This window comes from Streptomyces sp. SAS_270 (genome assembly GCF_052543295.1).
In genome coordinates this window covers 111,648-166,921 of sequence record NZ_JBMNDS010000003.1, presented here as the reverse complement: position 1 = coordinate 166,921, position 55,274 = coordinate 111,648, and the positions used below count along the sequence as shown (strand labels likewise).

At 71.4% G+C, this 55,274-nt stretch carries 57 protein-coding genes, 1 pseudogene and 1 riboswitch (2 of these 59 cut by a window edge); of the genes and pseudogenes, 37 read left to right on the top strand and 21 right to left on the bottom strand.

From position 1 onward, the window contains the following. Positions 1-107, top strand: partial view of a lysophospholipid acyltransferase family protein gene (locus ACN6LB_RS03500; protein WP_445024494.1) — the final stretch only. 619 nt of this gene lie to the left of the window's left edge; only the last 107 of its 726 coding nucleotides appear in the window; its start codon lies off the left edge, out of view; its stop codon occupies positions 105-107. 62 nt (positions 108-169) lie between these two features. Here the strand turns inward: ACN6LB_RS03500 and ACN6LB_RS03495 are convergent, their stop codons facing one another. From ACN6LB_RS03495 to ACN6LB_RS03460, 8 genes are all read right to left on the bottom strand, one after another. Beyond that, positions 170-1,765: an alpha/beta hydrolase gene (locus ACN6LB_RS03495; protein WP_445024493.1), complete on the bottom strand. Its 1,596-nt coding sequence runs from the start codon at positions 1,763-1,765 to the stop codon at positions 170-172. 137 nt (positions 1,766-1,902) lie between these two features. Then, positions 1,903-2,658 (bottom strand): urease accessory protein UreD, encoded by a 756-nt coding sequence (locus tag ACN6LB_RS03490; RefSeq protein ID WP_445024492.1) that lies wholly within the window; start codon positions 2,656-2,658, stop codon positions 1,903-1,905. After that, a complete protein-coding gene (gene ureG, locus ACN6LB_RS03485; RefSeq protein ID WP_445024491.1) occupies positions 2,655-3,338 on the bottom strand; it encodes an urease accessory protein UreG in 684 nt (227 codons plus the stop codon). Before ureG ends, ACN6LB_RS03490 begins: the two co-directional genes overlap by 4 nt. 130 nt (positions 3,339-3,468) lie before the next feature. Further along, positions 3,469-4,143, bottom strand: coding sequence for an urease accessory protein UreF (locus ACN6LB_RS03480; RefSeq protein ID WP_445024490.1), 675 nt, complete (start codon positions 4,141-4,143; stop codon positions 3,469-3,471). Further along, complete coding sequence (locus ACN6LB_RS03475; RefSeq protein ID WP_356136363.1) at positions 4,143-5,864, bottom strand: urease subunit alpha; 1,722 nt, start codon at positions 5,862-5,864, stop codon at positions 4,143-4,145. The genes ACN6LB_RS03480 and ACN6LB_RS03475 overlap by 1 nt, the downstream gene beginning before the upstream one ends. Then, on the bottom strand, positions 5,857-6,168 hold the full coding sequence (locus ACN6LB_RS03470; RefSeq protein WP_356136361.1) for an urease subunit beta: 312 nt from the start codon (positions 6,166-6,168) through the stop codon (positions 5,857-5,859). The genes ACN6LB_RS03475 and ACN6LB_RS03470 overlap by 8 nt, the downstream gene beginning before the upstream one ends. A 16-nt stretch (positions 6,169-6,184) precedes the next feature. Continuing rightward, the gene (locus ACN6LB_RS03465; protein ID WP_356136359.1) at positions 6,185-6,487 is read right to left on the bottom strand and encodes an urease subunit gamma; all 303 of its coding nucleotides are present in this window, start codon (positions 6,485-6,487) and stop codon (positions 6,185-6,187) included. A 149-nt stretch (positions 6,488-6,636) separates the two neighbouring features. Beyond that, positions 6,637-7,266: a TetR/AcrR family transcriptional regulator gene (locus ACN6LB_RS03460; protein ID WP_445024489.1), complete on the bottom strand. Its 630-nt coding sequence runs from the start codon at positions 7,264-7,266 to the stop codon at positions 6,637-6,639. Between the two features lie 241 nt (positions 7,267-7,507). Between ACN6LB_RS03460 and ACN6LB_RS03455 the strand changes: the two genes are divergently transcribed. Continuing rightward, positions 7,508-8,473: an ABC transporter permease gene (locus ACN6LB_RS03455; RefSeq protein WP_445024564.1), complete on the top strand. Its 966-nt coding sequence runs from the start codon at positions 7,508-7,510 to the stop codon at positions 8,471-8,473. A 60-nt stretch (positions 8,474-8,533) separates the two neighbouring features. On the opposite strand, the gene ACN6LB_RS03450 is transcribed toward ACN6LB_RS03455, so the two are convergent. Continuing rightward, positions 8,534-8,809 carry a type II toxin-antitoxin system Phd/YefM family antitoxin gene (locus tag ACN6LB_RS03450; protein WP_356136355.1) on the bottom strand — a complete coding sequence of 92 codons (276 nt, stop codon included), beginning with the start codon at positions 8,807-8,809 and terminating at the stop codon, positions 8,534-8,536. Positions 8,810-9,023: 214 nt separating this feature from the next. On the opposite strand from ACN6LB_RS03450, the gene ACN6LB_RS03445 reads away from it, so the two are divergent. The 4 genes from ACN6LB_RS03445 to ACN6LB_RS03430 all read left to right on the top strand — a co-directional run bounded on the left by ACN6LB_RS03445 (position 9,024) and on the right by ACN6LB_RS03430 (position 11,598). Beyond that, positions 9,024-9,659 carry an ATP-dependent Clp protease proteolytic subunit gene (locus ACN6LB_RS03445; protein WP_445024488.1) on the top strand — a complete coding sequence of 212 codons (636 nt, stop codon included), beginning with the start codon at positions 9,024-9,026 and terminating at the stop codon, positions 9,657-9,659. A 7-nt stretch (positions 9,660-9,666) separates the two neighbouring features. Next, a complete protein-coding gene (locus ACN6LB_RS03440) occupies positions 9,667-9,975 on the top strand; it encodes a hypothetical protein (protein WP_356136351.1) in 309 nt (102 codons plus the stop codon). 368 nt (positions 9,976-10,343) lie between these two features. Continuing rightward, positions 10,344-10,508: riboswitch (cyclic di-AMP (ydaO/yuaA leader) on the top strand. A 3-nt stretch (positions 10,509-10,511) separates the two neighbouring features. Continuing rightward, on the top strand, positions 10,512-10,985 hold the full coding sequence (locus ACN6LB_RS03435) for a C40 family peptidase (protein WP_356136349.1): 474 nt from the start codon (positions 10,512-10,514) through the stop codon (positions 10,983-10,985). Positions 10,986-11,064: 79 nt separating this feature from the next. After that, on the top strand, positions 11,065-11,598 hold the full coding sequence (locus ACN6LB_RS03430; RefSeq protein ID WP_445024487.1) for a DUF6328 family protein: 534 nt from the start codon (positions 11,065-11,067) through the stop codon (positions 11,596-11,598). Here the strand turns inward: ACN6LB_RS03430 and ACN6LB_RS03425 are convergent. Continuing rightward, the gene (locus tag ACN6LB_RS03425; protein WP_445024486.1) at positions 11,537-12,154 is read right to left on the bottom strand and encodes a LysE family translocator; all 618 of its coding nucleotides are present in this window, start codon (positions 12,152-12,154) and stop codon (positions 11,537-11,539) included. The genes ACN6LB_RS03430 and ACN6LB_RS03425 overlap by 62 nt on opposite strands. A 90-nt stretch (positions 12,155-12,244) precedes the next feature. Between ACN6LB_RS03425 and ACN6LB_RS03420 the strand changes: the two genes are divergently transcribed. Then, entirely contained in the window at positions 12,245-13,162 is a 918-nt protein-coding gene (locus tag ACN6LB_RS03420) for a LysR family transcriptional regulator (RefSeq protein ID WP_356136343.1), read from the top strand. Positions 13,163-13,170: 8 nt separating this feature from the next. On the opposite strand, the gene ACN6LB_RS03415 is transcribed toward ACN6LB_RS03420, so the two are convergent. Further along, positions 13,171-13,629: an ATP-binding protein gene (locus tag ACN6LB_RS03415; RefSeq protein WP_356136341.1), complete on the bottom strand. Its 459-nt coding sequence runs from the start codon at positions 13,627-13,629 to the stop codon at positions 13,171-13,173. 211 nt (positions 13,630-13,840) lie between these two features. On the opposite strand from ACN6LB_RS03415, the gene ACN6LB_RS03410 reads away from it, so the two are divergent. Together ACN6LB_RS03410 and ACN6LB_RS03405 are read left to right on the top strand one after the other, a co-directional pair. After that, a complete protein-coding gene (locus ACN6LB_RS03410) occupies positions 13,841-14,698 on the top strand; it encodes a helix-turn-helix domain-containing protein (RefSeq protein WP_445024485.1) in 858 nt (285 codons plus the stop codon). Positions 14,699-14,707: 9 nt separating this feature from the next. Then, positions 14,708-14,932: a DUF397 domain-containing protein gene (locus ACN6LB_RS03405; protein ID WP_356136336.1), complete on the top strand. Its 225-nt coding sequence runs from the start codon at positions 14,708-14,710 to the stop codon at positions 14,930-14,932. Positions 14,933-14,969: 37 nt separating this feature from the next. On the opposite strand, the gene ACN6LB_RS03400 is transcribed toward ACN6LB_RS03405, so the two are convergent. Further along, positions 14,970-16,103, bottom strand: a complete 1,134-nt coding sequence (locus ACN6LB_RS03400) for an 8-amino-7-oxononanoate synthase (RefSeq protein ID WP_445024484.1) — start codon at positions 16,101-16,103, stop codon at positions 14,970-14,972. 159 nt (positions 16,104-16,262) lie between these two features. Between ACN6LB_RS03400 and bioB the strand changes: the two genes are divergently transcribed. The 4 genes from bioB to ACN6LB_RS03380 are packed head-to-tail and all read left to right on the top strand — an operon-like array spanning position 16,263 to position 19,789. Then, complete coding sequence (bioB, locus tag ACN6LB_RS03395) at positions 16,263-17,489, top strand: biotin synthase BioB (RefSeq protein ID WP_445024483.1); 1,227 nt, start codon at positions 16,263-16,265, stop codon at positions 17,487-17,489. Further along, on the top strand, positions 17,482-18,762 hold the full coding sequence (locus ACN6LB_RS03390; protein ID WP_445024482.1) for an adenosylmethionine--8-amino-7-oxononanoate transaminase: 1,281 nt from the start codon (positions 17,482-17,484) through the stop codon (positions 18,760-18,762). Before bioB ends, ACN6LB_RS03390 begins: the two co-directional genes overlap by 8 nt. Positions 18,763-18,768: 6 nt before the next feature. Next, entirely contained in the window at positions 18,769-19,491 is a 723-nt protein-coding gene (gene bioD, locus ACN6LB_RS03385; RefSeq protein WP_445024481.1) for a dethiobiotin synthase, read from the top strand. Between the two features lie 10 nt (positions 19,492-19,501). Beyond that, positions 19,502-19,789, top strand: coding sequence for a hypothetical protein (locus ACN6LB_RS03380; protein WP_445024480.1), 288 nt, complete (start codon positions 19,502-19,504; stop codon positions 19,787-19,789). Positions 19,790-19,798: 9 nt separating this feature from the next. Here the strand turns inward: ACN6LB_RS03380 and ACN6LB_RS03375 are convergent, their stop codons facing one another. Next, entirely contained in the window at positions 19,799-22,009 is a 2,211-nt protein-coding gene (locus tag ACN6LB_RS03375; protein ID WP_445024479.1) for a LuxR C-terminal-related transcriptional regulator, read from the bottom strand. A gap of 115 nt (positions 22,010-22,124) precedes the next feature. Here ACN6LB_RS03375 and ACN6LB_RS03370 point away from each other — a divergent pair, with 115 nt between their 5' ends. Then, positions 22,125-22,811, top strand: coding sequence for an esterase/lipase family protein (locus ACN6LB_RS03370; RefSeq protein ID WP_445024478.1), 687 nt, complete (start codon positions 22,125-22,127; stop codon positions 22,809-22,811). Positions 22,812-22,925: 114 nt separating this feature from the next. Next, positions 22,926-23,639, top strand: a complete 714-nt coding sequence (locus tag ACN6LB_RS03365) for a class I SAM-dependent methyltransferase (RefSeq protein WP_445024477.1) — start codon at positions 22,926-22,928, stop codon at positions 23,637-23,639. On the opposite strand, the gene ACN6LB_RS03360 is transcribed toward ACN6LB_RS03365, so the two are convergent. Further along, complete coding sequence (locus tag ACN6LB_RS03360; protein WP_445024476.1) at positions 23,634-24,008, bottom strand: fic family toxin-antitoxin system, toxin component; 375 nt, start codon at positions 24,006-24,008, stop codon at positions 23,634-23,636. The two genes, ACN6LB_RS03365 and ACN6LB_RS03360, sit on opposite strands and share 6 nt — an antisense overlap. Positions 24,009-24,012: 4 nt before the next feature. Continuing rightward, positions 24,013-24,252 (bottom strand): toxin-antitoxin system HicB family antitoxin, encoded by a 240-nt coding sequence (locus ACN6LB_RS03355; RefSeq protein WP_356145057.1) that lies wholly within the window; start codon positions 24,250-24,252, stop codon positions 24,013-24,015. A 199-nt stretch (positions 24,253-24,451) separates the two neighbouring features. Between ACN6LB_RS03355 and ACN6LB_RS03350 the strand changes: the two genes are divergently transcribed. The 14 genes from ACN6LB_RS03350 (at position 24,452) to mug (ending at position 40,199) form a co-directional block, all read left to right on the top strand. Beyond that, positions 24,452-25,327: an ABC transporter ATP-binding protein gene (locus ACN6LB_RS03350; RefSeq protein ID WP_445024475.1), complete on the top strand. Its 876-nt coding sequence runs from the start codon at positions 24,452-24,454 to the stop codon at positions 25,325-25,327. Positions 25,328-25,331: 4 nt separating this feature from the next. Further along, positions 25,332-27,899 carry an ABC transporter permease gene (locus ACN6LB_RS03345; protein WP_445024474.1) on the top strand — a complete coding sequence of 856 codons (2,568 nt, stop codon included), beginning with the start codon at positions 25,332-25,334 and terminating at the stop codon, positions 27,897-27,899. A 35-nt stretch (positions 27,900-27,934) separates the two neighbouring features. After that, positions 27,935-28,825: an LLM class F420-dependent oxidoreductase gene (locus tag ACN6LB_RS03340; RefSeq protein ID WP_445024473.1), complete on the top strand. Its 891-nt coding sequence runs from the start codon at positions 27,935-27,937 to the stop codon at positions 28,823-28,825. Positions 28,826-28,881: 56 nt separating this feature from the next. Then, positions 28,882-29,241 (top strand): zinc ribbon domain-containing protein YjdM, encoded by a 360-nt coding sequence (locus ACN6LB_RS03335; RefSeq protein WP_445024472.1) that lies wholly within the window; start codon positions 28,882-28,884, stop codon positions 29,239-29,241. A 235-nt stretch (positions 29,242-29,476) separates the two neighbouring features. Continuing rightward, positions 29,477-31,201: a SulP family inorganic anion transporter gene (locus ACN6LB_RS03330; RefSeq protein ID WP_445024471.1), complete on the top strand. Its 1,725-nt coding sequence runs from the start codon at positions 29,477-29,479 to the stop codon at positions 31,199-31,201. Positions 31,202-31,367: 166 nt separating this feature from the next. Next, on the top strand, positions 31,368-31,718 hold the full coding sequence (locus ACN6LB_RS03325; protein WP_356145069.1) for an ArsR/SmtB family transcription factor: 351 nt from the start codon (positions 31,368-31,370) through the stop codon (positions 31,716-31,718). Positions 31,719-32,124: 406 nt separating this feature from the next. Beyond that, entirely contained in the window at positions 32,125-33,798 is a 1,674-nt protein-coding gene (locus ACN6LB_RS03320; RefSeq protein WP_445024470.1) for a purine-cytosine permease family protein, read from the top strand. 143 nt (positions 33,799-33,941) lie between these two features. After that, positions 33,942-34,361, top strand: coding sequence for a GNAT family N-acetyltransferase (locus tag ACN6LB_RS03315; RefSeq protein ID WP_445024469.1), 420 nt, complete (start codon positions 33,942-33,944; stop codon positions 34,359-34,361). Between the two features lie 205 nt (positions 34,362-34,566). Continuing rightward, positions 34,567-35,895 (top strand): hemolysin family protein, encoded by a 1,329-nt coding sequence (locus tag ACN6LB_RS03310; RefSeq protein WP_445024468.1) that lies wholly within the window; start codon positions 34,567-34,569, stop codon positions 35,893-35,895. Continuing rightward, a complete protein-coding gene (locus tag ACN6LB_RS03305) occupies positions 35,892-36,905 on the top strand; it encodes a hemolysin family protein (RefSeq protein ID WP_445024467.1) in 1,014 nt (337 codons plus the stop codon). Before ACN6LB_RS03310 ends, ACN6LB_RS03305 begins: the two co-directional genes overlap by 4 nt. A 71-nt stretch (positions 36,906-36,976) precedes the next feature. Further along, positions 36,977-37,759: an SGNH/GDSL hydrolase family protein gene (locus tag ACN6LB_RS03300; protein ID WP_445024466.1), complete on the top strand. Its 783-nt coding sequence runs from the start codon at positions 36,977-36,979 to the stop codon at positions 37,757-37,759. A 24-nt stretch (positions 37,760-37,783) separates the two neighbouring features. Continuing rightward, the gene (locus ACN6LB_RS03295; protein WP_356137317.1) at positions 37,784-38,134 is read left to right on the top strand and encodes a DUF4326 domain-containing protein; all 351 of its coding nucleotides are present in this window, start codon (positions 37,784-37,786) and stop codon (positions 38,132-38,134) included. Between the two features lie 59 nt (positions 38,135-38,193). Continuing rightward, positions 38,194-39,636 (top strand): adenylosuccinate lyase, encoded by a 1,443-nt coding sequence (gene purB, locus ACN6LB_RS03290; RefSeq protein ID WP_445024465.1) that lies wholly within the window; start codon positions 38,194-38,196, stop codon positions 39,634-39,636. Next, complete coding sequence (gene mug, locus ACN6LB_RS03285; protein ID WP_445024563.1) at positions 39,633-40,199, top strand: G/U mismatch-specific DNA glycosylase; 567 nt, start codon at positions 39,633-39,635, stop codon at positions 40,197-40,199. Before purB ends, mug begins: the two co-directional genes overlap by 4 nt. Before the next feature lie 16 nt (positions 40,200-40,215). Here the strand turns inward: mug and ACN6LB_RS03280 are convergent, their stop codons facing one another. Genes ACN6LB_RS03280 through ACN6LB_RS03270 form a run of 3 tightly spaced genes read right to left on the bottom strand, consistent with a single transcriptional unit; the run spans position 40,216 to position 42,395 of the window. Continuing rightward, positions 40,216-40,677, bottom strand: coding sequence for a hypothetical protein (locus ACN6LB_RS03280; RefSeq protein ID WP_445024464.1), 462 nt, complete (start codon positions 40,675-40,677; stop codon positions 40,216-40,218). Positions 40,678-40,734: 57 nt separating this feature from the next. Then, entirely contained in the window at positions 40,735-41,457 is a 723-nt protein-coding gene (locus tag ACN6LB_RS03275) for an ABC transporter permease (protein WP_445024463.1), read from the bottom strand. Between the two features lie 2 nt (positions 41,458-41,459). After that, a complete protein-coding gene (locus ACN6LB_RS03270) occupies positions 41,460-42,395 on the bottom strand; it encodes an ABC transporter ATP-binding protein (RefSeq protein WP_445024462.1) in 936 nt (311 codons plus the stop codon). Positions 42,396-42,503: 108 nt separating this feature from the next. On the opposite strand from ACN6LB_RS03270, the gene ACN6LB_RS03265 reads away from it, so the two are divergent. The 3 genes from ACN6LB_RS03265 (at position 42,504) to ACN6LB_RS03255 (ending at position 45,766) form a co-directional block, all read left to right on the top strand. Next, complete coding sequence (locus ACN6LB_RS03265) at positions 42,504-43,667, top strand: sensor histidine kinase (protein WP_445024461.1); 1,164 nt, start codon at positions 42,504-42,506, stop codon at positions 43,665-43,667. Positions 43,668-43,845: 178 nt separating this feature from the next. Beyond that, a complete protein-coding gene (locus ACN6LB_RS03260; RefSeq protein ID WP_356137331.1) occupies positions 43,846-44,508 on the top strand; it encodes a response regulator transcription factor in 663 nt (220 codons plus the stop codon). Between the two features lie 100 nt (positions 44,509-44,608). Beyond that, the gene (locus ACN6LB_RS03255; protein WP_356137333.1) at positions 44,609-45,766 is read left to right on the top strand and encodes an ROK family transcriptional regulator; all 1,158 of its coding nucleotides are present in this window, start codon (positions 44,609-44,611) and stop codon (positions 45,764-45,766) included. Between the two features lie 148 nt (positions 45,767-45,914). Here the strand turns inward: ACN6LB_RS03255 and ACN6LB_RS03250 are convergent, their stop codons facing one another. Together ACN6LB_RS03250 and ACN6LB_RS03245 are read right to left on the bottom strand one after the other, a co-directional pair. Further along, on the bottom strand, positions 45,915-46,676 hold the full coding sequence (locus ACN6LB_RS03250; RefSeq protein ID WP_356137335.1) for a GntR family transcriptional regulator: 762 nt from the start codon (positions 46,674-46,676) through the stop codon (positions 45,915-45,917). A gap of 247 nt (positions 46,677-46,923) precedes the next feature. Continuing rightward, complete coding sequence (locus tag ACN6LB_RS03245; RefSeq protein ID WP_445024460.1) at positions 46,924-47,811, bottom strand: RNA polymerase sigma-70 factor; 888 nt, start codon at positions 47,809-47,811, stop codon at positions 46,924-46,926. A gap of 119 nt (positions 47,812-47,930) precedes the next feature. Here ACN6LB_RS03245 and ACN6LB_RS03240 point away from each other — a divergent pair, with 119 nt between their 5' ends. Next, positions 47,931-48,584, top strand: coding sequence for an NADPH-dependent F420 reductase (locus ACN6LB_RS03240; RefSeq protein WP_445024459.1), 654 nt, complete (start codon positions 47,931-47,933; stop codon positions 48,582-48,584). 157 nt (positions 48,585-48,741) lie between these two features. Next, complete coding sequence (locus ACN6LB_RS03235) at positions 48,742-49,572, top strand: alpha/beta fold hydrolase (RefSeq protein WP_445024458.1); 831 nt, start codon at positions 48,742-48,744, stop codon at positions 49,570-49,572. An 87-nt stretch (positions 49,573-49,659) separates the two neighbouring features. On the opposite strand, the pseudogene ACN6LB_RS03230 reads toward ACN6LB_RS03235, so the two are convergent. After that, positions 49,660-50,448: pseudogene (locus ACN6LB_RS03230) on the bottom strand (EamA family transporter); the annotation flags it as partial. Between the two features lie 47 nt (positions 50,449-50,495). On the opposite strand from ACN6LB_RS03230, the gene pdxR reads away from it, so the two are divergent. From pdxR to ACN6LB_RS03215, 3 genes are all read left to right on the top strand, one after another. Beyond that, on the top strand, positions 50,496-51,998 hold the full coding sequence (gene pdxR, locus ACN6LB_RS03225; RefSeq protein ID WP_445024457.1) for a MocR-like pyridoxine biosynthesis transcription factor PdxR: 1,503 nt from the start codon (positions 50,496-50,498) through the stop codon (positions 51,996-51,998). A gap of 195 nt (positions 51,999-52,193) precedes the next feature. Continuing rightward, positions 52,194-53,789 (top strand): alkaline phosphatase D family protein, encoded by a 1,596-nt coding sequence (locus ACN6LB_RS03220; protein ID WP_445024456.1) that lies wholly within the window; start codon positions 52,194-52,196, stop codon positions 53,787-53,789. Between the two features lie 122 nt (positions 53,790-53,911). Further along, positions 53,912-55,274 carry the 5' portion of a GNAT family N-acetyltransferase gene (locus ACN6LB_RS03215; RefSeq protein ID WP_445024455.1) on the top strand. 74 nt of this gene lie beyond the right edge of the window, so only the first 1,363 of its 1,437 coding nucleotides appear in the window; the start codon lies at positions 53,912-53,914; its stop codon lies beyond the right edge, outside the window.

Genomic DNA, 55,274 nt, shown 5'->3' with positions numbered 1-55,274 from the left:
TCTCCGAGCAGGAGTACGTCGACCGGTACGCGGCCGTCGTGAAGGCCGAGGAAGCCGAGGAGAAAGCGGCGTCCGGCCGCAAGTTCCCGCGGATACCGCTGAGTTGATCCCAGGACGCGAGTGAGGGGCGGCCGTGGTTCCGGCCGCCCCTCCTTTCATGCGCCTACGGCTACGGAGTCGGCGTCGCGTGCGGGGTGCACGTCACGTCGGCGGCGTCCGTCTTGCCGGTGAGCAGGTAGCCGTCCACCCGCGAGTTGATGCACGGGTTGACCAGGCCGGTCACGCCGTGCGAGCCCGCATCCTTCTCGGTGATCAGGCGGGAGCCCTTGAAACGCTTGTGCAGTTCGACGGCGCCCGGGTACGGGGTGGCCGCGTCACGCGTGGACTGCACGATCAGCACGGGCGGCAGGCCCTTGCCGGTCTTCACGTCGACCGGGGTCTGCTGCTTGGCCGACCAGGTGGCGCACGGCAGGTTCATCCATGCGTTGGCCCAGGTCATGAACGGGTAGTCCTTGTGGAGCCGCGTGTTGTCGCGGTCCCAACGCTTCCAGCTCGTGGGCCACTTGGCGTCGGCGCACTCGACGGCCGTGTAGACGGCGTTGCCGTTCTCCGAGGCGATGTTGCCCGCGGTGTCCGACAGGTCGGGAGAAGCCGCGTCGATCAGCGCCTGGGTGTCACCGGCGACGTACTTGCTGAACACCTGCGCGGTCGGTACCCACGAGGAGTCGTAGTACGGGGCGCTCTGGAAGAAGGAGATCAGCTCGGCCGGGCCGACGATCCCGCCGAGCGGGCTCTTCTTCGCGGTGGCGCGCAGCTTGAGCCACTGGTCCTGGACCTTGGCGCGGGTGTCGCCGAGGTGGAAGGCCGCGTCGTTCTTGGCGACCCAGTCCTCCCAGTCCTTCCAGCGGCCCTCGAAGGCGATGTCCTGTTCCAGGTTGGCCTGGTACCAGATGTTCTCGCGCGACGGGTCGACCACACTGTCGACGACCATGCGCCGCACGTGCTTGGGGAAGAGCGTGCCGTAGACGGCGCCCAGGTAGGTGCCGTAGGAGACGCCGAGGTAGTTGAGCTTCTTCTCGCCGAGGGCGGCCCGGATGACGTCCAGGTCGCGCGCGGTGTTCGGCGTGGTCATCTGCGGCAGCATGGCGCCACTGCGCTCGGCGCAGCCGTCCGCGTACTCGGCGGCCAGCTTGCGCTGGGCGAGCTTGTCGGCCTCGCTGTCCGGGACCGGGTCGGCCTTCGGGGCCTTCACGAACTCCTGCGGGTCGATGCAGGAGATGGGCGCCGAGTGGCCGACACCGCGCGGGTCGAAGCCCACGAAGTCGTACACCTTGGCGGTGTTCACCCAGACCGGCGCCTTGGTCGTGACGCGGCGCGGGAAGCGCATGCCGGAGGCGCCGGGGCCGCCCGGGTTGTAGACAAGGGCGCCCTGGCGCTCCTTCTTGGTGCCCGTGTTCCCGATGCGGTCGACAGCCAGCTTGATCTGCTTGCCGTAGGGGTGGGCGTAGTCGAGCGGGACGCTGACCCAGCCGCACTGGATGGGCTTCTCGAAGCCCCAGTCCGCGGGGCAGTCCGCCCAGTCGATCCCGGCCTTGGCCGCCCGTTCGGCGGCGATGGCCGCTCCCCGGGCCTCGCGGTTGTGGCTGTTGCGCGAGTCGGCGGTGGCCGACGGCGCTGCGAGGGCTCCGGCTATCAGTGTGGCCGTGACGAGCGCTCCGGCCGAGCCGAGCGCTGTCACTCGCCTCGTCGGTCTCAAACCCCTCAAGTGGGACCTCCCCGTACATCGTTGCGATTGGTACGGGGATCCTTGCGGCTGTGCGTTCTCTGAGAACAGACGCTATCGGGCTTCTTTACCAATCCGATAACCGGAGAGGAGTGTCCCGATGAGCGGAACCGTCCGTTTCAACCGAGTATCGCGACCGCCTCGTCGAGCACCCGGCGCAGCAGCCGTGCGTCGGGGGCGAGCGCGCTCACCAGTACGGCGGGCCCGGCCAGCGGCGTGAGCGCGGCGTACTCCCCCAGCATCCGCGCGCTCGGGGCCTCCTGCGCGAACTCCGGGCGTACGACGACGAGTTGCCCGAGAGCGCGATGTCCCGCGAGGACGGCGCGACCGTCCCAGCCGCCGGGGGCGCCGGGCCCGCACGACAGCTCCTGGTCCAGCAGCGGCCGCCCGTCGAGGCGCACGGTGAGACGGCTCGTGAGCCGCCCGGGTTCCTCCCCCGCCCGCCCGAGGACCTGCTCCTCCCGGAAGACCAGCCGGGCGCCCGGCGCCAGCTCGATGTGCGAGGACACGCACAGTTCACTGCCGCCCGCGGAGATCAACTGCTCGGGCAGCCAGTGCAGTTCGGCTCCGGCCGCGACCTTCAGGCGTACGTCGTAGTGCGCCTCGCCCTTGGCCTGCCCGGGCAGGGCGATCGTGGCCGCCGCCGAACCGAGGTGCAGCCGGGCACCGGGTCCCGCCTCCGCCTCGACGGCGAAGCGGTCGCCGCCGAGCGGGCCGCTCATGGCCCCCACCAGCATGACGCGCGCCTCGCGGCCGCTCGCCCGCACCCGCCGCAGGGCGAGGGGCCCGTTCCCCTCCAGGACCGGCAGCGCGGTGCCGCCCCGTCCGTCGTCGCGTGCCTCGATCCGCGCGGTGGCGTGTACCCCTGCCGTCATGCGATCCACGCGGCGAGCCGTTCCCGCACCCAGCCCGCGACCTCTGCGACGCCCGCCTCGACGCGCAACGACTGGAAGACGACGGGCAGTTCGGCCCGCTGGGTCTTCGCGTCGGCCGCCATCCGCGCGAGGTCGGACCCGACGTACGGCGCGAGGTCCGTCTTGTTGACCACGAGCAGATCGGCGGTGGTGACGCCGGGTCCGCCCTTGCGCGGGATGTCGTCCCCGCCGGCCACGTCGATCACGAAGATCTGCGCGTCTACCAGCCCCCTGGAGAAGGTCGCGGTGAGGTTGTCGCCCCCGGACTCGACGAGGATCAGGTCCAGCGGCCCGACCTCGTCCTCCAGGTCCTCGACCGCCTCGAGGTTGGCGGAGATGTCGTCCCGGATCGCCGTGTGCGGACAGGCCCCGGTCTCCACGGCGGTGATCCGCTCGGGCGGCAGCACGGCCTCCCGCAGCAGGAACTCCGCGTCCTCGCGCGTGTAGATATCATTGGTGACGACGGCCAGGGAGAGCTCGTCGCGCAGGGCCCGGCACAGCGCGGCGACGGTCGCGGTCTTACCGGACCCGACGGGCCCCCCGAGCCCGATACGCAGCGCGCGCCGGGTCCCGTCGGGCCGATGAGCGTCGGCGCTGAGGGCGGAGGGCCCGTCGTGGGAGTGAGAGTGGTCAAGATGCATGAGGGCGGCTCCAGTAGCTGTAGCCCGTCCGGCGTTTGAGGACGAGGCCGTCCAGGCCGATAGGGGGCAAGGGGGCGAAGCCCCCAGAAAGACGGGACGGGAAGGGGCGGAGGGGGCGAAAACAGACTTCCTACGACGCGAACAACCGCACAGACCAAGCGGCATGCGCCTCCGCACCGATCTCCAGCAACGGAGCGGAAGCCGCGGGCAGCGCATCGACCCCGTCGTCGAGCACCCGCCGCGCCGCATCGGCCGCCTGCCCGGCGACAAGATCCAGCTCGGGAGCAAGCCGCGCAAGCACCCCCGTCGCATCGAAGGGATCAAGACTCAGCAACCGCACCGCAGCGCTCGCGGGCCCACTGAGACTCTCGTACGCGGAGCAGTACGCGGCGTCCTCGGGCCCGAGCCCGGCGGCCCGCGCGGTCACCCCGAGCACCACGGGCTGATGCGCCCCCTTGGGGAACTCTCCCGCCAGCGCGTCGAGTTCGGCGGACGGCCAGGTCGCCCGGGCGGCCCGCATCAACTGCCGCCCGAGCCTGCGCGCGGCGACACGCAGCGCGGCCGACGGCGTACGGGCGTCCGCCGCCGTGTCCAGCTCAACAGGATCGGCCCCGAGCGCGGCCGCCGCGGCGAGGGCGGCCGAGACCAGCCCCGCCGTGTGCAGCCGGCCCCGGCAGAAGTCCTCCAGGCTCGCGGCCCCGGTGATCCGCCCGGCCTTGACGGCGACCTCGGCCCCGCCGGAGTGCGCGTGCCCTCCGGCGGGAAAGCGGCCGTCCGCCAGGACGAGAAGTGCTGCGCGGGACATCAGAAGAGGAAGTAACGCTGGGCCATGGGCAGTTCGGCGGCGGGCGTGGCCTCGACCAGCTCCCCGTCGATGTGCACGGCGAAGCTGTCGGGATCGACCTGCACCCGCGGCCGGGCGTCGTTCTCGCGCATGTCGGCCTTGGTCACACCGCGCGTCGAGTCGATCGGCACGAACCGCTTCCCCAACCTGAGCCGCTCCGGCAGTCCGTCCTCGATGGCGAGCGGGGCCACGAAGTTGAACGAGTTGGACGCCGGTGCCCGCCCGATCGCCCCGTACATCGGCCGGGGCAGGACCGGCTGCGGTGTGGGGATGGACGCGTTGGCGTCGCCCATCTGCGCGTACGCGATCTGTCCGCCCTTGATGACCAGGTGCGGCTTGACGCCGAAGAACGCGGGCGCCCACAGCACGAGGTCGGCGAGCTTGCCGGTCTCGACGGAGCCGACCTCGCGGGCGAGACCCTGCGCGACCGCCGGGTTGATCGTGTATTTGGCGACATAGCGACGTACACGATGGTTGTCGGCGCGACCGTCCCCCGGGAGCGCTCCCCTGCGCCGCTTCATGACATGGGCCGTCTGCCAGGTCCGCATGATGACCTCGCCGACCCGCCCCATGGCCTGGGCGTCGGACGAGATGATCGAGATCGCGCCCAGGTCGTGGAGGATGTCCTCGGCCCCTATCGTCGAGGGCCGGATCCGCGACTCCGCGAAGGCGAGGTCCTCCGGGACGGCGGGGTTGAGGTGGTGGCAGACCATCAGCATGTCGAGGTGTTCCTCGGCGGTGTTGACGGTGTAGGGCCGGGTCGGGTTGGTGGAGCTGGGCAGCACGTGCGGTTCGGAGACCACGGTCATGATGTCGGGCGCGTGCCCGCCGCCCGCACCCTCGGTGTGGTACGCGTGGATGCCGCGTCCGCCGATCGCGGCGAGCGTGTCGCCCACGAACCCGGCCTCGTTCAGCGTGTCGGTGTGGATGGCGACCTGGATGCCGGTGCGGTCGGCGACGGTGAGCGCGGCGTCGATGACGGCGGGCGTGGAGCCCCAGTCCTCGTGCAGCTTGAGACCGAGCGCGCCGCCACGGATCTGCGAGAGCATCGCGTCGTGCGAGACGGTGTTGCCCTTGCCGAGCAGCCCGAAGTTGAGCGGGTACTCCTCCATCGCCTCCAGCATCCGGGCCAGGTGCCAGGGACCCGGGGTGACGGTGGTCGCCTTGGAGCCCTCGGCCGGCCCGGTGCCGCCGCCGACCAGTGTCGTGATGCCGGACGCGAGAGCCTCGTCGGCGATCTGCGGACAGATGAGGTGCACATGGGCGTCGATGGCCCCTGCGGTCAGGATCCGCCCGTTGCCCGCGATGATCTCGGTCTCGGGTCCGATGACCAGGTCGGGGTGCACGCCGTCCATGGTGTCCGGGTTGCCCGCCTTGCCGATGCCGGTGATCCGGCCGTCGCGGATGCCAACGTCGGCCTTGACGATCCCCCAGTGATCGATGATCACCGCGCCCGTGATGACCGTGTCGGGGGTGCCGTCTGCGCGCGTAGCGCGCGCCTGGCCCATGGATTCACGGATGACCTTGCCGCCGCCGAACACGGCCTCGTCACCGGCGAGTCCGGGCCCGCCGCAGCGATCCTCCTCGATCTCGACGAGCAGGTCGGTGTCGGCGAGCCTGATGCGGTCGCCGGTGGTGGGGCCGAACAGATCGGCGTACGCGGCACGCGAGATCTCAGGCATCGAGGGCACCTCCGGTCTCACCGCGCAGTCCGGGCACCACACGGGCGCCGGCGAGCGGAACGAGTTCTACGTCGACGGGAATCCCGGGCTCGAAGCGCACGGCGGTGCCGGCGGCGACGTTGAGCCGCAGGCCGCGCGCGGCAGCGCGGTCGAACTCCAGACCGGGGTTCGCCTCGGCGAAGTGGTAGTGGGAGCCGACCTGGACGGGCCGGTCGGCGGCGTTGAGGACGGTCAGCCGGGTGACCGCACGGCCCTCGTTGAAGGCGACGGGTCCGTCGGCGAAGAGGATCTCTCCTGGAATCATGCTGCTCGCTCCCCCGTCAGACGATCGGGTCGTGGACGGTGACGAGCTTGGTGCCGTCCGGGAAGGTCGCCTCCACCTGGACGTCGTGGATCATCTCGGGAATGCCCTCCATGACGTCGTCCCTGGTCAGGAGCTTGCGTCCGGAGGACATCAGCTCCGCGACCGTACGGCCGTCACGTGCTCCTTCGAGGATGTGCGACGTGATGAGCGCGATCGCCTCGGGGTGGTTCAGCCTGAGCCCGCGGGCCCGGCGCTTCTCGGCCACGTCGGCTGCCACATGGATCAGCAGCCTCTCCTGCTCGTGCGGGGTCAGTTGCACGGCGTCCCACCTCACAGTCCTCGCTCCGGACCGTGCGGGGTCCGGTTGCCGCTGCCACAGGGCAAAGTGCCTGGTGGCGTGGAGGAGGCAGGCTAGTTGGGCCGAGTTTCAAGCAAGTTAACCAAGCCGTGATCCATGCGGTGATCCATTCAGGCCGCCGGGTCCGGAGTCCGCATGCTCATCAACGCCCGTAGACCGTTCTGGAGGACATCGGCGGGTACGGCGCCGAAGACGGCGAGCTGCGCCGCGAACCCCTGGGCGAGCGCGATCATCGTGCGGGCCATGGCATCGGCGTCGGCGTCCTCGGGCATCAGCCCCGCGGCCTTGTAGCTCTCGACCACCTTCGCCCACGCCGCGCACACCTTGTCGAAGCCGGTACGCATCACCACGGCCAGCTCGTCGTTGCGCAGGGTCTCGGCCCATACCTGGATCATCAGCCGGGGGAACACCCACTCGCCGCTGTCGAGCACCCCGGACTTCACTTCCTTCAGCCGCGCCAGCGTCCTCGGGATCAGCACGTCCGGCAGCGGCGGCGGAGTCTCCTGAGCCGCACGCTCGTAGGTGTCGCCCACCGTCTCCAGCACCTCGGAGACGATCGCGCCGATCAGCTCCTCCTTGCCGCTGAAGTAGCGGTAGACGGCGCCCGCGGAGAGATCGACCTCCTTCAGCACGTCCTGCATCGACGTGGCGTGGAACCCGTTGCGGGCGAAGCAGAGCGAGGCGCCGTCGAGGATCTGACGGCGGCGGGCATCGAGGTGTTCCTGGGATACGCGGGCCATGGTGGACAACGTAAAACGAACATTCCTTCTTGACAAGACAGCGGAGCCGGAGCATGGTGAGGGCGAATCAAAAACGAACGATCCTTCTTTTTAGAGAGAGCCCTCGGCGGACCACTGCCGGCGCCCCGAGCGACTCTCCGCCTCGCCCTAGGGGGAAGCCATGTCCGCCACCACCGAGTCCGCCAGGAGCGCAGCGCCCGCACAGCGGCAGCCAGGGTCCCGGCCGCCGCACGGCCGCCGCATGATCGCCGTGATAGTCCTGATCCCGGTCCTGGCGGCGCTCGCGCTCTGGTCCTTCGCCTGGCCCGCCGCCCGCACCGCGCCCCGCGATCTGCCGCTCGGGGTGGCCGGCCCCGCTGTCGCGACCGCACAGCTGGAGAAGCAACTCACCGCTCGCGAGGGCGCGTTCGAGATCCACCGCTACGCGGACGAGGCCGCCGCCCGAAGCGCCATCGAGGGCCGGACCGTATACGGCGCCGTCGTCGCCACCGCGCACGGGCCGAAGCTGCTGACCGCGTCCGCCGCGAGCCCGCTCGTCGCCCAGTTGCTGCAGCAGGCGGTGGCCGGGCAGGCACCGGCCGGCACCGAGGTGACGACCGTCGACGTCGTGGCCGCTTCCGCCGACGACCCGCGCGGCGCGGCGCTGACCGCGAGCGTGCTGCCGCTGGCACTGGCCGGCGTCGCCGCGGGAGCCGTCGTGACGCTGCTCGGGCTGCGCGGCGTGCGCGCCGTGGCCGCACTGGTCGGCGCCGCCGCGCTGATCGGCACGGTCGCGGCCGCGCTCGCCGGCAGCTGGCTGGGGGTCCTCACCGGGAACTGGTGGGCGGAGGCCGCCGTCCTCGGCCTCTCGACGTTGGCGGTGAGCGCCGCGGTGGCCGGGCTGGCGGCGCTCATCGGCAACTCTGGCATCGGACTCGGCGCGATGCTGATCACGCTGTTCGGCAACTCGTTCTCCGGGGCGGCCTCGGCCCCGCAGATGCTGCCCGAGCCGGTCGGCACGATCGGCCAGTGGCTGCCGCCGGGCGCCGGTACGACCCTGCTGCGCTCGGTGTCGTTCTTCGACGGAGCCGCCGCCACCGGCCCGGCGCTCACCCTGGCCTGGTGGGCGGCGCTCGGCCTCGGCGCGGTGCTCCTCGGCAGCGCCCTCAAGGCACGCCGTACAAGCCCGGAGCCGGCCGTGGAGCACCGGCCGTCCTTCGCGAGCTGACCCCGCGGGCGGGGACCCCACCGTCGTGGCCGCGCCGAACCGCCCTGCCCGGTGCGGGCGTTACGACGCCGTGTGCCCCCGGTGCTCCGCGGCGATGCCGAACCGCTGGCGTTCCCTCGGCGCGGATCCCACCTCGCGGACCGCGGAGACCGAGGTGACCACCTGCTCCTCGGCGGCGTCGAGCTCTTCGAGACGCTCCAGGTCGGCGGCGGAGACCAGGGCGACGAGCGGCTTCCCGTGCCGCGTCACGACGACGCGCTCGTCGCCGTACACCACCCGGTTGATCAGATCGGCGAGCTCAGCCCTGGCTTGCGTCACCGGAATCTCGTAGGCCATGGCCACCAGCTTAGACCGGGTTCCGCGGACCCCCAGGGGCGGAAGATCTCCCCGCAGCCGACCCACCGCCGACTCGCAGCCGGCCCACCGCACGCGCGATCCCCGCGAAGCACCTCGCTCCGCGGGGAATTTCGCTGTCGGCCGATACCCCTCGACGACTTCTGTACGTCCTGTACATTTTTTACAGGAGAGTCGCTCAGAGGAGGCGCCAGCCATGAACGAACCGTCCGCCCGCTACGTCCTGCCCGAATTCACGGAGCGCACGAGTGCGGGGCACCGGACCCTGGATCCGTACTCGAAGCTGCTCGACGAGCGGATCGTGTTCCTGGGGACGCCTATTGACGACACGTCGGCGAACGACGTGATGGCACAGTTCATGCACCTCGAATATCTGGCCCCGGACCAGGACATCTGTCTGTACATCAACTCCCCGGGCGGCTCGTTCAGTGCGATGACGGCCGTCTACGACACGATGCAGTTCGTCACCTGCGAGGTGGAGACCATCTGTCTGGGGCAGGCCGCCTCGGCCGCCGCTGTTCTGCTGGCGGGCGGCACCCCGGGCAAGCGGTTCGCGCTGCCGGGTGCCCGCGTAATGATCCATCAGCCCTCGTTCCCCGAGCCGGTCCAGGGACAGGCGAGCGATCTGGCCATCCAGGCCGAGGAGTTGATGCGCACCCGGCGCAAGCTGGAGGAGATGCTCGTACGGCACACCGGGCAGAGCGCGGAGCAGGTCGCCGCCGACATCGAGCGCGACAAGATCCTGGACGCGCCGGCGGCGCTCGCGTACGGGCTGGTGGACGCGATCATCCCGAGCCGCAAAGCCGCGCGCACCGCGCCGGGCGCGAGGTGACCCGCTGATGCTTCCGCCCGAGCTGCCACCGCTGCCCGCGCTCACGCGCGCGGAGGCCGAGTTGATCGACCGTTACCTCGATGTGGTCGACCTGCTCGGCCGTATCAACCCGGCCCGGCCCGGGGACACCTATCGCGGACTGCGCGCCGCCCAGGCCCTCGTCGGCAAGGCGACGGCGTTGCGCGACGCACTCACGCTGATGCACCAACGCGGCGAGAGCGAGGTGCACGCCCCGACGCTGGCGCAAGCGTTGCGAGTCCTCGACGGGGAGCGGCGGGCGGCCCGCGTCACCCTGCCGCCGGGGGCGGACAGTTGACGCATCCGCACCGGGCCACCGCTCGCACCGGGGCGGCGACGCGTCCGGGGCGCGGTTCAAACGGACCAGATGGTGTACCCCCGAACGGCGTAGACACCCGTCGCTCCGAAGGCCCGGAAGAGTTGCGCAACGCGCGTGCATCGGGGGCGGAATGAAGCGTTCCGGTGCTGGTACGAGCCTCGTCGACCCCCTCGACACCCCTTCGAACAAGGGGGTGTCCACCCGAACGGGTGAGTGGTGAGTAACGCCACAAATCGCTGATTCCACTCGGATTTTTCGCCATGCGTGCGTCAAGATCCCTTCCGACGACAAGCCCCCGCCACAGCGGCGGGGCGGTCCGGGCGGACGCCGAGTCCTGCCGCCGCCCGGATGACCGGTCGACAGATGTGCATCGGCAGGAGTGGAGGACCCAGCTAGACGGGCCGCCGGAGAGATCCGGGCGGTCCTTGGGGTGAAGCCGCAGTACGCGGCCGGGCAACTTCGCCAGCCCGAATCCGACAGGTCATCCTTCACAGGCGGCTGACGAAGGGTTGCGCATGACTGCGCTCAATCGTGTTCCGTCGCTGCTGACCCGGGCCGGTACGGCCTCGGCTCTCACCATCGCCGCCGTGGGCGGCAGCATCGTGGTCCCAGGCATCGCCTCCGACGCAGCGGCCGCGACGACGGCTACGAGGGCACTCCAGGTAGCGGCCTCCAAGAAGGGCTCCCCGTACCAGTGGGGCGCCACGGGGCCACGCCGCTTCGACTGCTCCGGGCTCACGCTCTACTCGTACAAGAAGGCGGGCAAGAACCTGCCTCGTACGGCCGCGGGGCAGTACAACAAGACCCACCATGTCTCCGCGTCCGGCCGCAAGGCCGGGGACCTGGTGTTCTTCCACTCGGGCCGGAACGTGTACCACGTCGGCATCTACGCCGGGAAGGGAAAGATCTGGCACTCCCCGAAGACGGGAACCGTCGTGAGGCTCGAGAAGATCTGGACGAGGAGCGTCTGGTACGGCCGGGTCAGCTGACCTGCCCGGCGGGGTGACGGCAAGGACGCCGTCACCCCGCCGGGGCGTGACCCGGTCCGGAACGGATACTCGTTCGTTCATGGCCGACCTACCGCACCACAGCGAACGCAACGAAACACCTCTGGAGCGCGCCGACCGGAACTTCGGCGAGCTGCTCCAGGAGCTGCGCGTCACCCAGACCGGGGTGCAGATCCTCTTCGCGTTCCTGCTGACCCTGGCCTTCACCCAGCGCTTCCCGTCGCTGGACTCCTTCCAGCGCGCCACGTACGTCACCACGCTGCTGCTCGCGGTGCTGGCCGCGGCCCTGTTCACGGCGCCCGCCGCACTGCACCGTTCGCTGTTCCAGCAGAACGCCAAGCCCCGGATCGTGCGGGTCTCCTCCCAGCTGGCCACAGCCGGTCTGAGCGTGCTGATGCTGGCGTTCACCGGGTCGGTACTGCTGGTCGTGGACGTGACCCTCAGTCGCGGCGCAGCTATCGCGGCGGGGGCCGCCACCCTGGGCGTCTGCCTGGCACTGTGGCGCCTGCTCCCCTTCCTGGTGCAACGCAGCCTCAGGAACGAAGACCCTCAGCGAGAAGCACCACACCGAGAACCGTCAGCGCGCTCCCGGTGACGGCCTCCACGGCCCGCGCGGCCCTCGGCCGCCGCAGCCACCGGCCGAGCCGGTCCACGAGCAGCGCGACCGCCGGGAACCAGACCAGGGCGAGGACGACCACGATCAGCGCCAGCAGCAGGGTCCGCAGCAGCGCGGGACTGCCCGCCGGAACGAACTGCGGCAGCAGGCTCAGGAAGGTGATGGGCGCCTTCGGGTTGAGCGCGTTGGTGACGAAGCCCTGTCGCAGCGGGCGCGCGCCGGACCCCGCCTCGTCGCCCGGCGCCGCGAGCGGCCGCCGCAGCGCCCCCAGGGTCCGTACGCCGAGGTACAGCACGTAGGCGCCACCGAGCAGTTGGAGCGTGCGGAACAGCGCGGGCACCGCCGTGAGGACCGCCGCGACCCCGGCCACCGCGAGGGCCGTGTGCAGCAGCAGCCCGCCCGCGACCCCGAGCGCACACGCGACCCCCGCCCGGCGCGAGACCAGGGCGTTGCGTACGACGACGGTGAAGTCCGCGCCCGGCATGGCGACCATGCCCGCGGCCACTGCGGTGAAGGCGATGAGCTGTCCGTCCATGCGCACCAGCCTGCCCGCGCCGGGCCTTCAGCAGGTATGTCGAATATCCTGGGTTTTCCTTAAGCGATTCTTTAGGCCCAGGAGGGTGGCGTGTACGACCCGACGCGGCTGGCAGCGCTGGTGGCGGTCGCCGAGGCGGGGTCGATCACCCGGGCCGCCGAACGGCTCGGGTACACCCCGCCGGCGCTCTCCCAGCAGCTGGCGAAGCTGGAGCGGGAGGCGGGCGCGACGCTCCTGGTGCGCTCGCACCGCGGGGCACGGCTGACGGACGCGGGCGAGCTGCTGGTGGTACGGGCACGCCGGGTTCTGGACGAGCTGGCGCAGGCCCGGCACGAACTGGCGCGGCTCACGGGCCTGGCGGGCGGCACACTGCGGCTCGGCACCTTCCAGACGGCGGGCATACATCTGCTGCCGCCGGTGCTCAGCGCGTTTCGCCGTGCGCACCCGGACGTGGAGCTGTCGGTGGCGGACTACGAGCCCCCGAACGGTGTTTCGGCGGTCGCGGCGGGCGACGTCGACCTCGCGCTGACGCACACCTACGAGCCCGCCGAGCCGGCCCCGCTGCCCTCGTCGGTCACCCTGGAGCCCGTACTGGTCGAGGAGTTGGTCCTGGTGACCGCCCCGGGACACGCCCTCGCGGACGGCTCCGCACGGCTGCCCCTGGACCGGCTCGCCGGTCAGCCGCTGATCAGCATGGCGCCCGGCCATCCGTCCCGCGCGGGCGTGGAATCGGCGCTGGCCCGGGCCGGGGCCGCCCCGTCGGTACTGGTGGAGACTCCGGGTTACGCCCTGGTGTGTGCGTTGGTCAGTGCGGGACTCGGGGTGGCCGTGGTGCCGGAGATGGTGGGCAGGACCGCGGTGACGCCGGTGGGGGTACGGCAGTTGGAGCCCGGCGATCTTCGCCGTACGATCTCGGTCGCCCACCGCACCGACGAGGCGGCGCCTGTCGCCGACGCCTTCCGTGCGCTGCTGCGCGGTGCGTTCGGGCGGGCCGCACAGCACAACTGAGCGCGGTGTCAGGGCTCTTGCAGGCCCACGGCGGTGACCGGCTGCACGGGCGCCGACCACGGCAGCTCGATCGCGACGGTCTTACCGCCCTCCCGGGTGGGCCGGACGCTGAGCCGGCCGCCGCACTCGGCGGTCAGCCAACGGATGATCACCATCCCGCGTCCGTTGTCCTGTTGGACGGCGGCGGGCAGCCGCTTCGGGAAGCGCGGGTGGCTGTCGGTGACCCCGATGCGCAGGTGCTCGTCGCGGTCGAGCCGTAGGTCGACGGTGAAGGTGGGCGACTGCCCGAAGGTGTGCTGGACGGCGTTGGTGGCGAGTTCCGAAACGATCAGCCGTACGGTGTCGGCGGTTTCGGTGTCGGACGGCAGGCCCCATTCGGCCAGCACGCCTGTGACGTAATTCCGGGCCGTGGAGACCGAAGCGGGATCGCTCGGCAGAGTGATGGATGCTTCATGGTGGTCTGCCATGGCGACGCTGTCCCTTTCCCACGGGACCGGGGTCCGCACGGAGCGTGTGGTACGAGTACGGTCCCGGACTGGTGCTTCGCGCCAGACTGCCATTACCGGGCCTGTCACGGGTGCGATCCACCGAGATATGCATATATCTGTCGCTCGAAGCGGTGAACTCTGCGACGGCAGACCGTATTTGGGTGGCTCGGAAGGAGTAAGGAGTACGGCCATGCAATACGGTCCCGCGGTACGCCGCCGCAAGCTCGGCGCGGAGCTGCGCGGCCTGCGCACCGGCGCGGGCCTGACGAGTGGCGAGGCGGCTCGTCTGGTCGGCTGGCACCAGTCGAAGGTGAGCCGCATCGAGACGGGCGCCAGCGGTGTGAAACCGGCCGATGTTCGGTTACTCCTGGACGCGTACGCGGTCGAGGACCCCGAACTGCGCCATCTGCTCATGGTGTTGGCGGGCACCGAAGAAGGCGGGCGGCACCACTGGTGGCACGCCTACCGAGGCGTCCTGCCGCCGACGTACCGCGACTTCATCAGCCTGGAGTCGCAGGCCCGCGCCATGCGCACGCTGGAGACCTCTGTCGTGCCGGGGCTGCTCCAGACCGCCGAGTACGCCCGTGCGGTCACCCGGGCCGCGGTGGACGGGCTGGCGGACCCCCAGCTCGACACGCTCGTCGAGGTACGGCTCGCCCGGCAGGACGTGCTGCGTTCGAATCCGCCGCTGGAGCTGAGCGCGGTCCTGGACGAGGCGGTGCTGCGCAGGGAGGTCGGCGGTCCCGAGGTCATGGCACGGCAGTTGGACCGCCTCGTCGAGGCCGCGCATCTGCCTCAAGTGCGGCTTCAGGTACTGCCGTTCGCCGCCGGGGCCCACATCGGAATCACCGGGCCTTTCGTTATCTTCTCTTTTCCGAACACATCTGACTTGGATGTGGTTGTTCTTGACCAACTGACGAGTAGCCTCTACCTCGAACGGAAAGAAGACCTCCAGGCCTACAGCGAGGCCTTCCAGACCCTTCAGTTCCACGCCCTTTCGCCCGAGGACTCGTTGGATTACATCGCCGGGATACATGACGGCGCGTAAGGAGGCACCATGCCTGCACTGCCTCGGTCCGTTCCTTCCAGCACTTCGCTGCATGAGGTGCCATGGCTGCGCAGCAGCCGCAGTACGGGAATGAACAACTGCGTCGAAACCGCCCGTCCTGGCCCCGGCCCCTGGGCCGGGCTGGTGGCCGTACGCGACTCCAAGAACACCACCGGGCCCGCGCTGCTCTTCGGCCCCGCCGCCTGGCAGGGCTTCGTCGCAGCACTGGGCTGACGCCCAGGGGGTGCTTGAAAGTCCCGCACAGCACCCACTAGCGCGTCTCGCTGATCACCCGCACGGCCCGGTCGATCTGCTGGTCGGTGAGGTCCGCGCGGGCGGTCAGCCGCAGGCGTGAGATGCCGTCGGGCACGGACGGGGGGCGGAAGCAGCCGACGGCGAGACCCGCCTCGCGGCAGTCGGCCGCCCACCGCACGGCCCGCTCGGGGGACGGCGCGCGCACGGAGACGACCGCGGCGTCCGGTCGTACGGCCTCAAGGCCCTCGGCGGTCAGCCGGGTGTGCAGAGCCGTCGCCACCGCGCGGGCCCGGGCCGCGCGCTCCGGCTCGCGGCGCAGCAGCCGCAGCGCCGCGAGAGCCGCGCCCACCGCGGCGGGGGCGAGACCGGTGTCGAAGATGAAGGTGCGGGCCGCGTTGACCAGGTGGTCGATGACCTGTGCGGAGCCAAGGACGGCGCCGCCCTGACTGCCGAACGACTTGGAGAGCGTGACGGTCACCACCACGCCCGGATCGCCCGCGAGCCCCGCCGCGTGCGGGGCGCCCCGACCGCCTTCGCCGAGGACACCGAGCCCGTGCGCGTCGTCGACGACCAGCCCGGCGCCGTGCTCCCGGCAGACGTCCGCGAGGCCGCCGAGCGGGGCCGCGTCGCCGTCCACCGAGAAGACCGTGTCGGACACGACGACGGCCGGCCCGGTGCGGGTGCCGAGCGCCTTGCGTACGGCGTCCGGGTCGGCGTGGGCGACGACCTGGGTCGTCCCGCGGGCGAGCCGGCAGCCGTCGATGAGCGAGGCGTGGTTGCCCGCGTCCGAGACGATCAGGGAGCCGTGCGGCGCGAGCGCGGTGACCGCGGCCAGGTTGGCGGCATACCCCGAGGAGAAGACGAGCGCCGACTCGAATCCGCAGAAGTCCGCCAGCTCGCGTTCGAGTTCCCCGTGCAGTTCGGTGGTGCCGGTGACGAGCCGGGAGCCGGTGGCGCCGCCGCCCCAGACGCGGGCCGCGTCCGCCGCCGCGCCGGTGATCTCGGGATGGCGGGCGAGGCCGAGGTAGTCGTTGCTCGCGAGGTCCAGGAGCGGGGAGTCGGCGGGGCGCGGCTTCAAGGTCCGTACGAGGCCCGCTCGACGGCGAAGACAGTCCTGCTCGTCGATCCAGCCGAACGGCGATCCCGCCATGTGTCCTCCGCGCCTCGGGTGTCTTGTTTTGTAGGCAGTTCACAGACCCTAGCGGCCCCCTCTGCCGCCCAGGATGTGGCAATACCCACACGTCGAACCGTCTCTGTTGTGCAAACTCTCCTTGGCCCGGACCGGTCGCATACGTCAGGATCGGGCCTCATGGACCTGCTGAACACGCTGGTGGACAAGGGGCTTCGGCGCGAGCTGCCGACCCGCGACGAGGCGCTGGCCGTACTGGCCACGTCCGACGACGACGTGCTCGACGTGGTGGCCGCGGCCGGCAAGGTGCGCCGTCACTGGTTCGGCCGCCGCGTGAAACTGAATTACCTGGTCAACCTCAAGTCCGGCTTGTGTCCCGAGGACTGCTCGTACTGCTCGCAGCGCCTCGGTTCCACGGCCGGCATCCTCAAGTACACCTGGCTCAAGCCGGACGAGGCCTCGCAGGCCGCGGCGGCCGGGCTGGCCGGCGGCGCCAAGCGGGTCTGTCTGGTGGCCAGTGGCCGCGGCCCGACGGACCGTGACGTGGACCGGGTCTCCGACACCATCAAGGCGATCAAGGACCAGAACGAGGACGTCGAGGTCTGCGCCTGTCTGGGGCTGCTCTCCGACGGTCAGGCCGAGCGGCTGCGCGAGGCGGGAGCCGACGCCTACAACCACAACCTGAACACGTCCGAGGGGACGTACGGGGAGATCACGACCACGCACACGTACGCCGACCGGGTGGACACGGTCCAGAAGGCGCACGCGGCCGGCCTGTCCGCCTGCTCGGGTCTGATCGCGGGCATGGGCGAGAGCGACGAGGACCTCGTCGACGTCGTCTACGCCCTTCGTGCACTGGACCCCGACTCGGTTCCGGTCAATTTTCTGATCCCCTTCGAGGGCACCCCGCTCGCCAAGGAGTGGAACCTCACCCCGCAGCGGTGTCTGCGGATCCTCGCGATGGTGCGGTTCGTCTGCCCCGACGCGGAGGTGCGCATCGCGGGTGGCCGCGAGGTGCATCTGCGCACGATGCAGCCGCTCGCCCTGAACCTGGCCAACTCGATCTTCCTCGGCGACTACCTCACGAGCGAGGGCCAGGCCGGCAAGGCCGACCTGGACATGATCGCGGACGCCGGGTTCGAGGTGGAGGGCGCGGGCGAGATCACGCTGCCCGAGCACCGTGTCGCGGCGGGCGGCGGCTGCGGGTCGCATGCGGGCGCCGGTTGCGGGTCGCACGAGGGTGCGGGGTGCGGATCGCACGAGGGCGGCGGCGTGTGCGGCACGGCTGCCGTGACGGCTGCGGCTGCTCCGGCTTCGGCGGCGCCCACGGACGTGTCCGAAGCGCGTACGGATCTCGTCGCGGTACGCCGCCGGGGTGCCGGAACGGATCTCGCGCCCAATGCCTGACCTGTCCGTTCCCGAGCTGCTGGACCTCGACCGGCGGCACGTCTGGCACCCCTACGGGCCGATGCCCGGACGCCAGGAGCCGCTCGTCGTGGAGTCGGCGAGCGGGGTGCGCCTGCGGCTCGCGGACGGCTCGGGCGAGTTGGTCGACGGGATGTCGTCCTGGTGGTCGGCGATCCACGGTTACAACCACCCGGTGCTCAACGACGCGGCGCGCGGCCAGCTGGAGCGCATGAGCCATGTCATGTTCGGCGGGCTCACGCACGAGCCCGCCGTACAGCTGGCGAAACGCCTTGTCGACATGTCTCCCGAGGGTCTGGAGCATGTCTTCCTCGCGGACTCCGGTTCGGTCTCCGTCGAGGTCGCCGTCAAGATGTGCCTGCAGTACTGGCGTTCGCTCGGCCGTCCCGCCAAGCAGCGGCTGCTGACCTGGCGCGGCGGCTATCACGGCGACACCTGGCAGCCGATGTCGGTGTGCGACCCCGAGGGCGGGATGCACGAGCTGTGGCAGGGCGTGCTGCACCGGCAGGTGTTCGCCGACACGCCGCCGGCCGCGTACGAGGAGTCGTACGCCGATCATCTGCGTGAGCTGATCGAGCGGCACGCCGACGAGCTGGCAGCGGTGATCGTGGAGCCCGTGGTGCAGGGCGCGGGCGGCATGCGCTTCCACTCCCCCGCCTATCTGCGGGTGCTGCGCGAGGCGTGCGACGCGCACGACGTGCTGCTCGTGTTCGACGAGATCGCAACGGGGTTCGGCCGCACGGGTGCGCTGTTCGCGGCGGACCACGCGGGCGTGACGCCGGACGTGATGTGCGTCGGCAAGGCACTGACCGGCGGCTATCTGACGATGGCGGCCACGCTGTGCACGGCCCGGGTGGCCGACGGGATCTCGCGGGGCGAGGTCCCGGTGCTCGCCCACGGGCCGACCTTCATGGGCAACCCGCTCGCCGCCGCCGTGGCCTGCGCCTCCGTCGACCTGCTGCTCGCCCAGGACTGGCAGACCGAGGTCAAGCGCATCGAGACGGGGCTGCGGGAGGGGCTGGCGCCGGCGGCCGACCTGCCGGGCGTCCGGGACGTCCGCGTCCTCGGCGCGATCGGTGTCGTCCAGCTCGACCACGACGTCGACATGGCGGCGGCGACGAGGGCGGCGGTGCGCGAGGGCGTCTGGCTGCGGCCGTTCCGCGACCTCGTCTACACGATGCCGCCGTACGTCACGGGTGACGCGGACGTCGCCCGGATCACGCGCGCGGTGTGCGCTGCCGCGCAGGAAGGCTGAGCCGGAGTGTCGGTACTGGTGATCACGGGAACGGGCACGGAGGTCGGCAAGACGATCACGACCGCCGCCGTCGCGGCGGCGGCGGTCGCCGCCGGACGCTCCGTGGCCGTGCTCAAGCCCGCCCAGACGGGTGTACGACCGGACGAGCGCGGCGACGCCGACGAGGTGGTCCGGCTCGCGGGCCCCGTCGCGGCGCGTGAACTCGCGAGGTATCCCGAGCCGTTGGCGCCCGGGACCGCCGCGCGCCGGGCCGGTCTCGCGCCGGTGCGGCCGAAGGAGGTGGCGGAGGCGGCCGCCGAGCTGGCGACCGCGTACGACCTCGTGCTGGTCGAGGGCGCGGGCGGTCTGCTCGTCCGCTTCGACGACGAGGGCGGCACGCTGGCCGACGCCGCCCGGCTGCTGTCCGCACCGGTGCTGGTGGTTGCCGCGGCGGGGCTCGGCACGCTGAACACGACCGAGCTCACCGCCCATGAACTCCGCGCCCGCGGGCTCGACTTCGCGGGCGTGGTCATCGGCAGCTGGCCCATGTCCCCCGACCTCGCCTCCCGTTGCAACCTCGCGGACCTCCCGGCGGTGGCCAGGGCCCCGCTGCTCGGCGCGGTGCCCGCGGGGGCCGGAGCCCTGCCACCCGCCGACTTCCGCACGGCGGCGGCGAGTTGGCTGGCTCCGCGGCTCGGCGGGACATGGGACGCGGAGGCGTTCGCGGCGCGGGAAACGCGGCAGACGTAGGGGAGGCGTCATGGGCATGGGCTACGAGCACGAACATCTGCTGCCGCTGGTGAAGGCGCTCCTCACCGCCGGAAACCGGCTGCAGCCGCACCCGGCCACCGACCAGCCCTTCCGGCCCAGCCAGGGCGGCCCATACTGCCCTTTGGTCGATCCGATCGACTTCGACGTCGTCAGAGACCTCCCCCGGCGGGCCGAAGTGCTGCTCGACGAGGACAACGACGCGATCTCCTGCCGGCATTGCTGGGCAATGATCTACGGCGGCGACCACGTGCACGAGACGCTGTTCCAGCGCCGCTGACACCGGCTCTCACCCCCCGTCCTCCCCCACCTGCCCCAGCAGCCGCACCAGCTCGATCCGTGAGCGGATGCCCAGCCGGGTGAAGACGCCGCGCAGGTGGTGGTCGATCGTTCGTGGACTCAGCAGCAGACGGCCGGCGATCTCACGGTTGGTGGCTCCGTCGGCGGCCATACGGGCGACCAGGAGCTGCTGGGCGGTGAGGCGGCCGGCGAGGTCGTCGGCGCCGCGCGCGGGTGCGGCGGGTTCGCCGAGGGCGCGCAGTTCGGCGCGGGCCCGGGCCGCGCAGTGCGGGGAGCCGAAGTGCTCGAAGGCTTCGAGGGAGCTGTGCAGCCGGTCGCGGGCCTCGGTGCGCCGGCGCAGCCGCCGCAGGGCGCCGCCGAACAGCAGCTCCGTGCGGGCGCGTTCGAACTCCCGGGTGCCGACGGCATGCAGGTCGAGTGCGGTGCGGTAGTGCTCGACGGCGTCCTCCCCGGGGGCGAGGAGGGCTCGGCAGCGGGCGCTGAGGGCCAGGTCGTCGGGGCTGCGGACGGTGCGTGCCCAGTGGTCGTAGTCGGCGTGGGCGGCCACCGCGACCCGGGTGTCGCCGGTGTGGACGGCGGCTTCGACGTAGAGCGGGGTGGCGAGGTGGCGGATGGCCCGGTGGCCGTGTCCGGGGCCGTATCCGGCGAGCGCCCGCAGCCGGGCGGCGGAGGCGGCGAAGCGGCCGGCGGTGAGGTCGAGGAGGGCGAGGGCGAACAGCGACAGCGCGGCGGGCAGGCCGAGTCCGCGGGCCAGCGCGTACGCGCGGGCGGCCTCGGCACGCTCCCGGCAGGCCTCCTCCTCGCCCGCGACGGCCGCGAACAGGGCGAGGGCGGCCTGCAGATGGCAGGCGCCGTTGTCCTGGCCGGTGGCGTACGCCTGCCGCAGCGCCTCCAGTGCCCCGGCCTCGGCGGCGCGCGGACGTCCGGTCCAGAAGTCGGCGTAGGCCCGGAACTCCATGGCCTGCGAAACGGTGACCGTCTCGCCCCTGGCCCTCGCCGCGGCGGCCGCCCGCACCGTGGCGGTGGCGGCTGCGGTGTGGTCGCCGAGCATCAGCGCCGCTATCCCGGAGTGGATCAGCAGGGTGGGGTCGCCGCCGGGGCCGCAGCGTCCTGCGGTCGCCCGGAGTGCGCTGCGCGCGTCGTCGTAGCGCCCCTCGAAAGCTGCCGCGAGTCCGCCGAGCGTGCCGGGCGGCACGAGCCCGAACCGGTCGGCGACGGCGGCCGCCTCGCGGCATCGGCGCAGGTCCCCGGTGTAGATGACGGCTTCGGTGGCCCGGGCGAGGAGGTGCACGGCCGCGTCGGGACGGTCCGCGAGGGCGCCGTCGCCTGCGAGGCGGACCGTCGCCGTCAGCAGTGCGTCGAACGCTTCCGTGGCGTTCCCCGCGCGTAGAGCGAGCAGTCCGCCGAGGGCGTCGTCGTCGGTGCGGGCGACGAGGCGGCGGGCGCGGTCGCCGTCTCCGGAGTGCCAGGCGTCGGCGGCGGCCTGCCCGAACAGCCGTGAGCGGTCGCGGAGTTCGGGTGCCAGGTTGGCGGCGCGCTCGGCGAGGGCGCAGGCCAGCGCCGGTTCGCCGGCGGCACGCACCGTGTCGGCGGCGACGCGCAGTTCGGCCGCGAGCCGTCGGCTGGGGCCGAGCGCGGCGGCGCCGCGGTGCCAGGACCGCCGGGGTGCTTCACCCGCGTCGCACAGCACCCGGGCGAGCAGCTGGTGGGCCTCGCGCCGGTCCTCGGCCGAGGCGGTCTCGTAGGCGGCGATCCGCGTCCACGGGTCGCGGAAGACGATCCCGCCGGCCGTGGCATGGGCGAGCCCGGCGGCCTCGGCCGCGTCGAGGGGCCGGGTGTCGAGCCGGGCCGCGGTGAGCGCGCGCAGGAAGGCGTGGGTGGTGACCGGGTACTGGTCGGCCGCGGCGAGCAGCAGGAGCCGTCGGGTGTTCTCGGGCAGTGCGCGGATCTCGCGCCGGTGTCCGCGCAGCAGGGCGGGCGCCAGGGTGGCGGGCTCCGCCGGGAGGGGTTCGAGGCCGGTGAGCTGGGACTCGCTGAGGACCGAGGCGAGTTCCACGGCGGCGCGCGGGTCGCCGTGCGCGGCACGAAGCACTCGTACGCGTACGCCCTCGGAAAGTGGGGGGCCGAGGTGCTGCCACGCGTGCGTGTCGTGCTGTGCCGAAGTCTGCGGAAGAGGCGGGGGGTTCCACGGAGGCGCCACGATCTTGATGTTACTGGCGGGTTAACTGACTAGTAAAGACCGGCGATTTCACCGATGCGGCGCGCGTGGACCCGGCCGGACACTCCGGGAAACCCCACCCGTATCAGGAGGCACCATGCAACGCCGCATGCGCCGTATCGTCGCGGTCCTCTCGGCCGTGACCGCCTCGCTTCTTCTGTCCCTCTCCCTGACCGCCTCCCCCGCTCAGGCCGCCGCCCACAACCCGATCGTCTTCGTGCACGGGATCAGCAGTTCGTCGAGCAGCTGGGACGACTGGATCGCCGACTTCGAGGCGGACGGCTACAGCGCCTCCGAGCTGGACGCGTGGTCCTACGACTGGTCCCAGTCGAACGTGACCACCGCGCAGCAGCTGGCCACCGAGGTCAGGAGCGTGCTCGCCCGGACCGGCGCCTCCAAGGTGGACCTGGTCGTCCACTCCATGGGTGCGCTGAGCGCGCGGTACTACCTCAAGAACCTCGGCGGGACCGCGTACGTCGACGACTTCGTCTCCGCCGCCGGGGTGAACCACGGGACCACGACGGCCTCCTGGTGCAAGTGGCTCTACACGTCCTGCGCGGAGATGTACACCGGCAGCTCGTTCCTGACCTCGCTGAACTCCGGGGACGAGACACCGGGCAGCGTCTCCTACGCCAGCTACTGGTCGAACTGCGACGACGCGCTCACCCCGGACACCACCGCGATCCTGAGCGGCGCCACCAACGTCGAGGTCGGCTGCATATCGCACACCGACATGAACAACGACTACGGCGTCTACGGGCAGGTGCGCGACTTCGTCGCCTGACGGGTCCGCGCCCCCGTCGTGCGGTCCCGGACCGACCGGAACCGCTCGGCGGGGGTGCGGCGCACCGACCCGGGGCACAATCGGGGTAAGGCCCGTCCGCCCCGGGAGGTCCCCATGCCGCTACGGTCCGCACGCTCCGGCAAGGTGCCGCGGGACGCAGTCCACCATCCGCTGTTCGCCCGCTACTACGCCCGCATCAGCGTGAGCGCCGAGACCAGGTTCGGGATGGGCGGCGTACGCGATCGGCTGCTGGCCGGGCTGTCCGGCCGGGTCATCGAGATCGGCGCGGGCAACGGCCTGAACTTCGCGCACTACCCGAGCACCGTCTCGGAGGTCGTGGCGATCGAACCGGAGCGCCTGCTGCGGCAGCTGGCCGTGGAGGCGGCCCTGCGCGCGGACGTGCCCGTCGACGTGGTGCCGGGCGCAGCGGAGGCGCTGCCGGTCAAGAGCGAGGCGTTCGACGCCGCGGTGGTGTCGCTGGTGCTGTGCAGTGTGCGGGACGTGCCACGCGCGCTCGGTGAACTGCGGCGGGTGCTGCGGCCGGGCGCCACCGTGCGGTTCTTCGAGCACGGCAGGGGCGGCGGGCGCGCGATGAGCTCCGCCCAGCGCGGCCTGGACCGCACGCTGTGGCCGCGGCTCGCCGGCGGCTGCCATCTGGCCCGGGACCCGGTCGCCGCGCTGCGCGACGCCGGGTTCGAACTGGGCCCCTACCAGCGGCTGTTGATGCCGGAGAAGGGGCCACGGCTGCCCACCTCGTACTGCGTGCTGGGCAGTGCGTGGCGCCCTCGTCTCTCCGAGGAAGAGGCCTCCCACAAGGCAGCGTCATAGGCTCCAGCGGCGCAGCTCGCGCGCGATGTCGGCGACGGTCGCGTCACCGCCCTTGACCAGCCGCGCGAGCTCGCGGACCTGCTCGGGCGAGGTGACGACCTTGAGGCCGCTCGCGACGAGATAGGCGTAGGCGACGGCCGTGGCGAACATCGCGTTGGAGCGTTCGAGTGCCGGGACGTGCAGCAGGAGCTGGAGCAGCGCGGCGGCGCGGCGGTGGGGGCTGTCGTAGACGGGAATGCCGAATATCTCCGCCTCGTGCCGGCTGACGGCGGCGACGAGGGCTCCCCAGTCGGTGACCTGGGGGTCTCCGGGCGTCTTCTGTTCGGCGATCATGAGAAGCCAGGCAAGGTCGACTCTGAGACTGCTCAAGGGATCAGTGACGACCTTCGCGGGTGCCTTCGCGGTCCGCGCCGAACTCCTCGGCGAAGACGGATCCGTACTGCTTCATGAAATCGGCGGCGGCCTCGACGAAGGTGTGTCCCACTTCGCCGGTGTCCTGCCTGACCAGTTCCTCGATGTAGCGGTTCACACTCATGCCGCGCTCCAGGGCTCGTTCACGGGCGGCCCGGGCGGTGCCCTCGTCCACCCGTACGTTCAGCTGCGTCTTCGCCATACCTCGAAGCTAGCGCTGCAGCGCTAGCACCGGCAAGAGGGTCCGAGGCACGCCTCTGGGTGCCCCTTACACGGGTATCAGGGACCCACCCTGGGGTGGAGCATGCCCGGCACCTCGGGGGGATACCGACTGTGCCTCGGATCACACTAGGCTCGGGCGGGACAAGGGAGTCGGGACGTCCATCACTGAGGAGGCGGCCTTGTCCACAGCAGCTGCGGAGCACCCTGCAGGCCGGCCGGGGGCCGACGGGACCGCCGCCCGCGCCCGCGGTCTGACGAAGGCGTACGGCACCGGTGAGACGGCGGTGCTCGCGCTCGACTCGGTCGACGTGGACATCACGCGCGGCCGCTTCACCGCCGTGATGGGGCCCTCGGGCTCCGGGAAGTCCACCCTCATGCACTGCCTGGCGGGACTCGACACGGTCTCGGCGGGACAGGTGTGGCTCGGCGACACCGAGATCACCGGGCTGAAGGAACGCGAGCTGACGCGGCTGCGCCGGGACCGGATCGGTTTCATGTTCCAGTCCTTCAACCTGATCCCGACACTGAACGCCGCCGAGAACATCACGCTGCCCATGGACATCGCGGGCAAAAAGCCCGACGAGAAGTGGCTGGACCAGGTCATCGACACGCTGGGGCTGCGGGACCGGCTCAAGCACCGGCCCGCTCAGCTGTCCGGCGGTCAGCAGCAGCGGGTGGCCTGCGCGCGGGCGTTGGCCTCCCGGCCCGAGCTGATCTTCGCGGACGAGCCCACGGGCAACCTGGACTCGCGAGCGGGCCTCGAGGTCCTCGGCATCCTGCGCGACGCAGTGGACGGCCTGGGCCAGACCGTGGTCATGGTCACCCACGACCCGGGCGCCGCCGCCCACTCCGATCTGGTGCTCTTCCTCGCCGACGGGCGGATCGTGGACGAGATGGCGCGGCCGACGGCCGAAGCGGTACTCGAACGCATGAAGCGTTTCGACACGATCCGGGCGAACTTCGACGGTGACGGCGACCTTCACGCGGTCGGCGACGGTGACGCTCACCCGGCCGGCGACGACGCCTCCGACGACGTATCCCTCGACAAGGACTGAGGCCGTGCTCAAGGCGACCCTGCGGAGCTTCCTGGCACACAAGGGGCGGCTGCTCCTGTCGGCGTTGGCCGTCGTCCTGTCCGTGGCGTTCGTCGCGGGCAGTCTGATCTTCTCGGACACGGTCACCCGCACCTTCGACCGGCTCTTCGCCTCCACATCGGCCGATGTGGTCGTGAACCCGAAGGACGATCTCGACTCACAGATCTCCTCCGGGGCCACCGCCACCGTGCCCGCCTCCCTCGCGGAGCGGCTGAAGAAGATCGACGGCGTCGCCGCGACCCATGTGGACGCCTCCGTCCAGAACATCACGGTGGTCGACAGCGACAACGACGCGGTCGGACCGACCACCGGGGCCCCCACCATCGTCACCAACTGGGAGGTCACCGACCGCAGTCCGGTGAAGCTGACCTCCGGCCACGCCCCGCACGGGGCCGCCGAGGCGCTCCTCGACGCGGACACGGCGAAGAAGAAGCACGTGCGCATCGGCGACACCCTAACGGTGCAGCCGCGCGCCCACCCCTTCAAGGTGAAGGTCGTGGGCATCGCCACGTTCACCACCACGAACCCGGGCGCCGCACTCGTCTTCCTCGACACCCCCACCGCGCAGACGAAGCTGCTGGGCAGCGCCGGCGCGGCCACCAGCATCTCGCTGGACGCCGCGAAGGGCGTCAGCGACGACGTGCTCAAGCAGCGCGTCGCGGCCGAACTCGGCTCGAACACCTACGACGTGAAGACCGCGGACGAGCAGGCCAAGTCCGACGCGGCCGACATCGGCGGCTTCCTCGACGTCATCAAGTACGTGATGCTCGGCTTCGCCGGGATCGCCGTCCTCGTCGGCGTCTTCCTCATCGTCAACACGTTCTCGATGCTCATCGCCCAACGCACCCGGGAGCTGGGCCTGTTGCGCGCGCTGGGCGCCGACCGGCGGCAGGTGCGCCGGTCCGTGCTCACCGAGGCGGCACTGCTCGGCCTGGTCGGCTCGACGCTCGGGCTCGCCGCGGGCATCGGGCTGGCGGCCGGACTGATCGAGCTCATGGGCGTGTTCGGCATGAACCTCAAGTCCACCGAGATGGTGATCGGCTGGGTGACGCCTGTCTCGGCGTACGTCGTCGGAGTCGGCGTCACGTTCGTGGCCGCGTATCTCCCGGCCCGGCGCGCGGCCGGCGTCTCCCCCATGGCGGCCCTCGCGGACGCCGAGATCGCCGGTGTGGGAAAGCCGTTGCGGGTACGGGCGATCGTGGGCGCGATCGTCGGAGCGGCCGGCGCCGCCGCGCTCGCGGGGTGTGCCACGGCGACGAAGACCGCGTCGGCTGCGTCCCTGCTGGGGCTCGGCGTGGTCCTCACCCTCATCGCCACCGTGATCGCGGGACCGCTGCTGGTCCGCCCGGTGATCCGGGTCCTCGGCGCCGGTTTCCCCGCCCTGTTCGGCTCGGTCGGCCGGATGAGCCAGCGCAACGCGCTGCGCAATCCGCGGCGCACGGGCGCCACCGCGGCCGCCCTCATGGTGGGCCTCGCACTGGTCGGCGGCATGTCCGTGGCCAGCGCCTCCATGAGCAAGTCCTTCGACCAGCAGATCGACAAGTCGCTGGGCGCCGACTTCGTGGTGCAGAACAGCAACTTCGTCCCGTTCACCCAGGAGATCGCCGCGAAGGTGAGCGCCACGGACGGCGCGGGACTCGTCGTACGACAGCGGTACACGCCGCTCGCCGTTCACCTTCCGGACGGCAAGCGCGTCAAGACGGCCGCCGCTGCCTACGAGCCCCGGCTCGACGACGTCGCCCACATCACCTACGCGCAGGGAAACACCGCCGCGGCGCTCGCGGACGGCGCCCTCGGCATGGACGTGGACTTCGCGAAGGACCACCACGTACGGATCGGCAGCACGATCTCCGTCGAGTTCCCGGCCGGCCGCAGAGCCGAGCTGAAGGTGGGCGCGCTCACCGACCAGGACGGCTCCGACGGGTTCGGGATGCAGGGCGGTCTGTTCTTCGGGTTCGGGACCATCGAGAAGTACGTGCCCGGCGCGCAGGACCTGGCGCTGTACGTGAACGCCAAGCCGGGCACGAGCGAGGACCAGCTGCGCGCCCATCTGGACAAGACGCTCGACCCGTACCCCCAGGTTCAGGTGCGCGACATCGCCGACTACAAGCAACTGGTCCACGACCAGATCGCCGTGCTGCTCTACCTCGTGTACGCGCTGCTCGGCCTCGCGATCGTCATCGCGGTGCTCGGCGTGGTCAACACCCTTGCCCTGTCGGTCGTGGAGCGCACCCGCGAGATCGGACTGCTGCGCGCCATCGGGCTCGCCCGACGTCAGCTGCGCCGCATGATCCGGCTGGAGTCGGTGATGATCGCCGTGTTCGGCGCGGTCCTGGGGCTCGCGCTGGGGCTGGTGTGGGGCGTCTGCGTACAGCAGGTGCTGGCGCTGCAGGGCATGAAGGCGCTGGCCGTGCCGTGGAGCACCATCGTCGGGGTGGTGGTGGGTTCGGCGGTCGTGGGCATCGTGGCGGCACTGCTGCCCGCACTGCGCGCATCGTGGATGAACGTACTTGCGGCGATCGCTCACGAGTGATCGACTCTCAACTCCACCACCATCGAGGAGAGTTCATGCCGCGGCCATTCCGATTCGGTGTCAACCTGCTCTCCTCCGCACCCGCCGAGGAGTGGCGCGCGAAGTGCCGCCGGGCCGAGGCACTGGGATACGACGTGATCCTGGTCCCCGATCACCTCGGCATGCCCGCCCCGTTCCCGGCGCTGGTCGCCGCGGCCGAGGCGACCGAGCGGCCGCGCGTGGGCACGTTCGTCCTCAACACGGGTTTCTGGAACCCGGCGTTGCTGGCCCGCGAGGTCGCGACCACGGACGCGCTGACTGGCGGGCGCCTCGAACTCGGGCTGGGCACCGGCTACGTACAGGCCGAACACGACACGGCAGGCCTGCCGTTCGGCACACCGGGCGAGCGCGTCGACCATCTTCTGCGTACGGTCGAGGAGTTGGACCGGCTTCTCGGTTCGCCCGAGCACCAGCCGCGGCCCGTGCAGAAGCCCCGGGTTCCGCTGCTGATCGGGGGCAACGGCGAGCGGATGCTGAAGCTGACCGCCGAGCACGCCGACATCGCGGCGTTCGCCGGGGCGCGCTCGGTGGCGGGCAGCACGACGGGCGCGCTCGCGCCGCTCACCGCCGAGGAACTCGACGAGCGCGTCGCCGCCTACCGGCGGTTCGCGACCGGCCGCGCCGAGCCCGCCGAGCTGAACCTGCTGCTCCAGCTGGTCGCCGTCACCGAGGACCGCAGCGCCGCGGTGCAGGATCTGCTCTCCCGTGTTCCGCAGCTGACCGAGGAGCAGGTCCTTGATCTTCCGATCGTCCTCGTGGGGACCGTGGAGGAGATCACCGCACAGCTGCGGGCACGGCGGGAACGGTACGGATTCTCGTACCTGACCGTCCTGGAACCCCACATGGAGGCGTTCGGGGCGGTCGTCGAGGCGCTGCGCGGGGAGTGATCCGGGGGCTGTCCGCGTCGCGGAATCCGGCGGTTCGAGGACGATACGCTCACGGGATGCTCGAGAATCCTCCTCCCTGCCCGAAGTGCTCGTGCGAGTACACCTACGAGATGAACGCCCTGATGGTGTGCCCCGAGTGCGGCCACGAATGGGTCCCCGCCGAGGCCGGCACCGAGGGCGCCGACGTGGCCGGGGAGCACGTCGTCAAGGACGCCGTCGGCAATGTGCTCCAGGACGGCGACAGCGTGGTGGTCGTGAAGGCGCTCAAGGTCAAGGGGAGCCCGTCGGGGATCAAGGCCGGCACCAAGGTGCGCAACATCCGGCTGGTCGACGGTGTCGACGGTCATGACATCGACTGCAAGGTCGACGGCTTCGGGGCGATGCAGCTCAAGTCGAGTGTGGTCAAGAAAGCCTGATCGCACGAGGGGCCCCGTGCGGGGCCGCCAAGGCCGCAGCCGGATGCGGAATTGCTAAATTTCGCAATTGGTTAGATGCTTTGTTGGCTGTGCTCGCAGGTAGCCGCGGGCACAGCCTTTCGCATCCGCCCCGGGGTGGGGCCTTGAAGGGAAGCCGAGGGGTCGTGTCCGTACCGCTGCACCAGGCGAAGACCGAGTTCTTCTCGACCGTGCGGGAAGCCGAGGCCGTCGCGCGATGACCACGGCATCCAGCCGGGCGCGGGCCCGGTTCACCGCGCTGCTGCCCGGCCGAGGCGACCTGGCTCAGATGCGGCGCGACCCGCGCCGGGACCTGCTCGCGGGGCTGACCGTCGCGATCGTCGCACTGCCGCTCGCGCTCGGCTTCGGTGTCTCCTCGGGTCTTGGCGCGGAGGCGGGCCTGGCGACCGCCGTGGTCGCGGGCGCGCTCGCCGCGGTCTTCGGCGGGTCCAACCTCCAGGTGTCCGGCCCGACGGGTGCGATGACGGTGGTCCTCGTGCCGATCGTGGACCGGTACGGGCCGACCGGGGTGCTCACCGTCGGCCTTGTGGCGGGTGTCATGCTCGTCGGCCTGGCCGCGCTGCGGGCCGGTAAATACATGCAGTACGTGCCCGCCCCGGTCGTCGAGGGCTTCACCCTCGGCATCGCCTGCGTGATCGGTCTGCAGCAGGTTCCCAACGCCCTCGGCGTGCCCAAGCCCGGGGGCGATCGCGTGCTCGTGGTGACCTGGCGGGCCGTCGAGGCGTTCGCCAGGACCCCGAACTGGACGGCCATCGGCTTCGCGATCGCGGTGGCCGCCGTCATGCTGCTCGGCGCCCGCTGGCGGCCGACCGTCCCGTTCTCCATCGTGACCGTGATCGCCGCGACGGCCGTCGCACAGCTCGCGCACCTGGACGCGGCGAAGCCGATCGGCGAGCTGCCCTCGGGGCTGCCCCTGCCGGATTTGTCCTTCCTCGACCTCGGCTCGCTCGGGTCGCTGCTCGCCCCCGCCGTGGCGGTCGCCGCCCTGGCCGCGCTGGAGTCACTGCTGTCGGCGTCGGTGGCCGACGGCATGACCGTGGGCCAGCAGCACGATCCGGACCGGGAGCTGTTCGGGCAGGGTCTGGCCAACATCGCCGCCCCGCTGTTCGGCGGTGTCCCCGCGACCGGCGCGATCGCCCGTACCGCGGTCAACGTCCGCACCGGCGCGACTTCCCGGCTGGCCGCCCTCACCCACGCCGCGGTACTGGCCGTGATCGTCTTCGCCGCCGCCCCCCTCGTCTCGAAGATTCCGCTGGCCGCCCTGGCTGGTGTCCTGCTGGCAACCGCGATCCGCATGGTCGAGGTGAGCTCGCTGCGCGCCATGGCCAAGGCGACCCGCTCGGACGCACTCATCCTCGTCCTCACCGCCGCCGCGACCCTGGCCCTCGACCTCGTCTACGCGGTCATCGTCGGCCTGGTCGTGGCGGGTGCCCTCGCCCTGCGCGCCGTTGCCAAGCAGGCCCGCTTCGATCAGGTGCCGCTGGACCGAGGCGACCACAGCGCCGAGGAACACGCGCTGCTGGCCGAGCACATCGTGGCGTACCGCATCGACGGTCCGCTGTTCTTCGCCGCCGCGCACCGCTTCCTGCTGGAGCTGACCGAGGTGGCCGACGTCCGGGTTGTCATCCTGCGTATGTCGCGGGTCTCCACGATGGACGCCACCGGAGCGCTGGTCCTCAAGGACGCGGTGGAGAAGCTGAAGCGGCGCGGCATTCTCGTCCTCGCCTCCGGGATCCGCCCCGGCCAGCGTCAGGTCCTCGACTCCGTCGGCGCGCTGGACCTGCTGCGCCACGAGGGTGGGGAGTACGCCACCACGCCCGAGGCGATCCGGGGCGCGCGCGACCACCTGGAGTCGGCCGGTGTCCTTTCGGCCGTCCCGGCCCAGCCGGCTTCGGCCGGCAGCGAGGAAGCGGCGCGATGAGTACCCGTCCCGCCGTACTGCGTATGACCGAGGTCTCCGGCGCGGATTCGGCGTGGCCGGTGCCGCACGCGAGGATAGGGCGCATGTTCTTGACGAGTGGTTGGATGCGATGCGCCGAGGCCCGGCCGCTGATGCCGTGCCGCTGCACAGGGGAGGGGACGGCACGGTGAGTACGCCGCTGTACCAGCTGAAGGCCGAGTTCTTCAAAACCCTCGGTCACCCGGCCCGTATCCGCGTCCTGGAGCTGCTGAGCGAGCGCGAGCACGCGGTCGCCGAGATGCTGCCCGAGGTGGGGATCGAGCCGGCGCATCTCTCGCAGCAACTGGCCGTGCTGCGCCGGGCGAACCTGGTCGTGACGCGCAAGGAGGGCTCGATGGTGTATTACTCGCTGACGAGCCCGCATGTGGCCGAGCTGCTGCGGGTGGCACGCACGATCCTGTCGGGCGTGCTGGCCGGCCAGGCCGAACTGCTCGCCGACCTGCAAGCGGCCCGCACCGAGGGGAAAGGGCCCTCGTAGCGTTGGCCTTCGAACCGCGGCCGTCTCCTGCGAGTTGATGCCGCCGGCGCCCGCGTCGGCGGCGAACCTGTCGCGAACCTTGCCGTTGGCCGGATGCCGAACTGGTCGTCGCCTCCCGGCCGTTGGCCGTCACCGGCGTCTACAGGCCCCTTGCAGCCGAGGCTGCTGCCTGCCTCCTCACCTGGCCCGCGAGGCCGAACAGCCGTGCCACGAGAGCCTTCCGAAACACCTCCTTCATCCACGAAGTATTTAGGGGTAACGACTCGCTCCTAGCGTCCCCCGTCATGGACATGAGGATGAACAGCTCTCCGCACAGAGCACGCCTGTCCTTCCCGACTACGTCGCCGTGCCTCAAAGGCGAGACACCTCCGCAGGCAGTCCCCCACCCGCAGCAAGGAGGCGTGGCATGAGCACCGAGCCGCGACTGGCAGATGTCACCGAGCCGGTACCCGCGCAGAAGGCAGCGCCGGGTGCCGACCACTCCGCGAAAGAGACCCTGGAGGACTACACCCTCCGCTTCGCGCCCCGCAGTTACCGCCGCTGGACCCCGATGGTCGTGGCGACGACCGCACTCGGTGGCATCGCCTACATGGCCGACTTCTCCATCGGCGCCGGCATCGGGCTGGCCCATGGCACCGGAAACGCGCTCGTGGCGATCGCCGTGGCCGCCGTCGTCATCTTCGTCACCGGCTTCCCGCTCGCCTACTACGGCGCCCGCTACAACATCGACCTGGACCTGATCACCCGCGGCTCCGGCTTCGGCTACTACGGCTCGGTCCTGACCGGTGTCATCTTCGCCAGCTTCACCTTCATCTTCTTCGCCCTCGAAGGCTCGATCATGGCCCAGGGCCTCAAGCTGGGCCTCGGACTGCCGCTGTGGCTGGGCTATTTGGTCTCCACGCTGATGGTGATCCCGCTGGTGATCTACGGCATGAAGGCACTGAGCAAGCTGCAGGTGTGGACCACACCGGTCTGGCTGCTGTTGATGATCGCCCCGCTGGTCTATCTCATCTCCACCGACCCGGGCACGGTCGACCGCTTCCTCGGCTATGCCGGCACGGACGGCGACGGCGACGTCAACACCGCGTCGGTGCTGCTGGGCGCGGGCGTGTGTCTGTCGCTGATCGCGCAGATCGGTGAGCAGATCGACTACCTGCGCTTCATGCCGCCCAAGACCGAGGCGAACAAGCGCACTTGGTGGACCGCGGTGGTCATGGCCGGCCCCGGCTGGGTGGTGCTCGGCGCCCTGAAGCAGGCCATCGGCGTCTTCCTCGCCGTGTACATCCTGGCCAAGGTCGGGCCGGCCGCCGCGACCGAGCCGATCCAGCAGTTCCGCAGCGCCTTCGACGCGATGATGCCGTCCTGGCTGGTCCTCCCGCTGGCCGTGGCACTCGTCGTGATCAGTCAGATCAAGATCAACGTGACCAACGCCTACTCCGGCTCCCTGGCCTGGACGAACTCCTTCACCCGCATCACCAAGCACTACCCCGGCCGCATGGTCTTCGTCCTGGTCAACCTCGGCTTCGCGCTCGCCCTGATGGAGGCCGACATGTTCAGCTTCCTCAACGACATCCTCGGCTTCTACTCGAACTGCGCGATCGCCTGGGTGGTCACCGTCGCCACCGACATCGGCATCAACAAGTACCTGCTCAAACTCTCCCCGCTCCAGCCGGAGTTCCGCCGCGGCATGCTCTACGCCGTCAACCCGGTCGGCGTCGTCTCCTTCGTCGCCGCCTCCGGTCTGTCCATCGCCCTGTACTTCCACGCCCTCGGCGACACCCTCCAGCCGTACTCCCCCGTCGCCGCCGCCGTCATCGCCTTCGTCCTCACCCCGCTGATGGCCGTGGTCACCAAGGGCAAGTACTACCTGCGCCGCTCCGACGACGGCATCACCGAGCCCCTTCTCGACTCGGAGGGCAATCCGAGCGCGGTCACGTACGACTGCCACGTGTGCCGGCAGGAGTTCGAGCGCCCGGACGTGGCCGCCTGCCAGACGCACGACGCCGTCGTCTGCTCCCTCTGCCTGAGCACCGACAAGGCCGGCGACCACGTACTTTCGGCCGCGCCCGCCGGCACGTAACACTCCCGGGCACGCTTCCCACTCGGAAGAGACCGAAGGGCTCCCGCAACGCGCATCCTTGCGGGGGCCCTTCCCGCGCCGACCGCACCGCGAAGCAGAGAAACCGCTCGCGGCACAAACCGGCACTCTGCTTGGCTCACCCCATGAGCGATCTCCACATCCGCCACGCCACCCACTCCGACATCGACACCGTGCTGCGGTTCTGGCGCGACGCCGCGGAAGGAACCAGCATCAGTGACGACCACGACGGAGTGGCCGCACTCATCACGCGCGATCCCGAAGCCCTGCTCCTCGCAGAGCGGGACGGGCTCCTTGCCGGAACCGTGATAGCCGGCTTCGACGGTTGGCGCTGCTCCGCCTACCGACTCGCCGTGCACCCCGGCCACCGTCGGCAGGGCATCGCCACCGCCCTGCTGGAAGCAGCCGAACAACGCTTCGCCGCCCTCGGCGGACGACGCGTCGACGCCATGGTCCTGGAGGCCAACGAACAGGCCCACCACACCTGGGCTGCAGCCGGCTACCAGCGCGAGGACCACTGGCGTCGCTGGGTCAAGCCCCTGTAATCACAGAGCGCCGGATGAGGGTGAGCTGCCAGGATTCGAGGGGTTAGCGCCGCAGCGGACGAGCAACTTTGCCGATCCTTTACCATGGAGGATCAATCGTCCCCCTGACCGAAAGGTGTGAGCGTCCGCCCATGGGCGAGCCTCCCCGTACCCGACATCGCGCGATCCCCCCGTCCCTGGCCGATCATGGGACGGAGGTGACCCGATGACCGAAGTGCTCCTGCTCGGATTGGCGATCGTGCTCTCGCTGGCCTGCGGCGCGTTCGTCGCGGCGGAGTTCTCCCTGACGACCGTCGAGCGCAGCGAACTGGAGCGAGCCGTCGAGCGCGGTGAGCGCGGCGCCTCGGGCGCCCTCAAGGCCGTACGGAATCTGACGTTCCAGCTCTCCGGCGCCCAGCTCGGCATCACCGTCACCAACCTCGTGGTCGGCATGCTCGCCGAGCCGTCCATCGGCCGGCTCATCGCGGGGCCGCTGGAGTCGATCGGCGTTCCGCCCTCCGCCTCCACCTCGCTGGCGCTGGTCATCGGTACGGCCCTGTCGACGGTCTTTCTCATGGTCGTCGGCGAGCTGGTGCCCAAGAACTGGGCGATCTCCTCGCCGCTGGCCGTCGCCAAGCGTGTGGCGACGCCGCAGCGCTGGTTCAGCTCCGCGTTCCGCCCGTTCATCTCGCACCTCAACAACACCGCCAACCACGCCGTACGCCGTTTCGGCCTCGAACCCGCCGAGGAGCTCGCCTCCGCGCGCGGACCGCAGGAGCTGGTGGCCCTGGCCCGGCACTCCGCGAAGGCCGGCGCCCTGGAGGCGGACACCGCGGAACTGTTCGTGCGCACCCTCAACCTGGCCGACCTGACCGCCGAGAACGTGATGACCCCGCGCGTCCAGGTCATGGCGCTGGACGTCCAGGCCACGTGCGAGGACGTGGCGAACGCGACGCGGGCGACGGGGCTTTCCCGCTTCCCCGTGTACCGCGGCAACCTCGACTCGGTCGTCGGCGTCGCCCACATCAAGGACGTGCTGGCCGTGCCCGCCGACCGCCGGGCCCGCCACCCCGTCGCCCAGCTCATGCGCGAGCCCCTGCTCGTCCCGGAGTCGCTGACCGTCGACCGGCTCCTCGACCGGCTGTCCGGCAAGCGCACGATGGCCGTCGTCATCGACGAGTACGGCGGCACAGCGGGCGTCGCCACCCTGGAGGACATCGTCGAGGAGGTCGTCGGCGAGGTACGCGACGAGCACGACCCGCACGAGACGTCCGACCTGGCCCCGGCCGGCGCCGACGACGACGGCCGCGCCCTGTACTCGGCGGACGGCGCCGCCCGCACCGACCAGCTCGCCCGGGTCGGGCTGCGGGCACCCGACGGGCCCTACGAGACGCTGGCCGGTCTCGTCGCGACCGAGCTCGGCCGTATCCCCGCCGTCGGTGACACCGTCGAGGTCGTCGGCTGGCGGCTCGACGTGGTGGACGCGTCGGGCCGACGCGCCGCCCGCGTGCTGCTGCACGCGCCGTTCGCCGAGGACGAGGAGGAGGCGCGATGACCGCCGTGCAACTGCTGATCGGCCTCGCGACGCTCGTCGTGAACGCCTTCTTCGTGGGCGCCGAGTTCGCACTGATCTCGGTGCGCCGCAGCCAGATCGAGCCGCATGCCGAAGAAGGCGACCGCCGGGCGCGCAGCGTCCTGTGGGGCCTGGAGCACGTCTCCGCGCTGCTGGCCGCCGCGCAGCTCGGCATCACCCTGTGCACGCTGGTCCTCGGCGTGGTGGCCGAGCCCGCGATCGCGCACCTTCTGGAGCCCGTGTTCCACGCGGTCGGCGTACCGGAGAGCGCGGGTCACGCGGTCTCGTTCGTCATCGCGCTGACCCTGGCGACGTATCTGCACATGCTCCTCGGCGAGATGGTGCCGAAGAACATCGCACTCGCCGAGCCGGTGCGCACGGCGCTGCTGCTCGGCCCGCCGCTGGTGGCCCTGTCCCGGGCGCTGCGGCCGGTGATCTTCACCATCAACGCGTTCGCCAACACGCTGCTGAAGCTGCTGCGGGTGGAGGTGAAGGACGAGGTCGCCGCGACCTTCACCGACGACGAACTGGCCCGGCTGGTGAAGGACTCCAGCGCCGCCGGGCTCATCGACGACCGTGCCCAGGAGCGGCTGCACGACGCGCTGGAGCTCGGCCGCCGGCCCGTGCGCGACGTCGTCCTCCCGCTGGAGCGCATCGTCTACGCGCGCGTGGGCGTCACGCCCGAGCAGCTGGAGCAGCTGTCGGCCGAGTCCGGCTTCTCGCGCTTCCCGGTCGTGGACGAGGGCCGCCGGATCGTGGGCTATCTGCACGTCAAGGACGCGCTGGACGCCATGCCGAGCGACCTGCCCTTCCAGGTCCGGGACATGCGGCCCATCGCGCGCGTGCGGGAGAGCACACCGCTGGACGACGTGCTCACGGCGATGCGCCGCAGTCGCACGCACCTCGCGGCCGTACTCGGCGGTGACGGACTCCTCGCGGGTCTGGTGACCATGGAGGACGTGCTGCGGGAGCTGTTCGGGCAGCCGGTCTGAGGCCGTCGGCGGTCGGTCGGCCCGGGCCGACCGACCGCTGGGTATGCGGCCGGGTTACCATCGCTTTCGCCATGCAGACAAATGCCACGTACACCAGCCTCGTCGCGATCGGCGACTCCTTCACCGAGGGCATGTCGGACCTGCTGCCCGACGGCTCCTACCGGGGCTGGGCCGATCTCCTCGCGGCCCGGATGGCCGCGCACACGCCCGGTTTCCGATACGCCAACCTCGCGGTGCGGGGCAAGCTGATCGGACAGATCGTCGAGGAACAGGTCAGCGTCGCGGCCGCCATGGAGGCCGACGTGATCACGCTGGTCGGCGGCCTGAACGACACACTGCGTCCCAAGTGCGACATGGGCCGCGTCCGCGGGCTCCTGGAGGAGGCCGTCGAGCAGCTCGCCCCGGCCTGCAAGCAGCTGGTGCTGATGCGCAGCCCGGGCCGCACCGGTCCGGTCCTTGAGCGGTTCCGGCCGCGCATGGAGGAGCTCTTCGAGCACGTGGACAACCTCGCGCAGCGGCACGGCGCGCTCGTCGTCGACCTGTACGGCGCGCCCTCGCTGGCCGACCCCCGTCTGTGGGACGTCGACCGGCTGCACCTCACGGGCGAGGGACACCGCCGCGTCGCCGAGGCCGTGTGGCAGACGCTGGGGTACGAGGCGGAGGATACGGAGTGGCGTACGGCGCCGCCCGCCACCCTGCCGCCGCGCTGGGTCGCGCGCCGGACCGCGGACGCCCGCTTCGCCCGGCAGTACCTGCTGCCGTGGATAGGACGGCGGCTGACAGGACGCTCGTCGGGCGACGGACTCCCGGCGAAGCGCCCGGACCTGCTGCCGTACGACGGGCCTGTCGCATAGGCCCCGAGGCCGAGGGAGCCCCGCATGACCACGACCGTGATCAACCTCAAGGGCCACATCCGCGAATTCGGCCCCCGGCTGGAAAACGCCCCCGCCGACCTCGTCTACGTCGGCCGCCGCTGGACCATGGGCCACTGGGATCTGCCGCAGCACGCGCTGTACAACCCCTTCGCCCCGGACACGGCGACGAAGAAGCGCGACGGCACGCGTGCCGAGGTCATGCGGAAGTACCGGGCGTACCTGCTGGAACGCCCGGAACTGCTGGCCGAGGTGCCCGCCCTGCGAGGGATGACGCTGGCCTGCTGGTGCGCACCCGAGCTGTGCCACGGCGACATCCTGGCCGAGATCGCGGACGGCTCGGGGCCCGGCTCGTAGGTTCCGACGAAGAACCCTGCGGCGCTGGCCTGCACTAATCGCCAGTAGAATCCGTACACGTGACTGCCGCGCCTGCAAAGCCCCGTATCCCGAACGTCCTCGCCGGACGTTACGCCTCCACCGAGCTCGCCGTGCTCTGGTCCCCCGAGCAGAAGGTGAAGCTGGAGCGTCAGCTGTGGCTCGCCGTGCTGCGGGCCCAGAAGGACCTGGGGATCGAGGTGCCGGACGCCGCCCTCGCCGACTACGAGCGAGTGCTCGACCGGGTCGACCTGGCCTCGATCGCCGAGCGCGAGAAGGTCACGCGGCATGACGTGAAGGCGCGGATCGAGGAGTTCAACGACCTCGCCGGGCACGAGCAGGTGCACAAGGGCATGACGTCCCGGGACCTCACCGAGAACGTCGAGCAGTTGCAGATCCGGCTCTCCCTGGAGCTGATGCGCGACCGTACGGTGGCCGTGCTGGCGCGGTTGGGCAAGCTGGCGGGTGAGTACGCCGAGCTGGTCATGGCCGGCCGCTCGCACAACGTGGCCGCGCAGGCCACCACCCTCGGCAAGCGCTTCGCGACCACCGCCGACGAGCTGCTCGTCGCGTACGGCCGCGTCGAGGAGCTGCTCGGCCGCTACCCGCTGCGCGGCATCAAGGGCCCGGTCGGCACCGCGCAGGACATGCTCGACCTGCTGGGCGGGGACGCGGCGAAGCTTGCGGAGCTGGAGCAGCGGATCGCCGGGCACCTGGGCTTCTCGCAGGCGTTCACCTCTGTCGGCCAGGTCTACCCGCGCTCGCTGGACTACGAGGTCGTGACCGCGCTGGTGCAGCTCGCCGCCGCGCCGTCCTCGCTCGCCAAGACGGTCCGGCTGATGGCCGGACACGAGCTGGTCACCGAGGGCTTCAAGCCGGGCCAGGTCGGTTCCTCCGCGATGCCGCACAAGATGAACACCCGCTCCTGCGAGCGCGTCAACGGCCTGATGGTGATCCTGCGCGGCTACGCGTCGATGACCGGCGAGCTGGCTGGCGACCAGTGGAACGAGGGCGACGTGTCGTGCTCGGTGGTGCGCCGCGTCGCGCTGCCGGACGCCTTCTTCGCGCTGGACGGGCTGCTGGAGACCTTCCTGACCGTGCTCGACGAGTTCGGCGCCTTCCCTGCCGTGGTCGCCCGTGAGCTGGACCGCTACCTGCCGTTCCTCGCCACCACCAAGGTGCTGATGGGCGCGGTGCGTGCGGGTGTGGGCCGCGAGGTCGCGCATGAGGCCATCAAGGAGAACGCCGTCGCCTCGGCCCTCGCCATGCGCGAGCAGGGCACCGAGCGCAACGAGCTGCTCGACAAGCTCGCCGCGGACGAGCGCATCCCGCTCGACCGGGCCCAGCTCGACGAGCTGATGGCCGACAAGCTGTCCTTCACCGGTGCCGCCGCCGACCAGGTCGCCGTCGTCGTCGGTCGTATCGAGGAGATCGTCAAGCAGCACCCGGTGGCGGCGGGTTACACGCCGGGGGCGATCCTCTGACCCGGTTCACCCCGGCGGACCTGGAGGCCGCTCGCGACCGGCTCGTGCCGGATGTCGTCGCGGACGGTCTCCATGTTCTGTTCTGCGGCATCAACCCTGGGCTGATGACGGCGGCCACGGGCCATCACTTCGCCCGTCCGGGCAACCGGTTCTGGCCGGTGCTGCATCTGTCCGGGTTCACGCCGCGGCTGCTGAAGCCGTCGGAGCAGGGCGAGTTGCTCTCGTACGGGCTGGGCATCACGAACGTGGTCGCGCGGGCCTCGGCGCGCGCCGACGAGCTGACCTCCGAGGAGTACCTGGAGGGCGGGCGGCTGCTGAGCGCCAAGGTGGAGCGGCTGCGGCCGCGGTGGCTGGCCGTGGTGGGCGTGACCGCGTACCGGGCGGCCTTCGGTGACCGCAAGGCCCAGGTCGGCCCGCAGGAGCGGACGATCGGCGCCACCCGGGTGTGGGTGCTGCCCAACCCCAGTGGGCTCAACGCGCATTGGACGGCGGCGACGATGGCTGAGGAGTTCGGGCGGTTGCGGGCGGCTGCCGAGCACTGTGGACAGCCTGAGGAGCACTGAGGACCGCCCGCCATGGTCACGGGGGGTCGATCTCCGTCACGACGGCTATGAGCTGGAACGGCAGTTCCTTGTCCCACTGGGAGACGCCAAGGGCCACCCAGCGGGCGTGGCTGCGGGCCTGGCCGTGGTCGTCCGTCCGCCAGAGGTGCAAGTCCGGCACGTGAGAGCTCAGGTCGGCCCAGGGCTCGGGTATGTCCTCGCCCTCCGTCGCCCGGCCGAAGACGCCGGCCAGGCTGAATCGTTGCGGGTCTCCCCAACGCTCGGTCAGGCGCTCGGAGAGACCGTCCCGGTCGGCCTCGAACTGTTCCTCCGTCTCCTGCCACCGTGTGCCGTCGTCCTCCCAGAAGTCGTCGCTGGTCGCCAACTCGGCGACGTGGTAGCCCGGTCCCCCGGTGCCGGTGTCCGACCGGCCGTGCTCCGCCGGGAAGTCCTGGGAGCACAGCCGGTCGATCGTGGCCAGATGCTGCGCGATGGTCATGTGTTCCAGTAAACCGGCCACCACTGACATTTGGCGGGGCGTCAGGGCTTCCCGAGGTCAGGCGTCCCTGCGCTGTACGCTCCAGCCGCCCACGAGGAGGGCCGCCAGCGTCCAGGCTGCGGTCACCGCAAGTCCGGTCCACGGTCCGAGGGCGCTCTGGGACGTGTGGTGGAGCACCACCTGTCCCGCCCGGTCGGGCAGGAAGTCGGCGGCGTTTCCCGACACTCCCCCGATCACGAAGGAGACGATCAGGAGGAAGGGGACCAGGATGCTCAGGGTGGCCACGCCACTGCGCAACAGCGCCGTGAGTCCGGCCGCGAACAGGGCCATCAGCGCGAGGTAGACGCCGCAGCCGACCACGGCACGCAGCTCTTCGCCCCAGGTCAGCCCGTCGGCCTTGGCTCCGAGCACCGCCTTGCCGACGACCAGGCTCACCGCGCCGGTCAGCAGGCCCACGATCAGTGCGGGGCCGCCGATCGCCACCGCCTTGGCCGTGAACCACCGCCGCCGGTTCGGCACCGCGGCCAGCGAGAGGCGCAGCGCGCCGCCCTGGAACTCGCAGGAGACGGCCGTCGCGCCGAAGGCGATCGCCGCGACCTGCCCGAAGCTGACACCGAAGAAGGCGGAGAACAGCGGGTCGAACTCCTCGCCGTCGGTGTCGAGTCCGGCGAGTGCCGAGAAAGCGGCGGTGAGCACGAGGACGGCGCAGAGTCCTGCGATCAGCGACCGAAGCGTGCGGATCTTGATCCATTCGGCCCGGAGCACGGGTGTGAACGACATGGTCAGGCCTCCTGGGGCTGCGTCGCGGACGGGTGGGCGGTGAACTCGGCCTCCGAGGCCGTCAGATCGAGATAGGCCTGCTCCAACGTTCCCTCCTCCGCCGCGAGTTCGAGGACGGTCACCGCGGCGCCGGACGCGAGCCGGCCGATGTCCTCCACACGCGCGTCGTGCACGCTCCAGCGTCCGTCCTCGTCCTCGACGGCCTCATAGCCGTGCCGTGCGAGCAGTGCCCCGAGAACCGCGCCGTCCGTGGTGCGCACCCGAACCCGTGGCTGCACACGCGCGTGGATGAACTCCCGCATCGGTGTGTCGGCCAGCAGGCGTCCCCGGCCCAGGACCACGAGGTGGTCGGCGAAGGAGGCGGTCTCGTTCATCAGATGGCTGGAGACCAGCACCGTGCGGCCCTCCCGGGCGAGCCGGCGCAGCACCTCGCGGATCCAGATGATCCCTTCGGGATCGAGGCCGTTGGACGGCTCGTCCAGCATCACCACGGGCGGATCGCCCAGGAGGGCGGCCGCGATGCCCAGGCGCTGGCGCATCCCGAGGGAGTACGTCTTCACCCGCCGCCTCGCGACCGACGCGAGGCCCGTCTCCTCCAGCAGTTCGTCCACACGGCGCTCGGGGACGCGGTTGCTCGCGGCGAGCATCCGCAGATGGTCCCGGGCCGTACGCGATCCGTGCGCGGCCTGTGCGTCGAGCAGGGCGCCCACGTGGCGCAGCGGCTCGGGCAGCGTGACGTAGGGGCGGCCGTCGATCCTGGCGGTGCCGGACGTCGGCCGGTCCAGGCCGAGCACGAGCCGCATGGTGGTGGACTTTCCGGCGCCGTTGGGCCCGAGGAAGCCGGTGACGCGGCCGGGGAGCACTCGGAAGGTGAGGTGGTCCACGGCCCGTGTGCTGCCGTACTCCTTGGTGAGGTCTTGGACGTCGATGCTGGTCATGACCTCAGCCTGGCCGCCGGTGCCCCCTTGGGGCCTCCCCCGCGGGTGGAGTTCGTCTCCCCCGCTCGGGGGAAGCCAGTTGCCGGTGCCGCCTGCCACGATGACCCAATGGCCCGCTTTCTGCGCCCGCTGTTCCGGGGGACGACGTACACACGACTGCTGCACCTATGGGTTCCGATGCTGTTCGAGAGCGTGTGGCTCTTCATCGACATGGAGCACTGGTGGGTGCCCGCGCTGCTGCTCGTCCCGCTGGGGCTGGTCCCGGCGGTGCGGCTCGGCGAGGGCGTCCAGGCACAGTTGATGCTCGTGCCGGGCGGGCGGCGGGACCGCGACGCGGGGATCTCGGTCGCTCCCTCGGCGACCTGGGCGGACCGGCTGCGCACCGTGGTCTGGCTCGAGGTGCGCATGGTCCTCGGCGCTCTGGCGATGTTCAGCTGCGTCTGGCTGCCGACGTTCGCCGTGGACTTCGCCGGGCTCGCGTTCGGGTCCGTGCCGGGCGGCAACCCGCTTCTGCGGCATGTCCAGCCCCATGCGGCTTATGGGCTTCTGGTGCCGATCGCGCTGCTCGCCTCCGGTGCCTCCATCGTCGGCCTCGGTGAGCTCGTCACCGTGATCGCGCGCCGTCTCCTCGGCCCCTCCGCCGTCGAGCGGCTCGCCGCGCTGGAGGAGCGCACGGAGCGGCTCTTGGAGCGCAACCGCATCGCGCGGGAGTTGCACGACTCCATCGGGCACGCGCTGACGGTGGCGGTGGTGCAGGCGGGAGCGGCGCGGGCGGCCGGTGATCCGGAGTTCACCGACCGTGCCCTGGGGGCCATCGAGGAGACCGGCAGGGCCGCCCTCGAGGACCTGGAGCGGGTGCTCGGCGTGCTGCGCGAGCAAGCGCGTCCCGTGAGCAGCCGCCCGACGCTCGCCGAGGCGGACCGGCTCCTGGAGTCGGCGCGCGGTTCCGGCGCGAAGGTGGACGCCGAGGTGACGGGAGCGCTGGAGAGCGTGCCCGGGCCCGTCTCCCGCGAGGGCTATCGCATCCTCCAGGAGTCGCTCACCAATGTGCTCCGGCATGCGGGGAGCGTCCCGGTCCGTGTGCGTGTCTGCGTCGACGCGGGCACGCTGGGCCTGGAGGTCCGCAATCCGCTGCGCGCGGAGATACCGGGTCCGGGCCGGGGCAGCGGCCTGCGGGGGATCCGCGAGCGTGCGGCCCTGCTCGGCGGGCGGGCCCACACCGGCCCCGACGCGGGCGACTGGCAGGTGCACGTCGAGCTGCCGCTGCGCTGATCTAGGGGGTGTTTTGAAAGTCCTGTGCGGTGCCCGCGGTGTTCGGTGCGTGCCCTCGGCGTGCCGGACGAAGGCCCTCGTACTGGACGTACTTGGGGCTTCGGCCGGTGCGGCGAAGGTGCGTGCCGGGCGCCGTGGGTGCTGTGCGGGACTTTCAAACACCCCCTAGGCTGGCCGGATGCCGGTCACCGTTCTCCTCGTCGACGACGAACCCCTCGTACGGGCGGGTCTGCGGGCCGTTCTGGAGGCGCAGCCCGACATCGAGGTCGTCGGGGAGGCGGCCGACGGAGCCGCGGTGATCCCGCTGGTGCGGCAGTTGCGGCCGGACGTCGTCGCCATGGACGTCCGGATGCCCCTGATGGACGGCATCGAGGCGACGCGTGCCGTGCTGCGCACGGTGGCCGAGCCGCCGAAGATCCTCGTGGTGACGACGTTCGAGAACGACGAGTACGTCTACGAGGCGCTGCGCGCGGGCGCCGACGGGTTCCTGCTGAAGCGGGCGCGGCCGGCCGAGATCGTGCACGCGGTGCGGCTGGTCGCCGAGGGCGAGTCGCTGCTGTTCCCCGCCTCGGTGCGGCAGCTGGCCGCCGAGTACGGCGAGAGTGGTGGGAATCGGGCCGCGCGGGCCGCCATGGAGCGGGCGGCGCTGACCGAACGTGAGGCGGATGTTCTGCGGCTGATGGCGCGCGGGTTGTCGAACGCGGAGATCGCCGTGCAGCTGATCGTCGGCACCGAGACCGTGAAGTCGCATGTCAGTGGCGTGCTGGCGAAGTTGGGTGCCCGGGATCGCACCCAGGCGGTCATCGCCGCGTACGAGTCCGGGTTCGTCGCGCCGGGCTGATTCCGACCCGCCGGTAGCAAAGGGGGGTCCCCGCACTCGCCGAAGCCCATCGCGCCGAGTACGATCCGGCCAACACGCGCACGAGCTGGGAGGACGGACGTTGGGGCAGTTGACCGGCGGGGACCCTTCTCTGCTGCGAAGGATCAATTCCGCGGTGGTGCTGCACGCCCTGCGTGCCACGGACTGCGCGACGCTCACCGAGATCACCCGGGTGACCGGGCTGTCCCGGCCCACGGTCGAGGGTGTCATCGAAGGGCTGATCGAGAACGGACTCGTCGTCGAGAAGGCGGCCGAGGAGGGCGCCGCCCGGCGCCAGGGCCGTCCGGCCCGCCGCTTCCGTTTCCGCGCCGAGGCGGGCCATCTGCTGGGCCTGGAGATCGGCCCGCACCGTGTCGCCGCGCTCCTCGCCGACCTGGACGGCAAGGTGCTGGGAGCCATCGCCAAGGACGTCGACGAGACCGCGTCGGCGGATGAGCGGCTGGAGCGGCTGCGTACGGCGGTCGCCGAGCTGCTGCGCCGGGCGGGCATCGCCCGCGGCTCCCTGCGCGCGGTCGGAGTGGGCAGCCCCGGCATCGTCGAGGCGGACGGCACCGTGCGGCTGGGCACCGCGTTGCCGGAGTGGACGGGTCTGCGGCTCGGCGAACGGCTCAGCCGCTCCTTCAAGTGCCCGGTGCTGGTCGAGAACGACGCCAACGCGGCGGCGGTCGCCGAGCACTGGAAAGGGTCGGCCACCGAGTCCGACGACGTCGTGTTCGTCCTGGCGGGCCTGAGCCCCGGCGCCGGTGCGCTGATCGGCGGGCGGCTGCACCGCGGCTACGGAGGCGCGGCCGGTGAGATCGGCGCCCTCCATCTGCTGGGCCGCGACGTGACGCCGGAGACGTTGCTGTCCACGACCGACGAGCCGTTGCACCCGCTCGACGAGCAGGCGGTCGCCGAGGTGTTCGCGCTCGCCCGCAACGGCGACCAGCGGGCACAGGCGGCAGTGGAGCGCTTCATCCAGCGGCTGGTGCACGACGTGGCGGCCCTGGTGCTCGCCCTCGACCCGGAACTGGTCGTGATCGGCGGCTGGGCGGCCGGCCTGGACGGCGTACTGGAGCCGCTGCGCCGCGAGCTCGCGCGCTACTGCCTGCGTCCCCCGAAGGTGACCCTCTCCCTGCTGGGCGAGGCGGCCGTGGCGACGGGTGCACTGCGGCTGGCCCTCGACCATGTCGAGGAGCAGCTGTTCGCGGTGGACGGCACGGTGACGGCGCGCCGCTGAGCACGCCTGGACACAGGCACGCCCCGCGCGACGGATCGAGCGAGGCGTGCAGAAGGCGCACGGCTCAGAGCCCGGCACACCGAACAATCAGCCGCACACAGGCACGCCCCGCCCGACTCATCGAGCGAGGCGTGCAAAAGCGTGCGGCTCAGGAAGCCCGGCGCTCCGCGTCGTGGTGGATCTCCACGCCGCCCGAGTCGCCGAAGGTCAGGCGGCAGGTGTCGGCACGGTAGGTCGCCACGGAGACCGCGGCGGTGCGTCCCTCGGCGAAGAAGCGGGTGGTGACGACGAGGACGGGCGCTCCGGGGAGGCGGTCCAGTTCCTTGGCATCGTCGGCGCGGGCCGAGCCGAGTTCCACGGCCCGGTCCTGGCCCTCCAGCTCCAGGCGCTGCAGCTCGCGCAGCACGGTACGCGCGCGTGCCACACCCGAGGGCGCGTCGATGGCGGTCAGATCGGGCACCGAGGACGCCGGGACGTAGAGCAGTTCCGCGGCGACAGGCTGGCCGTGGGTGACCCGGGAGCGTCGCACCACGTGCACCTGTTCGCCGTGGACGGTCTCCAGGACGTCGGCCACAGCTGTGGGTGGCGTCGCCGTCGTGCAGTCCGCGGGCTGCCAGGCGTCGCCCGCCGAGCCCGGCCACATGTGCTGCTGGGAGCCGACGTCCACGCCCATGCGCGGCGGGGCGACCGTGGTGCCCACTCCGCGCCTGCGCTGGAGGCGGCCTTCCAGTTCGAGCTGTTCCAGGGCCTGGCGGAGCGTGGCCCTGGCGACGCCGAAGCGGGCCGCGAGGTCGCGTTCGTTGGGCAGGATCTCGCCCACGGAGAACTCGGAGTCCAATGCCTCACTGAGCACGGTCTTCAGGTGCCAGTACTTAGGCTCCGGCACCGATTCCAGCTGCTGGGTCCCCACCCTGTCCTCCGCAATCGCCGTGGCCCGGCGGCGTTTAAGCGCCCTTGTTTATTAAAGGTTCCTGCACTATCCCTGCGACCATAAAGCCGCCCCCACCCTTGGTCAAGACCAATCCTCGATCGCTTGTGGAATGCGCAGGGCCATCGAGGCACAGCGTTCACACGACGTTCGCGCCCCGCGATCCGCAGGACACGACGACGAAGCCCCCGTTCACGAGAACGGGGGCTTCGCCTGCGGAGCGGGAGCGTCAGTCGACGGGGAGTGACGTCAGTTTCTCCGGGTTGCGGATGACGTAGATGCACTGGATCCGGCCGTCCACGACGTCCAGTTGGAACACGCTGTCGGGCTTGTCGCCGGACAGGATGACCAGCGCCGTACCGCCGTTGACCTCCTGGAGGCGGAACGACACGTCCGGGACGTCGCCCTTGCGGGCCGCGCCGTGGATGAAGCGCCCCACCTTGTCGGCGGACTCGATGACGCGCAGCGGCGCCTTGGACAGCCCGCCGCTGTCGCCGACGAGACGAACGTCCGGGGCCAGCAGGGACATGAGCCCCTCCAGGTCGCCGCCGCCCGCCGCGGCGAGGAATCGTTCGGTCAGATCGCGGCGTTCGACCGGGTCGACCTCGTAGCGCGGCCGCCCTTCATCGACGTGCTTGCGCGCCCGCCCCGCGAGTTGGCGCACCGCCGACTCGCTGCGGTCGAGCGTGGCGGCGATCTCCGAGAACGGGTACCCGAACGCCTCCCGGAGCACGAACACCGCGCGCTCCAGCGGAGACAGGGACTCCAGTACGACGAGGACGGCGAGCGAGACGGAGTCGGCGAGGACGGCCCGCTCGGCGGTGTCGGGGACGGTGTCCGCGTAGTCGGTGGCGTACGGCTCGGGCAGCCAGGGGCCCACATAGGCCTCCTTGCGGGACTGGACATGGCGCAGCCGGTCGATGGCGAGCCGGGTGGTGATGCGCACCAGGTAGCCGCGCGGTTCGCGGACCTCGTCGCGATCGGCTCCGGACCAGCGCAGCCAGGCTTCCTGCACCACGTCCTCCGCGTCGGCCACCCGGCCGAGCATGCGGTAGGCGACGCCCATCAGGACGGGTCGGTGCTCTTCGAATACATCGGTCGTGAGGTCGGTCGTCACCCATCCATCCCATCCGACACGTTCCGCCGTGTCCAGCCGGAATCGGCGCTTCCCGGAGCAGAATGACCGCGGTCGCCGGTGGCCGGCGGCTTCGAAGGCTTCTGCTGTGGAGGACGACAATGCGCTACGCGGTTCTGGGCACGGGCGAAGTGGGCCGCACCCTTGGCGGCAAACTGGTCGAACTGGGTCACGAGGTGTCGCTGGGTTCGCGCACGAAGGACAACGCCGCGGCTCTGGAGTGGGCCGCGGGCGCCGGGCCCCGGGCGGGTCACGGAACGTTCGCGGAGGCGGCCGCCTTCGGTGAGGTGGTCGTCAACGCGGTGGGCGGACGGGTGGCGCTTCCCGCGCTGGAGGCCGCGGGCGCGGAGAACCTGGACGGCAAGGTGGTCGTCGACGTCTCCAACCCCATGGAGTTCGAGGACGGCCAACTGCGTCTGTCGCCGGTCGAGTCGGACAGCATGGGCGAGCAGATCCAGCGGGCCTTCCCGCACGCGCGCGTGGTGAAGACGCTCAACACCGTCAACAACCAGGTGATGGTGGATCCCGCGCGCGTGCCGGGCGAGCACCAGGTCTTCGTCTGCGGCGAGGACCAGGATGCCAAGAACCAGGTGACCGCGCTTCTCGGCGAGTTCGGCTGGCCTCCGCACCGGGTGCTCGACCTGGGCGGCATCCGGGCGGCACGCAGTGTGGAGATGATGCTGCCGCTGTGGCTGAGCCTGTTCCAGAACCTCGGTCACGGCGACTTCAACCTGGAGGTGCGCAGGGCTCGTTGAGGACGGGAACGGCAAGGGGCCGCCGTGCTCCCCCGGGGTTCTCACGTTTCGGGGCTACCCGTCGGTAGCAGTTGCTGACAAACTGTCTATGAGGCTGCCGTCCAGAAGTCCGTTCGGCAGCCTGCCCGTCAGCGTGTCCCCGACGAGGAGCAGCCCCATGTCCGACACGGTCTCCCTCAGCCTCACCTCTCCGCACGGCCCGCGGAGCGTGACCCTGTCCTACGCGCGCGTGGGCACCGGCGAGCCGCTGCTCCTGCTGCACGGCATCGGTCACCACCGGCAGGCCTGGGACCCGGTGGTCCACATCCTCGCGGCGGAGCGCGACGTGATAGCCGTGGACCTGCCGGGTTTCGGCGCGTCCCCGGCACTGCCCGACGGGCTCGCGCACGACCTGTCGACGATGAACCTCGCTCTGGGCGCGCTCTGCGAGAAGCTCGGGATCGAGCGGCCGCACGTGGCGGGCAACTCCCTGGGCGGACTGCTGGCCCTTGAGCTGGGCCGCGAGAAGCTCGTACGGTCGGTCACGGCGTTGTCGCCCGCGGGGTTCTGGTCGCAGGCCGAGCGCCGGTACGCCTTCGGGGTGCTGCTCGCCATGCGGCGGGCCGCGCAGGGCCTGCCCCTCCCGCTGGTGGAGAGGCTGTCGCGTACGGCGGCCGGGCGCGCGGTGCTGACGAGCAGCATCTACGCCCGGCCGGGCCGCCGTTCACCCGAGGCCGTCGTCGCCGAGACCCTGGCGCTGGCCCACGCCGAGGGATTCACCGAGACCCTGCGGGCGGGCACGGCGGTCCGGTTCACGGACGACATCCCCGGGGTTCCGGTCACCGTGGCCTGGGGCACCCGCGACCGGCTGCTGCTGCGCCGCCAGGGAATCCGCGCGAAGCAGATCATTCCCCAGGCCCGTCTGGTGCGGCTGCCCGGCTGCGGGCACGTCCCGATGAACGACGACCCGGCGCTCGTCGCCCGCGTCATCCTCGACGGCAGCCGCTGAGCGACGCCGGGCGAGGGCGCCGGAGCCGAGGGCGACCCCCGTGGCGACGAGCGCGCTGCCCACGGCCTGCGCGGCTCCGTACGTGCCCGTGCCGACCAGGGGCGCGGTGCAGGCGGCCGCGACGGGGATGAGACCGGAGAAGAGTGTGGCGCGTTCGGCGCCGATGCGCTGCATGCCCATGTACCAGCAGACGAAGCCGATGACCGTGACGACCGCCGCCTGCCACAGCAGTGCGGCGGCCTCGTCGGCGTCCGGCGTCCGCAGCCAGGCACCGCCGTCGGCGAGCACCCCGGCCGCCGCCGACTCGACCGCGGCGATCCCGCAGACGGTGGCCGACAGCAGCCGGGGGCCGAGCGGCCGCAGCACGGGCACGGCCAGCACCGCGAAACCGACCTCGCCGGCCAGGGCGCACGCGGAGAAGGCGATACCCCGGCCGTCGGCGCGGCCCCACCCCTGGACGGTGAAGGCGCCCACCGCGACGAGCAACGCCCCGTACAGGACGGCATGTTGGGGGCGCCTGCCCGCCAACAGCGGCACCAGCACCGCCACGACCACCGGGGCGCAGCCCACGAAGACGCCCGGTACCGCCGGTTCCGCGGTGCGTTCCGCGGCGAGCACGGCCAGGTTGAAGCCGACCATGCCGACGGCCGAGAGCAGTGCGAGCCGTCCCCACTGGCGCGGGGCGAGTCGCCGTAACTGTGTCACCCCTCCGCGGCCGACCAGGGGCAGAAGCAGAAGACAGGCCAGGCTGTAGCGCAGGAACTGGCCGCCCGCGTACGGGTAGTGGCCCAGCACGCTGTTGGCGGTGAAGGAGCCTCCGACGAGGACGCAGGCGAGGGCGGCGAGCAGCGCCCCGCGGGTGGTGGTGGCGTTCATGACCATGACGCTACGAAGGGCCGCGGTCCGGTTTAAGGTCCACTTCCATGACACCTTCGGGGACCAGTTCGGACGGGACGCAGGAAACGACGCCGCCCAACGCCACGCCGGCGACGCCCGCCCCTCCGCCCGGCGCCGAACCGTGGGCCGCCGCCTGGGAGCTGCTGCTGCCGGCCGCCGCGGCCCCGGCACGCGCGCGTGGCCGTACGTTGCGCGAGGCGTTGCGGGCGGCGGTCCGCTCCGGCCGGCTCACGCCGGGCACCCGGCTGCCGTCCAGCCGTGAACTCGCCGCCGATCTCGGGGTGTCGCGGGGGCTGGTCACGGAGGCGTACGAGCAGTTGACGGCGGAGGGGTACCTGCGCAGCGGCCGGGGCGCCGGGACGTGGGTCGGCGCCGCCGCCCGGGCCGCCCGCCCCCACGCGCGCGATCTCGCCCCGCGCCCCGCAGGCACCCGGGCGGACTTCGTACCCGGCACGCCGGACCTCTCGCTCTTCCCGCGCGCCGCGTGGGCCGCCGCCCAGCGCACGGTGCTGGCCGAACTGCCGCACCACGCGCTGGGCTACCCGGATCCACGCGGGCTGCCCCAGCTGCGTACGGCCCTGGCGGAGTTGCTCGCACGCCGCCGGGGCGTGGTCGCGGACCCCGAGCGGATCGTCGTGGTGTCCGGGGTCGCGCAGGCGACGACGCTGCTGGGGTTCGTGCTGCACGCACGCGGGATGCGCCGTGCCGGCGTCGAGGACCCGGGGAGCCCGCAGCACGGTGCGCTGTACGCCTCGGCCGGTATCGAAACCGTGGCGCTGCCCCTGGACGAGGAGGGCCTGGCCATCGGTCCCCTGAAGGCGTCGGGCGTCCGGTCGGTGGTGACGACACCCGCCCACCAGTTCCCCACCGGCCTCGCCTACTCCGCACGGCGCCGCGCGGAACTCCTCGACTGGGCACGCTCGGTGGACGGTCTGGTCGTCGAGGACGACTACGACGGGGACTTCCGCTACGACCGTGCCCCCGTGGGCGCCCTGCAGGGCCTCGACCCCGAACACGTCGCCTACACGGGTTCGGTCAGCAAGTCCCTCGCGCCGGGGCTGCGGCTCGGCTGGCTGCTCGTCCCGGAGTCGCTCGCCGGGGCGGTCGTCGAGCGCAAACGCACGATGGATCTCGGCCATCCCGCGATCGACCAGGCTCTGCTGGCCCATTTCGTGGAGCGGGGTGACTACGACCGCCAACTGCGGCGCTGCCAGCGTGCCTACCGGGAGCGGCGCGACGCCCTCGTATCCGCCCTGGAGGAGCACTTTCCGGGCACGGAGGTCTCCGGGATCGCCGCGGGCCTGCACGCCATCGCCGCACTGCCGGGACGGTACGGACCGCCGGACCGATTCCTGAAGCTCACCGCGGCGGCCGGGGTGGCGGTGCGACCACTGACGGACTACGCGTACGGCGACGGGGCCGAGGAATCAGCCGACCCCCGCATACGGCTGGTGCTCGGCTACGCCCACCGGTCCCCGGCCCGGATCCGCGAAGGGATACGGCTGATGGCGGACGCCGTGCGGTCCTGAGAGACCCCGCCCGCGCGGGCCGCACACCCGCGCCGCCCCTCGTGGCCGACTTGCCCCGCCCGGGACACGCCGTGAACGCCCGCAGGCTCCCTTGTCCGCGCGGTCAGTTGTTCACTTGTGGTTTCCGTGTGCGCTGCGACGCACCAGTAGTTGTGGCTCTGCACACTGGCCGAATCCGTCCCCGGAGGCGCATTCATGTCGCACCGTCCGTCCCACTCCTTCCCCGGTCGCCGCAGCGTGCTGCGCGGCTCCCTCGCCGCGTCCGCGGCACTGACCGTGCCCGCAGCGCTCGGGGCGGCCCCGGCGCTCGCCCTGTCCGGGCGGCCGAAGGCGGGGTGGGGCGTCCAGGCGGGCGATGTGACCGCCCACTCCGGCCTGGTGTGGGTCCGCTCCGACCGGCCGGCCCGGATGATCGTCGAGACGTCCGCGACCGAGTCGTTCCGCAACCCGCGCAGATGGCACGGCCCGCTGCTGGGCGCGGACACCGACTTCACCGGCACGACGCGACTGCACGGACTGCCGGCCGGCGAGCAGATCCACTACCGGGTGCTGCTCGCCGACCCGGACGACCCGCGCCGCACCGGCGAACCGGTCCCGGGCACCTTCCGTACGACACCGCTCGGGCGGCGCGACGGCGTGCGCTTCCTGTGGTCGGGCGACCTGGCGGGGCAGGGCTGGGGCATCAACCCCGACCTCGGCGGCTACCGGATCTACGACGCGATGGCCAGGCTCGACCCGGACTTCTTCCTGTGCAGCGGTGACAACATCTACGCCGACGGACCCATCTCGGCGACCGCGGCGCTGCCCGACGGGAGCACCTGGCGGAACATCACGACCGAGGAGAAGTCCAAGGTCGCCGAGAGCCTCGCCGAGTTCCGCGGCAACTTCCGCTACAACCTGCTGGACGAGAACCTGAAGCGGTTCAACGCGCAGGTGCCCTCCCTCGTCCAGTGGGACGACCACGAGGTGCGCAACAACTGGTACCCGGGCGAGGTGATCGCGGCCACGGACACCCGCTACACCGAGAAGAGCGTCGACGTGCTGGCCGCCCGTGCGCGCCGCGCGTTCAGCGAGTACTTCCCGATCTCCACGCTGCGGCCGGGTGCCGACGAGGGCCGGGTGCACCGCGTCATGCGTCACGGACCGCTCCTCGACGTGTTCGTCCTCGACATGCGGACGTACCGCAACGCGAACTCCCCTGACACGCAGACCACCGACCCGCAGGGCATCCTCGGCGCCGAGCAGTTGGCGTGGCTCAAGCGCGAGCTGGCGGCGTCGCGTGCCGTGTGGAAGGTGATCGCCGCCGACATGCCGCTCGGCCTGGTCGTACCGGACACCACCGAGGGCAAGCCGAACATCGAGGCCGTCGCGCAGGGCGACCCGGGCGCGCCCCTCGGGCGTGAGCTGCAGATCGCGGAGCTGCTGCGGTTCGTCAAGCACCGGAAGATCACGGGCACCGTCTGGCTGACGGCCGACGTGCACCACACCTCGGCGCAGCACTACCAGCCGTCGCGGGCCGCCTTCACGGACTTCGAGCCGTTCTGGGAGTTCGTGTCCGGCCCGCTCAACGCGGGTGCCTTCCCGGCGAGCGCGCTGGACGCCACGTTCGGACCCGAGCGGGTGTTCGTGAAGGCGCCGACCGCGTCCAACGTCTCGCCCGCCGGCGGCTACCAGTTCTTCGGTGAGGTCGACATCGACGGCGACAGCGGGGAACTGACGGTCCGGCTGCGTGAGCAGGACGGCACGGTGTTGTTCACACAGGTGCTGCAGCCGGGGCGGGTCGGGCAGTAGTTCTCGTACCGGCCTCGCTGCGCGCTCTCGTACAGGAATGAACAAAAAGGGCGGAACGACACTTTACCGATCAGTCACAAACCGTTCGTGATCACGCAACACCGTTCCTCCACAGTGGCTGCATGACTCCAGACATCTCTGATGTGACGCGTGCGAAGCACGGTCGCCCCGTCCACCACTGGCGACGGGACGTGATCGAGCTCGCCGCCCTGTTCACGGCGGTCGCGGTCGCGGACGCCGTCGCCAACCTGATCGGCCATGGTCCCGACGGACCCGTTCTGCTCGGGATCTCGGCCGCGGTCCTGGTCGCCACGGCCGGGTTCCACACATGGTGGGCACGGCGCCACGGTCACGCACCGCCGGAGACCGATACCGGTACCCGGCCGACCGCGGCAGCAGCGCGGGAGGCCGGGCCGGCCGAGGAATCCGCGGGATCGCCGGAGGCCGCGGCGACCGTGCTGTGGCGCATGCGGACGACGGTGAAGGACGAGCCGGGGTCGCTGGCCTCGCTCTGCACCGCGCTGGCGCAGCGGCAGGTCGACATCCTCAGCCTGCAGACGCACCCTCTGGCGGAGGGCACCGTGGACGAGTTCCTGCTCCGCGCGCCCGCCGGCCTAGCCGCATCCGACCTCACCCACGCCGTCGCGCGAGCGGGCGGCACGGGAACCTGGATCGAGCGCGCCGACGCCCACGATCTGGTGGACGCCCCGACGCGCGTCCTGGGCCTGGCCACCCGTACGGCTCTCGACGCCGCGGAACTGCCCCTTGCCCTGCGGCAGTTGCTCGGCCGTTGCACCATCCGCTCGCTGCCCGCCACCTCGCCCACGTCCGGCCGGAGCCAGGAGAGCGCCCCCGTCGAGGGCGCACTTGAGGACACGGTGATGCGGCTGCGGGCGCCGGAAGGCGGGGTGATCACGGTGGAACGGCCGTATCTGCCGTTCACACCCACGGAGTTCGCGCGGGCGCGGGCCCTGGTCGAACTGGACGCACGGCTCGGCCCGCGCATCCCGCGCGGGCAGGACGTGCTGACCCTGCCCGAGGGCAACGCGATCACCGTACGGCGGGCCGACGTGTCGGACGTGGAGGCCGCGAAGGCGATGCACGAGCGGTGCTCGCCGCGCACGCTGAGCATGCGGTACCACGGCCCGGTCGGCGACGCGGCCCGCTACCTCAACCACCTGCTCAGCCCGCGCTTCGGGCGCACTCTCGCCGTGCAGACGGCCTCGGGGCGCATCGTGGGGCTCGGCCACCTTCTCTGGGACGGCGACGAGACCGAGATCGCGCTGCTCGTCGAGGACGACTGGCAGCGGCGCGGCATCGGCGGCGAACTGCTCGGCCGTCTCGTGGAGATGGCCGTCGAGGCGCACTGCGAGAACGTGTACGCCGTCACGCAGGCGTCCAACACCGGGATGGTCGCCGCGATGCGCGGCCTGGACCTTCCCCTCGACTACCAGATCGAGGAGGGCACCCTGGTCATCACGGCCC

Coding starts and splice junctions, on each gene's coding strand:
- ACN6LB_RS03490 (WP_445024492.1), bottom strand. CDS start 2,658: ATGACGGCAGGGGTACACGCCACCGCGCGGATCGAGGCACGCGACGAC.
- ureG (WP_445024491.1), bottom strand. CDS start 3,338: ATGCATCTTGACCACTCTCACTCCCACGACGGGCCCTCCGCCCTCAGC.
- ACN6LB_RS03480 (WP_445024490.1), bottom strand. CDS start 4,143: ATGTCCCGCGCAGCACTTCTCGTCCTGGCGGACGGCCGCTTTCCCGCC.
- ACN6LB_RS03475 (WP_356136363.1), bottom strand. CDS start 5,864: ATGCCTGAGATCTCGCGTGCCGCGTACGCCGATCTGTTCGGCCCCACC.
- ACN6LB_RS03470 (WP_356136361.1), bottom strand. CDS start 6,168: ATGATTCCAGGAGAGATCCTCTTCGCCGACGGACCCGTCGCCTTCAAC.
- ACN6LB_RS03460 (WP_445024489.1), bottom strand. CDS start 7,266: ATGGCCCGCGTATCCCAGGAACACCTCGATGCCCGCCGCCGTCAGATC.
- ACN6LB_RS03455 (WP_445024564.1), top strand. CDS start 7,508: ATGATCGCCGTGATAGTCCTGATCCCGGTCCTGGCGGCGCTCGCGCTC.
- ACN6LB_RS03450 (WP_356136355.1), bottom strand. CDS start 8,809: ATGGCCTACGAGATTCCGGTGACGCAAGCCAGGGCTGAGCTCGCCGAT.
- ACN6LB_RS03445 (WP_445024488.1), top strand. CDS start 9,024: ATGAACGAACCGTCCGCCCGCTACGTCCTGCCCGAATTCACGGAGCGC.
- ACN6LB_RS03440 (WP_356136351.1), top strand. CDS start 9,667: ATGCTTCCGCCCGAGCTGCCACCGCTGCCCGCGCTCACGCGCGCGGAG.
- ACN6LB_RS03435 (WP_356136349.1), top strand. CDS start 10,512: ATGACTGCGCTCAATCGTGTTCCGTCGCTGCTGACCCGGGCCGGTACG.
- ACN6LB_RS03430 (WP_445024487.1), top strand. CDS start 11,065: ATGGCCGACCTACCGCACCACAGCGAACGCAACGAAACACCTCTGGAG.
- ACN6LB_RS03425 (WP_445024486.1), bottom strand. CDS start 12,154: ATGGACGGACAGCTCATCGCCTTCACCGCAGTGGCCGCGGGCATGGTC.
- ACN6LB_RS03415 (WP_356136341.1), bottom strand. CDS start 13,629: ATGGCAGACCACCATGAAGCATCCATCACTCTGCCGAGCGATCCCGCT.
- ACN6LB_RS03410 (WP_445024485.1), top strand. CDS start 13,841: ATGCAATACGGTCCCGCGGTACGCCGCCGCAAGCTCGGCGCGGAGCTG.
- ACN6LB_RS03405 (WP_356136336.1), top strand. CDS start 14,708: ATGCCTGCACTGCCTCGGTCCGTTCCTTCCAGCACTTCGCTGCATGAG.
- ACN6LB_RS03400 (WP_445024484.1), bottom strand. CDS start 16,103: ATGGCGGGATCGCCGTTCGGCTGGATCGACGAGCAGGACTGTCTTCGC.
- bioB (WP_445024483.1), top strand. CDS start 16,263: ATGGACCTGCTGAACACGCTGGTGGACAAGGGGCTTCGGCGCGAGCTG.
- ACN6LB_RS03390 (WP_445024482.1), top strand. CDS start 17,482: ATGCCTGACCTGTCCGTTCCCGAGCTGCTGGACCTCGACCGGCGGCAC.
- ACN6LB_RS03380 (WP_445024480.1), top strand. CDS start 19,502: ATGGGCATGGGCTACGAGCACGAACATCTGCTGCCGCTGGTGAAGGCG.
- ACN6LB_RS03370 (WP_445024478.1), top strand. CDS start 22,125: ATGCAACGCCGCATGCGCCGTATCGTCGCGGTCCTCTCGGCCGTGACC.
- ACN6LB_RS03365 (WP_445024477.1), top strand. CDS start 22,926: ATGCCGCTACGGTCCGCACGCTCCGGCAAGGTGCCGCGGGACGCAGTC.
- ACN6LB_RS03355 (WP_356145057.1), bottom strand. CDS start 24,252: ATGGCGAAGACGCAGCTGAACGTACGGGTGGACGAGGGCACCGCCCGG.
- ACN6LB_RS03340 (WP_445024473.1), top strand. CDS start 27,935: ATGCCGCGGCCATTCCGATTCGGTGTCAACCTGCTCTCCTCCGCACCC.
- ACN6LB_RS03335 (WP_445024472.1), top strand. CDS start 28,882: ATGCTCGAGAATCCTCCTCCCTGCCCGAAGTGCTCGTGCGAGTACACC.
- ACN6LB_RS03330 (WP_445024471.1), top strand. CDS start 29,477: ATGACCACGGCATCCAGCCGGGCGCGGGCCCGGTTCACCGCGCTGCTG.
- ACN6LB_RS03320 (WP_445024470.1), top strand. CDS start 32,125: ATGAGCACCGAGCCGCGACTGGCAGATGTCACCGAGCCGGTACCCGCG.
- ACN6LB_RS03315 (WP_445024469.1), top strand. CDS start 33,942: ATGAGCGATCTCCACATCCGCCACGCCACCCACTCCGACATCGACACC.
- ACN6LB_RS03310 (WP_445024468.1), top strand. CDS start 34,567: ATGACCGAAGTGCTCCTGCTCGGATTGGCGATCGTGCTCTCGCTGGCC.
- ACN6LB_RS03305 (WP_445024467.1), top strand. CDS start 35,892: ATGACCGCCGTGCAACTGCTGATCGGCCTCGCGACGCTCGTCGTGAAC.
- ACN6LB_RS03300 (WP_445024466.1), top strand. CDS start 36,977: ATGCAGACAAATGCCACGTACACCAGCCTCGTCGCGATCGGCGACTCC.
- ACN6LB_RS03295 (WP_356137317.1), top strand. CDS start 37,784: ATGACCACGACCGTGATCAACCTCAAGGGCCACATCCGCGAATTCGGC.
- ACN6LB_RS03280 (WP_445024464.1), bottom strand. CDS start 40,677: ATGACCATCGCGCAGCATCTGGCCACGATCGACCGGCTGTGCTCCCAG.
- ACN6LB_RS03275 (WP_445024463.1), bottom strand. CDS start 41,457: ATGTCGTTCACACCCGTGCTCCGGGCCGAATGGATCAAGATCCGCACG.
- ACN6LB_RS03270 (WP_445024462.1), bottom strand. CDS start 42,395: ATGACCAGCATCGACGTCCAAGACCTCACCAAGGAGTACGGCAGCACA.
- ACN6LB_RS03265 (WP_445024461.1), top strand. CDS start 42,504: ATGGCCCGCTTTCTGCGCCCGCTGTTCCGGGGGACGACGTACACACGA.
- ACN6LB_RS03260 (WP_356137331.1), top strand. CDS start 43,846: ATGCCGGTCACCGTTCTCCTCGTCGACGACGAACCCCTCGTACGGGCG.
- ACN6LB_RS03240 (WP_445024459.1), top strand. CDS start 47,931: ATGCGCTACGCGGTTCTGGGCACGGGCGAAGTGGGCCGCACCCTTGGC.
- ACN6LB_RS03235 (WP_445024458.1), top strand. CDS start 48,742: ATGTCCGACACGGTCTCCCTCAGCCTCACCTCTCCGCACGGCCCGCGG.
- pdxR (WP_445024457.1), top strand. CDS start 50,496: ATGACACCTTCGGGGACCAGTTCGGACGGGACGCAGGAAACGACGCCG.
- ACN6LB_RS03220 (WP_445024456.1), top strand. CDS start 52,194: ATGTCGCACCGTCCGTCCCACTCCTTCCCCGGTCGCCGCAGCGTGCTG.